Raw genomic sequence first — 56,382 nt, forward strand, 5'->3', positions numbered from 1 at the left:
CACGCTCACGCAGCTCATCGTTGTACTTCTTCTGTGCGGGCATCGCTGGTGTTCCTCCCAGGTTTCGATGTCTCCATCAAACCCGGTGCGGAACAGGTCGGTTCGTCCAGGTGACCGGGGAGGAGAAACACATGGCTCACCTCGCCTCCCTCGTGAGCCCAGCGGGCGAGTCATGGGTCTACGTCACCTTGCACGAGGTTGAAGTCCAGCGAGCCCGCTCCACGCGCACCCTCGTCGAAGTCAGAATCAACGGCGATGCGGCGGGAACACTCAGCCCGGCCATGTCTACCGAAACGCTGCCAGTACTCACGCACCTTCGAAGCATGGGGCTGACGGTCGCCGCCCGTGCCGTGCTGAAGGGAAACCGCGTCAAAGCAGACGTCGCTGTGAATATGTCCAAAGCAAGCGAGCTGTCGAACGCCTGGCTGGAGTCGCCCCCGACGGCGAGCGGAGTAATGCCAACCGCTCAGACCGTGGCCGCACCTGCGGAGCCGGCCACTACTCCTCAGTGGCGGTTCGCCGTGCCACCAAACTGGCCCCCAGCGCCGGCCGGCTGGGTGCCGCCGCAGGGCTGGCGTCCGGATCCGTCTTGGCCGCCAGCACCTGAGGGGTGGCAATTTTGGGTCCAGCAGGTCTAGTTCGCGGCGCTGCGTCCGACGGCCTGGTGACGGCCTGGCCGCCGCCGCCCCTGAGATAGTGATGCCGTGAACTGCCGTCAATTTGTGGTTGCCCTGGTCCAATCGCTGGCTTGGCCCACGGTGGTTTTGATCTCGCTGGTCCTCTACCGTCGCCGGACTCTGCCCTGCTCGGTGACGGGCTACGGCGATTCAAGGCTGGGCCGCTTGAGGCTGAGTGGGAGACCGTCGCGGAGGAGGCCAGGGTCTCGATCAGGGAGGTTGCGACGGTTGAGGCCGTCCCCGGCTATCCGACCGAGAGCAAGATACGGTACGACCTCGAAACGGCTCGCAGCATGGTGCACCTGCCCGCGCTCTCGGCTTCCTTCGTTCGCCTCGCGTTGGAGCGAGCACTGACCGCCCTGCTACCGCCTGATTACGTCGACCGTGCTTACACCCTGAAGCACCTCCTACTGGCCGCGCGAGAGGTAGGCGCGATGAGCGGAGGCGCATTCATCGTGGGTGAACGGGTGGTGATGCTTGCTAGCCGAGGTGCTCATGGACACACCACCCCTGTTCAGGTGATGGAACTTGTCGACCTGGCAGAAGACTTCATTGCGCTCCTACCCCTCCCCGATGAGGAACGGTTGCCATCCCGTCTGCCCTCGACCCGCCCTCCTGGGGAGCGGGCCGCCGCCCGGCCCGCCACGTCAAGCGGGCCTTGACGCAGGTTCGGACGCTGGCGGGCCGGGTGGTGGTCTGCTCGGCTCGCCCGGGTCGAGGGCAGACGGGATGGCCCGCGCAACCACCCACGGGCCGCAACCCGCCGACGGGTTCGGAGCCATCTCGGAGCCCAAGCGCCCCCGCCGGAGGCGCAGTAACCACAGCCCCGCGGACCGCCGCCATCTCGCCGACGCGGCCGGCGTCCGCTCCCTCACGCCGCGCGGGCTCGTGGCCGCGCGGCCCGGCCGGCTGCCAGCCCACCCCTCACCGGTCAACGCCCATGTCGTTCTGCGGCGGCCCTCCGGGCTCCCCGCTCTCCGCGCCAGCCGCCGGGCGTCAGGCGTGACGGCCGCAGAGCGACAGCGGCAGCGGCCGGCGCGCGCCCAGGCGGCGGCGCGTGCGGCCCGTTGCGGGCCGCCTTGAAGACGTACAGAAACTTTGAACAACTTCGCCGGTAGCCGGCTGTCGGGTCTCAGGACCTGCGTGACAGAACAGTCTCAAACATGGGTGACACATCCGGCTAGCCGGGTGGTGACGGCGGCTCGGACGGGTGTCTGCGGGCGCGGGCTGCGTCGGATATGGCGATCCCGGTCAGGACGAGGGCAGCAGCGGCGGCAACCACGACAGGCGGCAGGGGGAGCATCGCCGGTGTCAGGGCGGCCAGCGCCAGGACGCCGATCGGTCGGGACCGGGACACCCGGCCGAATACCGCGTGCTCGAAGCGGGCGCGCCCGGCCAGGTACAGCGCGGGTCCGCCGAGGATGACGGCGATCCAGGCCGGTGCGGTGTGCCCGAGTGGATGGGCGATGACAAGTTCGGCGCCGACGGCTGCAGCGACCACGCCGGCCACCATGGCCAGGTGGGCGTATGACGCCGATCGGGCGAGGCGGACCGGGTCGGCAGACACGGCAATCGCTTCCGCTAGGACCTGCCCAGCGCGGTAGATGTAAATCCGCCACAGCAGCACGGTGGTCGCGATCGACACTGCGAACGCCGTGACCCCGTCCGGCGCGAAGCCGCTGCTGCTCAGCGCCAGGCCGGTAACCAGGATCAGCTCGCCGAGCGCGATGATGAAGAACTGCCGGTAGCGCTCGGCCAGGTGCTCACCCGAGATCACAAGGTCTTGACTGGACGTTCGGCCCGCCCCCGGGGTGGGGAAGCCGATTCTGCCTGCCGTGTGGTCAAGGGCCACCGCGAGTGCCCACAACGCGCCACGCGCCGTACCGTGCACGAGCGCCCCCGCGATCCACGGCAGCGCCGACAGGCCGTACCAGAACAGCCCGCGCACGCCGATGCGCTGCAGCTCGTGGCCACGCAGAACGGCCACGAGGACGAGCCCGCGGCCGAGCTGAACGGCGACGTAGGCGCCCGCGAAGATCAGGCCCGTGTCGCCGAATGCCTCGGGCACCGCGGCCGCCATCACCAGGCTGCCGACCATGGTCGCGATGACCAGCGCCTGGAATACCGGTCGTTGTGGGTCCGTCCGGTCGGTTAGCCACGCGGTGCTGGACCAGACCCACCACATGGCCCCCAACAGCACCAGCGTCCGGAAGGCGCCGCTCCACCCGAGATCCTCGGCCAGGCCGCGCGAGAGCTGAAAGAGCGCGAGGACAAACACCAGGTCGAAGAAGAGTTCCAGGAACGTAGCCCGCTGTGGATCCCCGGCTTTCCTCACCAGCTCGGCCGCCCTGCTCGTCGCCATCGGCTCGCCCGTTCTGCCAGCTCTGCTCCAGGTTTGGGAGCATTCTGACATACGGCAACGGCGGTGACCGCGGACGTGCTGCCGTGGACTGGATCGAGCGAGCCGCGTTACACGGACGGGCGACGGTCGAGGCCGATGAGTTCCTTCCATCCGTCGCCGCGGGTTCGGATTAGCTCGTCGACCTTGGCCAAGCGTCGGCCGGTGCTACAGAGGGCGGAGTGTCACCCAGGTCCTGATACCGATCTGTCACCCAGGTCCCGAGTCCGACGGCCGACTCTGGCGGGTCCGTGGCCGTCTCGGTGGCGATGGAGGGCAGGAGGTCTCGCACGACTTCCGGGATGAAGCGTCGGCCCACTCGATGGTCGGCCGGATGATGAAGACCTCGGCCGGCACCTGGCGGGATCTCACGGAGGCGGTCCGCCAGGAGGCAAACCGCCGGCAGACTCACTAATTAAGCCTTGATTGGTGCGGCCGACCTGGCGGCCTGCTCGATCTTCGCGCAGTAGGCTGCACGGGCTTCCTCGTCGATCTGCTTCTCGTGTTCGGCGCGCAACCCGGTCCGGCCGTCGAGGCCCTCGCGCAGGATATCGGCGTGCCCGGCATGCCGGATGGACTCGCCGAGGACATGGACCATGATGGCGAACAGGTTCGTGTCGGCATAAGGCTCCGGCCACCACGGCACGTGGCCGGGGGCGTCGAGGGGAAGCTCGTTGATCGTCGCGTCCGAGTGTTCCCACGTGCGCCGGTAGAACCCGATGATCTGATCGCGGGTCTCGTCCTCGGTCGCCCGCAGATCGCTGCCGTTGGAGTCCTGCCACCGGGGCAGCGGTTCCGGGGAAGGGCGGTCGAAGACCTCGCCGAAGTACCTGGCCTCGACGGTGGCCACGTGTTTGACCAGGCCGAGGAGATTGGTCCCGGTCGCTGTCAAAGGTCGGCGGGCGTCGTATTCGGACAAGCCGTCGAGTTTCCAGAGCAGCGCCTTGCGGTCCCGCCGCAGTCTCCCGTGCAGGTTGTCTTTCGCGAAATCATCGATCATGCGGCATGAGCCTGCCATGGGCCGCTCGTGGTCTCAAGATCCCGTACGTGGTCCGCAACGACCGGCGGAGCCGAGGCCTGGCCATGGCCGCCGCCCTGACCTGCTACAAGAAGCTCGCGAAACTTGCCGCGTGAGACAACCTCTTAGCCGGTCCGGGAAGGGTCAGCGGCAGGTGTCCGCCCGCACGTGCACACCGCACCACGGCGGCAGGTCGGCTGCCCACACCCGCCAGCCGCCGGCGTCTCGCCGAGCCTCGAACCGCCACGGGTGCGCGGTGCCGCTGAGGCTCGTCTGTCCGTTCCACCAGATCGCTCGAACGTGCACGGTCACGCTCGCCACCCACACCCGCTACGCCGCCTGCCCCGTCTGCACCGCCGCCCGTCAAGCCGCCCTTGACGCCGAACCGACGAAATCGGCCACGGCCAACCCGTACGCCCGGCTGCGCAGGTGGGCACACATGCTCGGCTACGGCGGCCACTTCCTCACCAAGGGCCGCCGCTACTCGGTGACCTTCCAGCTCCTGCGCGACACCCGCGTCGCCTACCGCCGGCACGAGCACTACCACGACCAGGGCGACGAGCACACCAATGCACTGCGGGCCGTCGACCACCTCGCCGACGACACCACCCTCGTCGTCGGCACCCTCACCTTCGCCGGCGTCGGCTGGCACACCACCGGAGACGCCCTCCTCGCCAACACCGCCGCCGCCATGGCACGCGAACGACGAACCACCGGCCGCGAAGAACTCGCCCACGAACACGCCACCACCCCGGCCGACACCTCGCCGGCCGCCGCATGAGCCCTGCCCCGCCGCACGAGGAAGGCCACCAGTTGGACAACACCTCCACCCCGATCACTCCTCGCGTGCTGCGCGTGGAGGAAGCCGCCCGAGCGCTCGGCATCGGCCGCTCGCTCGTCTACGACCTGATCCGCTCCGGCCGGCTGCGCTCCTTCAAGGTCGGCAGCCGCCGCCTCATCCCCGCCGCCGCCATCGACGAAACGATCGCCACGCTCACGAAAGAAGCCGCCTGATGCCCAAACAGCCCAAGCAGCGCCAGTCCACCGCCCGCCGCAACCCCCACGGCGAAGGCTCCATCTACCAGCGCTCCAGCGACGGCCGCTGGGTCGGACAGGCATACGTCCTCACCACCGACGGCACCCGCAAACGCAAGTTCGTCTACGGGGCCACCTGGGAGGAAGCCCACGCCAAGCTCGTCGAGCAACGTCGCCAAGCTCGTCCGGGTTCCTTCGCCTCGGTACAAGGTCGGCAAGGGGTTGTCCGTCGACCAGGTGCGCAAGCTCCTCGCCGCCTCCGCTGGCCACCGGCTCCACGCGCTCTACGTCGTGGCGGCCACGATGGGTCTCCGGCGCGGCGAGCTGGTCGGGCTCCGCTGGTCGGACGTCGACCTGGACGAAGGCATTCTGCGGGTCCAGCAGACCGTCCAGCGGGTGGCGGGGAAGCTCCACATCCTGGACGCCAAGACCGAGGGCTCCGAAGCAGTGTTGCCGCTGCCCGAGGTCACCTGGCTCACCCTGCTTGAGCACCAGGAGCGCCAACAAGCCGAGCGAGCGGCGCTGGCCGATGTCTGGGAGGACCACGACCTGGTCTTCCCCTCCGAGCGGGGCACCCCGATGGAGCCGACCAACCTCAGTCGCTCGTTCGCTCGGCTTCGGCACGTCGCCGGCCTGCCCGGTGTCCGCCTGCACGACCTGCGGCACACGGTCGTATCGCTGTTGATGGAGCTGGGCGTTCCGCCGCACGTCGTCCAGGCCATCGCCCGGCACGCCGACGTCAAGGTCACGCTGAAGGTCTACGCTCACGCCAACCTCGACGCGATGCGTCAGGCCCTGGGGAAGCTCGACGGGCGGCTGTCGTGAGCACGGTTGCTGTCAGCGTTGCTGTCAACCGGCTCTCGCCCACGGACGTCCGCTGCGATTTGCCTGGTGGAATTGGAGCCCCCGGCCGGGATCGAACCGGCGACATCTCGCTTACAAGGCGAGTGCTCTGGCCAGCTGAGCTACAGGGGCGCGTGGTGCCGTGGTCAGCATAGCGACTGACGTCCGGATTTCCCGTGCGCCAGGCGTCCCGAGCACGGGAAACGTCAAGATGCCGACCCGACCCGGCCGCAGTCTGCGTCGATTGGTGCCGCGCCGTGCCCGAGTGACCGGTATGCGTATGCCGTCGGTCTCCTCCGCGGCTTCCTCGCCTTGGCACCGCTGAAAAAGGCGATTACCGTGCAGTGACACGGTCGACACCTCGACAGACGGGGTGTTGGCCGTTGGCCGGTACCCGCAGGGTGCCGGTCGCTCCTTCACTCGGATCGTCCGGCACGTTCCTGCCGGTGAAAGGAAGCATCCCCCATGGCTACGGTCACCTACAGCAAGGCGTCCCGGATCTACCCGGGCACCGAGCGGCCCGCCGTCAACCAGCTCGACCTGGAGATCGGCGACGGCGAGTTCCTGGTCCTGGTCGGCCCCTCCGGTTGCGGCAAGTCCACCAGCCTGCGCATGCTCGCCGGCCTCGAGGACGTCGACCAGGGCTCGATCTACATCGACGACCGGGACGTCACGCACCTGCCGCCGAAGGCCCGCGACATCGCGATGGTCTTTCAGAACTACGCCCTCTACCCGCACATGACGGTGTACGAGAACATGGCGTTCGCGCTCAAGCTGCGCAAGACCTCGAAGTCGGAGATCGACCGGCGGGTCAAGGAGGCGGCGGCGCTGCTCCAGCTGGAGGACTTCCTCAGCCGCAAGCCGAAGGCGCTCTCCGGCGGTCAGCGCCAGCGGGTGGCCATGGGCCGGGCGATCGTCCGCGAGCCGCAGGTCTTCCTCATGGACGAGCCCCTGTCGAACCTCGACGCCAAGCTGCGGGTCCAGACCCGTACGCAGATCGCGTCGCTCCAGGCCAAGCTCGGCGTCACCACCGTCTACGTCACCCACGACCAGGTCGAGGCCATGACCATGGGTCACCGGGTGGCCGTCCTGCTCGACGGTGAGCTGCAGCAGGTCGACACCCCGCGGGCGCTCTACGACACCCCGGCGAACGTCTTCGTCGCCGGTTTCATGGGCTCCCCGGCCATGAACATCAAGACGGTGCCGCTGAACGACAAGGGCGCCGAGTTCGCCGAGATGTACGTCCCGCTCACCCGCGAGCAGGTCGAGGCGGCCCGCGCCGAGGGTGGCGACGGCAAGGTGACCGTGGGCTTCCGCCCGGAGGACTGCGACCTGGTCAGCCCCACCGAGGGCGGCATGCCGGTGGTCGTCGAGCTGGTCGAGGACCTGGGCTCGGACGCCAACGTCTACGGCCACGCCGCGCTGGGTGGCGCCAACGAGCGCTTCGTCGTCCGCACCGACCGGCGCAGCATGCCGAACATGGGTGACACCGTGTTCGTCAAGCCGCGTACCGGCCGCAGCCACGTCTTCCACGCGAAGACCGGCGTCCGGATCTGACGTACGCGAAAAGGGGCGGCCCGCTTCGGCGGACCGCCCCTTTTCGGGTGTCTACGGAACCGTCAGCCTTCGACGGCCCGGCGGCGCGCCACCTCGGCGAGGGTCACGGCCGCGGCGACGCTGGCGTTGAGCGACTCCACGTCGGAGATCATGGGGATGCTGACGGTCAGGTCGCAGGTCTCGCCGACCAGCCGGGACAGCCCGCGCCCCTCGGAACCGACCACCACCACGAGCGGGCCGACGGCGGCTTCCAGGTCGTACAGGTCAGTCTCGCCGTCGGCGTCCAGGCCGACCACGATGAAGCCGGCCTCCTTGCAGGCCTTCAGCGACCGGGTCAGGTTGGTCACCTGGGCGACGGGGACGCGCGCGGCCGCGCCGGCGCTGGTCCGCCAGGCGGTCGCGGTGATCCCGGCGGCCCGCCGCTCGGGTACGAACACACCCTGCGCGCCGAACGCGGCGGCGGACCGGATCACGGCGCCCAGATTGCGCGGGTCGGTGACCCCGTCCAGCGCGACCAGCAGCGGCGCGGCCTGCTCCAGGGCGGCGGCCATCAGGTCCTCGAAGGGCTCGTACGCGAACGGCGGCACCTGCAGCCCGACGCCCTGGTGCAGCACGCCGCCGGTCATCCGGTCCAGCTCGGCGCGGCTGACCTCGAGGAGCGCGATGCCCCGGTCGGCGGCGGTGCGGACGATCTCGTTGACCCGGTCGTCGATGTCGATGCCCTGCGCCACGTACAGGGCGGTCGCCGGCACGTTCGCCCGCAGCGACTCCAGCACCGGGTTGCGGCCGACCAGCAGCTCCGGCGCGTCCTTCGCCGGGTTGGCCTTGCGGCCCGGGGCGACCCGGGGGCCGCCGCGGCCGGCCGGCCGGCCCTTCCCGCCGCCCTTGCCGGCGGGTACCCCCCGGCCACCGCCCCTGCCCCAGGTGGTGTCCTTCGTGCCGGGCTGGCCGATCTTGGGGGCGCGCCCCTCCTCGGTGGCGGCCCGGCGTTCCTTCTCCTGCTTCCAGGCGGTGCGCTGGGGCAGCTTCTCGGTGCCCGAGTACGCCTTGTGCCACGGCCGCTCGTCGGCGGGCAGGGTGCGACCCCGCCCGGCGAGGGCGTCCCGACCCTTGCCGCCGGAGCCCTTCGTGGCGCCCTTCTTCGGCGTCAGTCGCCGGCCACGGCGCTGCGAGTTGCCGGCCATCAGTCCTGCTCTCCAATAGTCCAACGGGGGCCCTGGGGGGTGTCCTCGACCACCACGCCGGCCTGCTTGAGCTGGTCGCGTACCGCGTCGGCGGCGGCCCAGTCCTTCCGGCTGCGCGCCTGCGCGCGCTGCTCGAGGGCCAGGGCCACCAGGGAGTCCACCACGGCGCGCAGGTCCTCCGCGCCGCCGCCACCGGTCCACGCCGGGTCCAGGGGGTCGACACCGAGGATATCCAGCATGGCGCGCACCTGGCCGAGTGCGGTGCGCACGGTCACATCGTCGCCGCCGGTCAGGGCGGTGTTGCCGTCCCGGACCACCTCGTGCACCACGGCGAGCGCGGCCGACGTGTTGAGGTCGTCGTCCATGGCGGCGGCGAAGGCGGCCGGCACCTCGCCGAGCGACCCCGCGCCCACCCGCTCGGCGGCCCGCTGGACGAAGCCCTCGACACGCCGGTACGCGACGGCCGCCTCGCGCAGCGCGTCCTCCGAGTAGTCGATGGCCGACCGGTAGTGCGCGGCGGCGTAGTAGTAGCGCAGCTCCACCGGGCGGACACCGAGCGAGTCCACGTACGTCAGGTCGAGCGTGTTGCCCAGCGACTTGCCCATCTTCGCGCCGCCGATGTTGAGCAGGCCGTGGTGCACCCAGAACCGCGCGAACGACAGCCCGGCCGCCTGCGACTGGGCGAGCTCGTTCTCGTGGTGCGGGAACGTCAGGTCCAACCCGCCGCCGTGGATGTCGAACTCGGCGCCCAGGTAGCGCCAGCACATCGCCGAGCACTCGATGTGCCAGCCGGGCCGGCCCCGCCCCCACGGCGACGGCCAGTACGCGTCCGCCGGCTCCTCCGGCTTGGCGCCCTTCCACAGGGCGAAGTCGCGCGGGTCGCGCTTGCCCCGGTCGGGCGCGTCGCCGGCGGACTGCATGTCGTCCGGGGACTGGTTGGACAGCGCCCCGTACGCCGGCCAGGAGCACACGTCGAAGTAGACGTCGCCGGAGCCGTCGGTGGCCGGGTAGGCGTGCCCGGTGTCGATGAGCTTCGCGATCAGCTCGTGCATCTCCGGGATGTGCCCGGTCGCCCGCGGCTCGTACGTCGGGGGCAGCACGTTCAGCGCCCGGTACGCGGCGGCGAGCTTCAACTCGTTGGCGTACGCGATCGACCAGAACGGCCGGCCCTGCTCCTGCGCCTTCACGAGGATCTTGTCGTCGATGTCGGTGAGGTTCCGGACGAACCGGACCTCCAGACCGTGCGCGAGCAGCCACCGGCGCAGCACGTCGTAGTTCACGCCGGAGCGAAGGTGCCCGATGTGCGGCGGCGCCTGGAGGGTGAGACCACACAGGTAGACCCCCACCTTGCCGGCTTCCCGCGGGACGAAGTCCCGCACCGATCGGGTGGCGGTGTCATACAGGCGTAGCGTCACCGTACAAGGGTATCCGTCCCCGCTTTTCCGGGTCGCCCGGAGCCGGGTCGTACGCTGCTGGTCGTGGACACCACCGCCCGACCCGGCAGCGACCCGACGGCCCGGGACCCCGAGCTGCCGCCCGGCACCGGCCAGGCGACCGGCGCGCCGCCGGCCCGGGTGGCTCCGGCGGCCGGTGGACGCGGTGGGACCGAGGTGCGCGGGGGTGAGAGCGCACAGACCCTGGACCGCGGGCTGCGGCTGGTGCACCTGGTCGCCGACGCGCCCGGTGGGCTGACCGTCACGGAGGCGGCGAACCGGCTGGCCATCGGCCGCGCGGCCGTCTACCGGCTGGTCGCGCCGCTGACCGCGCACGGGATGCTGCGCCGCGACGCCGACGGCCGGCTGCGGCTCGGGGCCGGTGTGCTGCACCTCGCCCGGCGGGCCCAGCCGCTGCTGGCCGAGGGGGCGCTGCCCGCGCTGCGCCGGCTCGCCGAGCAGGCCGGCGCGACCGCCCACCTGACCGTGGTCGAGGGCGGCGAGGGCGTCGCGCTGGCCGTGGTGGAGCCGAGCTGGACGGCGTTCCACGTGGCGTACCGGACCGGGGCACGGCATCCGCTGGAACGCGGGGCCGCGGGCCGGGCCATCCTCGCCGGCCGGTCGGGCGCCGCCGGCCCGGTGAGCACCGCAGGGGAGTTGCAGTCCGGGGCGTACGGGGTGGCGGCGCCGGTGCTGGGCGTACCCGGCCTGGAGGCGAGCGTCGGCGTGGTGTCGTTGGCAGCCCTGGACACCGAGACGGTCGGCGCGCAGGTGCTCGCGGCGGCCACCGCCGTCGCCGCCGCCCTCCGCTGACCCCTTGATCCACTCGACGTCATTGAGGTCGGGGTTTCCGAGTCACTGCGACAGCCCGACCTCCAGGATGACGAGTTGATCTCGCCTGTACCACACCTGACCGGCCGCATCACGGTTTGTCCACAGGCGACGGCGGGGACGGGGCCGGCGGTTGTCCACAGGTCTGTCCCCACACCACCGGACGCCGCACGCTGGTCGGCATGCCACCTCGACCGCATCGGCCCGCCACCCTCGCCTGGCAGGTGTTCCGTGGCTCGGACGCCGTCCGTCGACGGCTGCTCACCGAGCATCAGCTCCGGAGCTCGGCCTGGGTCCGCCTCCGCCACGACGTGTACGCCGACGCGCGGCTGGAGCGGGATCACGCGTTGGCGTGCCGCGCCGCCGCGCTGCGCCTGCCGGACGGCGCGCTGTTCGCCGGCCCCTCGGCCGCGTACCTGCACGGCGTCGAACACGCGGCCACCTTCGCCGACGATGTCCACGTGCTCGTCCCGCTGTCCCGCCGGGTCGGCGCGCAGAAGGGCATCCGGCTGCACGTCGCCGGGGCGGACGATCATCCCTCCGGGCCGGGGCGCGAAGGCAATCCGGCCTCTTCGCCGACGTCCGACGGCGGCTGCGCTCGAACGGGGCCCACCCAGGCCGCGTGGGAGACCGCTGTCTGGCTGGAACCGGTCCGGGCGGTCAGCATCCTCGACGCGCTGCTCCGACAGGGCCTGACCACGCGGTCGGCGCTGCTGGCGGAGGCGGGTCTACGCGGGGGCCGGCCCGGCGGGAAGCGGGCCCGCTGGGTGTTCGATCTCGCCGACCCGGGTGCACAGTCACCACCCGAGTCGCACCTACGGGTGCGGATGGCCCTGGCGGGCCTGCCCCGACCGGTCACCCAGCATCCGGTCCGCCTGCCGACCGGCCGCGTCCTCCATCCCTACCTCGCGTGGCCGGAGTACCGGGTGGCGGTCGAGTACGACGGCCACTGGCACCACGACCGGGAGCGGCTCCACCTCGACCGCCAGCGGCTCAACCAGCTCGTGACATCTGGTTGGCTGGTGCTGCACGTGACCAGTCGTCGCCTGTATCAGGAGTTCCCAAAGATCGCCGCCGAGGTGCGCGCCGCGCTCACCTCGCGCGGTTGGCGTCCTTGATCGACTCGACTTCCATGAAGTCGCGGTATCCACCACGCACCGATGGCCCGACTTCCATGAACCGGAGTCGATCAGAGCCGGAGGGCCCGGCCGACCGCGACGGTCGACCGGGCCCCCAGGGTCGATCTGGCCCTTACGGGCGGGCGTTCGGCTTGAGCGGGCTGGTCACCGCCGCGTACGCGTCGATGATCCCGTACCCGTAGAAGCCGTTGAAGTTGAGCCCACCGGCGCAGTACGCGTCGAAGGTCTCGTCGCGGCCCTCGTTGCGGTACTGCTGGAGCCGCGGCTCCGGGCAGGCGTGCTCGGCGGCCGTGCGGTACAGGTGCTGCTCGACCAGGTCCGGGTTCATGCCGTAGCCGGCCCGGCCCTGCTGCTTGCCGTACCTGCTGACGATCAGCGCGGCCACGCCCGAGGCGTGCGGCGCGGCCATCGAGGTGCCCTGCAGGTACGTGTAGTACCCGCACTCACCGTTGCGCTTGCACTCCTTGAACACGAACGTCGCGGCCTCCGGCACGACGTTGCCGTCCTCGTCGACCGAGCCCTCCTCCTGGAGCACCTTCTTCGGGTACGTGGAGAGGATCATGTTGGCGTCGGTCCGGAAGGTGTCGGTGCCGAAGCCGTCCCGGAACCAGCCACCCGGCGCGGCCACGCTGATCTGCTCCGTACCGTAGTTGGAGAAGTCGGACTTCTTGCCCGACGGACCGAGCGCGGAGACACCGATGACGTGCGGGCCCTCCGCCGGGAGGTCCCAGCAGCTGTCGTTGTCGATCGGCCGCGGGTACGGCGGGGTGTCGCCGTAGTCCGGGCTGGAGGTGTCGACCCGCGGGTCGCCGAGGTCCTCGTGGTTGTTGCCGAGGGCGCCGACCAGCGTGACGCCCCGGTTGTGGGCGTAGTTCAGCGCCCGCTTCATCGCTTCGATGATGGCGCGCTGCTCGGCCTGGTCCTCGGGCGAGTCGGCCGGGTTGGCGGTGCAGTTGTAGAGCCACGGGTCGACGTAGAACGACATGTTGACCACGTCGAGGCCGGCCTTGCCGGCGTGCAGCAGAGACTTGACCACCGGCTCCAGGAAGAAGTAGCCGGAGTCCTGGCCACCCTTCAGCTCGACCAGGGAGACCTTCGGCGCGACGCCGGAGAGGCCGAAGCCGTTGGCGGCGGCGCCGATGGTGCCCGCCACGTGCGTGCCGTGGCCGCCGTCGTCGGTGCCGACCGGGTCGACGCAGCTCGCGACCTCGCACTCACCGTCCACGTCGACGATGTCGGGGGCGAAGTTGCGGGACAGCTTCCAGTCGAAGTTCGGCGCGATGTCCGGGTGGCTGGCGTCGACGCCGGTGTCCAGGACGCCGACCGTGACGCGTCGGTCGCCCGGCTCGACCTTGCGGGCCTTGTCGGCCCGGATCATGTCCAGACCCCACAGCTTCTCGTCCAGCGGGTCCATCCGCGCCGACCGGCGCTCGCCGGAGCCCTTGGCGACCGCGGCGGCCAGCAGGTGCTCCTGCTCGACCCGGTCGACCTTGGGCTTGCGACCGATGGCCTTCTGCTCGGCGGCACCGATCAGGGCCGAGGCGGCCGTGGCGCGGGCCGCGAAGTCAGCCCGGTCGCTGGTGACCTGGAACATGCCGACGTCGTCGGTCCGGGACACCACGGTGCCCCCGGCCCCGCGGATCGCGGCGATGGCCGCATCGGCGGTGACGCCGTCCTCGGCCACGACGGTGAATGTCCGGATACTGGTCGGCGCGGCACCCGCCGGCACCCCCAGCCCGGTCACCGTCAGTGCCAGGGCCGTTGCGGTAGCGACGGCACCGGCGGTGAAACGCTTGCTCACCACATCGGATCCTCTCGTTGAGGGACGTGGCAGCCATCACACAACACCGGAACGGTTTCCGCCAGACACCTACCCCATTACGCCCGACAGATCGTCTTCGTCCCTAAGACGGCCCGAGACGCCGGGCAGGTCCGTCAAAGTGGACAGTTCGGCGCGCTCCGGCCGCCCACCGTTCCCAGCCGTCAGCGGCCGGCGGCCAGCGCGGGCTCCGGCTCGCCCGCCGCCGGGGTGTCGCGAGGCTCGTCGAGGCGTACCAGGGCCACGCCGGCGACGATCAATCCGCCGCCGAGCAGTTGCACCAGGGTCGGCAGCTCGTCCAGCACCAGCCAGGCGATCAGCACCGCGAACATCACCTCGGTCAGCCCGACGAAGGATGCCAGCCGGGCGCCGAGGATGCGCGCCGCGGCGATCCCGGAGAGGTACGCGATCACCGCCGCCACCAGCACCAGCCCGACCACCGGCACGAGCCAGCTCGTGCGTTGCCCGGCGAAGTCGACGTCGTTGAAGGTCGCCCGCAGCGGCAGCACGCCGACCAGGCCGAGGAGCAGCAGCACGGCCGCCCCGACGGCCATCCCGCCGGAGGCCATGACCACCGACGGCAGGTTCGCGTCGACCCGCCCGGCGAGCACGAAGTAGCCGGCCAGCCCGATCGCCGCGCCGAGCCCCCAGAGCACACCCACCGGGTCGAGGCGGCCGGCGCCGGTCAGGTCGAGCACGAGCGCGAGCCCGGCCAGGGCCGCGGCCGAGCCGGCGACGGTCAGCCGGCGCGGGCGTTGCCCGTGGGCCAGCCACATCCAGCCGACGACGACCACGATGCCCAGGTACTCCAGCATCAGCGCGACGCCGACCGGCAGGTACCGCACGGCGTTGAAGAAGCACACCTGGGCGAGGGCGACACCGAGCAGCCCGAAGACGCCGATCGACGCGACATTGCGGCGGAGCACCGACCAGCGTCCGCGCAGCGCCAGCACCGCCGGCAGCGCCACGACCAGGGCGGCCAGGCCGACGCGGGCGACCACCACTGCCTCCGCCGACCAGCCGGCGTTGATCAACGACCGCGCGAACGTGCCGGAGGTGGCGAACGTCAGCGCGGAGAACACGGCCAGGACGAGGCCGGCACCGCCGACGGATGGTTGGCGCATCGGGGCTCTCCTTGGCGATTCGGTGGCGTCACGGGCAAAATATGCCTACGCCAATGACGCTAGGCCGGCACCCTGACAGGAGTCAAGTTGCTTTTTGCCCATGACACCGAGTGTTCGCTCATCGCCGCCGCCGCACTGGTCAACACCGGCGGCAGCGACGGCGAGGGCCTGCCGGACGTGGCCGCCCTGGACGAGTTCTTCGTCGCCCACGCGTACAGCGGACGGCACGAGCACACCGACGCGGAGCTGGAGGCCGTCCGCGGGCTGCGCCCCCGGCTGCGCCGGCTCTGGCACGCCGACACCGACGAGATCGTGGCGATCGTCAACGGGCTGCTCCGGGAGAACGACGCCCTGCCGCAGCTCATCACGCACGACGACGAGCCGTACCACCTGCACGCCGTGCCCCGCGACGCGCCTCTCGCCGTCCGGATGGCGGTGGAGGCGGCGATGGCGATGGCCGACCTCGTCCGCAGCGGCGAGCTGAGCCGGCTACGGATCTGCGACCACCCCGACTGCGACAACGTCCTGGTCGACCTGTCGAAGAACCGGTCCCGCCGCTTCTGCGACGCCGGCTGCGGCAACCGCGCCGCCGTCACCGCCTACCGGGCCCGCAAGGCCGCCGGAAAGAGGTGACCGATCGGACGCTTTGGAGCTGATGTCGTCAATGCATCAGCGCGCCGTGCCGGTCAACAGCCACCGGGACACCGCGATCCGCAACAGCACGTACCGGCCGTCCGGCCCGTCGACCGAGACGTCCCAGCCGTCGTACCGATTCCGGAACGCCGTCACCACATCGGCCGGGAACGGCGTCCGCACCACCGTTGCCGTCCCCTCCGCCACGACCGGCGCATCGCCGTCCGGCAGTGCCAGCGACACCCGCGGGTCGGCGAGCACGTTGCGGACCTTGCGGTTCCGCTCGGCCGTACCGACCCACCACTCACCGTCCCGGTACAGGAACCACACCGGCGTCAGGTGCGGCGACCCGTCCGCCCGCAACGTGCAGAGCCACACGACCCGTTCGCGGGCCAGCCGGGCGAGGACGTCCGCGCCGGGCGCGCCGGTCACCTCCGCTGCGGCAACGCCGCCACGAAGACCCGCCAGTTGTACGCCCCGAAGCACAGCACCGCCCCCGCCGGATCCTTGCTGTCCCGCACCCCCACCAGCCCCGGCAGATTCGTCGCCACCTCGACACAGTCGTTGGACTGGCCGCTTCGACTGCTCCTGCGCCACCGGGCGCCGCTCAACTCCACGACTTGGCCACTTCCTTCATCAGGGCGATTGACCGCGCGGGTGTGCACGCCTCGCCGAGGCTAACCTCCCACACCTGCCGCAGGAACGAGAGATCCTGGGGTCGATCCAGCTCCTGCCCTCCGATGTGGCTGCTGAGGAAGGCCACGTCACTGCCGTCGACCGAGGTCGCCAAGATGAACGGCCCACTCAGGCCGGGATACTCCGTGGCCGAGCGAGGAACGACGTGCGGTCGGACCCGGGGATGCTCGGCGGCGACCTGCGCGAGGTGTAGCAACTGCTCGGCCATGGTCTTGCGCTCCCCCACGCGCCGACGCAGGGCAGCCTCGTCGACGATCGCCACCAGGTAGGGCGCGTTTCGCCTGACAGGATCTTCGGCATCGAGAAGGCCGCCCGCCTCGAAGACGGCTCTCGCATGACCCTCGGTCTGAAGTAGGCCAGGAACGTACAACGGTTCAAACCATCGCAGCCGGGCAGCTTGGGCAATGATCGCTTTCGCGCCACGCTGCCAGGCCTGAGCGCGGTCGAGGCTGACCAGGTCGCTCAACATGCGGCCGAAGAGGCCGCCGGTGTCGAGGGCTTTGTCGAACTGTTCCAGGTACTTGCCGGTGGGCGGCTGTTGGCCCAACTCGGCGGCGCTGACCATCGACGCCGAGTAGCGAAACACCTCCGACCGTAGTGGTGTCCACAGCAGAGTGTGAAGAGCGGCGCGGCCGGCCCAGTCCCCGATACGGCCGCGCCGCGCGGGACCGCCCGTTCCCCCGGCCGGGCGGTCCCGCCGCGCCGGGGTGATGTCGTGAACGAGTCAGCTCCAAAGGAGGGCACCACCATGCCCGGCCCCACCCGCGAGGCCCCCCGACCCGGCCGCCCACGCCAGCCCGCCAGGTGCCGCCCCGACAACCGCCGGCCGGGCGTCCGCACCCGCCGCTGCCACCGATCTGGCTGTGCCGGGCCGGCGCGGCGCCGTGGCCGTGCGCGACGGCCCGGCTCACGCTGGCCGCAGGACGGCTAGGGATGGGTCATCCGGAGCAGGTCGAGCGCCTCCTCCAACTGCGTCTCGGTGAGCTTGCCGGAGTCGACGTGCCCCCGGGCGATCACCACCTCCTTGATGGAGATCTGCTTGGCCAGCGCCTCCTTGGCGATCGAGGCGGCCTCGTCGTACCCGAGGTGGCGGTTGAGCGGGGTCACGATCGACGGCGAGCCTTCCGCGTACGCCAGGCAGACCTCGGCGTCCGCGACCAGGCCGACCACGCAGCGGTCGGCGAACAGGCGGCTCGACGCGGCCAACAGCTTGATCGACTCCAGGATGTTGCGGGCCATGACCGGGAGCATGACGTTCAGCTCGAAGTCGCCCTGGGAGCCGGCGAAGGCGACGGTGGCGTCGTTGCCGATCACCTGGGCGCAGACCTGGCGGACGGCCTCGCAGACAACCGGGTTGACCTTGCCGGGCATGATCGACGACCCGGGCTGGAGGTCCGGGATGCGCAGCTCGCGCAGGCCGGCGCGGGGACCGGAGCCCATCCAGCGGATGTCGTTGGCCATCTTGTACAGGCCGACCGCGACCGTGCGGAGCTGCCCCGAGGTCTCCACGAGGGCGTCCCGCGCGCCCTGCGCCTCGAAGTGGTTGCGCGCCTCCGACAGCGGCAGGCCGGTCGAGGCGCGCAGCTTCTCGATCACCCGGGCGGCGAAGCCGAGCGGGGTGTTGATGCCGGTGCCCACGGCGGTGCCGCCCAGCGGCAGCTCGGCGAGGCGGGGCAGCGCCGACTCCAGCCGCTCGATGCCGTAGCGGACCTGCGCGGCGTACCCGCCGAACTCCTGGCCGAGAGTGACCGGCGTGGCGTCCATCAGGTGGGTACGGCCCGCCTTGACCACGGTCTCGAACTCGACCGCCTTGCCCTCCAGCGCCTCGGCCAGATGCCGGAGCGAGGGGAGCAGATCCTCCACCACGAACTGGGTGGCGGCCAGGTGGATCGACGTCGGGAAGACGTCGTTGCTGGACTGCGAGGCGTTGACGTCGTCGTTGGGGTGCACGTCCCGGCCCAGCTCCCGGCTGGCCAGGGTGGCGATCACCTCGTTGGCGTTCATGTTGGAGGACGTGCCGGAGCCGGTCTGGAAGACATCCACCGGAAACTGGTCGTCGTACCCACCGGCGGCCACGTGCGCGGCGGCGGCCACGATCGCGGCGGCCACGTTCGCGTCGATCACCCCCAGCTCGCCGTTGACCTCCGCCGCGGCCCCCTTCACCTGCGCCAGGGCCTTGATCTGAGCCGGCTCGATCCCCCGGCCGGAGATCGGGAAATTCTGCACCGCACGCTGGGTCTGCGCCCGCCACAGCGCCTCGGCGGGCACCTCCACCTCGCCCATCGAGTCGCGTTCGATCCGGTAACCCGTCGCCTCTGGAGTCGTCACGCGTACCATCCTGCCGCGCACCGCCACGGCGTGCAGATGTTCGCGCCGAGCGACTCAGCCCAGCTCGCCGAGCAGCCGCTCCACCTCGTGCCGCTCCGGCACGTCGATCTGCTGGAACAGGGCGAGCGCCCGCGTCCAGTGCACGCGGGCGGCGACCGGGTCGTCCGTCCGGAGGCAGCGGGCGATCCCGTCCAGCGCCCGCGCCTGCTCGTAGCGATTGCCGATCCTGGCCGCGTCACTCAGCACCCGGCGGAACAGATCCAGCGCGCTGGTGACGTCCCCCTGCTCCAGGATCGCCCGCGCGAGCAGGTTGCGCGACGCACACTGCGCGATCCGGTCGCCTGAGTCGATCATCGCGGTCAGCGCCTCCCGGTGCAGTGCCGCTGCCGCCTCCGGCCGGCCCGCCCCGCGCTCCATCGCACCCAGTTCGTTGAGCGCCTCGCCCTCCCCGTACCGGTTGCCGAACCGGCGCTTCAGGACCAGCGCCGTCCGCAGCAACCGTCGGGCCGGCTCGACGTCCCCCATCCGGTGGCGGATCACCCCGATGTGCCCGATCGCCCGCGACACGTGCCTCAGGTCGTGTATCTGACGCGAATTCAGCAGGTGCTGCCGGCTGGCCCGCAACGCCTCGTCGTAGCGTCCCCAGTTGAGCAGGGCGTCAGCCAGGTTGTTGAGCAGGTTGGCGGATTCGGCGGACGCACCGAACTGCCGGGTCAGGCCGATCGCCTCGTCGAAGCACTCCTTGCTCTGCCGGTAGTCGCCGTTCGCGGCGTGCAGACTGCCCAGGTTCCACAGGCTGACTCGCACCTGATGCACCAAACCGAGTCGGCGCCGCAGGTCAAGCGCCATCTCGATGAGCCGAATGGCCTCCGGAATGCGCGCGAGCCGGTAGTAGGCCGACGACAGGTAGTTGAGCATGACGGACACGGCGTCGTCGTCGCCCAGCCGCTGAGCGGCGCGCAGGCCGGCGCTGTGCGTCTCGACCAGGTCGTCCAGGTGGCCCCGCTCGAAGTTCGCGCCCCACGTCGCGCGGGCCAGTTGCCAGCAGTGCCGGCGGAACCCGTCCTCCTCGGCCAGCCGGACCAGGGCGGTCAGCACCGCCCGATTCTCGTCGTACCAGCCCGCCCACTGCGCCGCGGCAGCCACCAGGTCCGGTCGCGGCGGTGGCGGCAGGGCGAACAACCCTCGGCCGCTGCTCGTCTCGATCTGCGCGCTGACGGTGTCGGCGACGTACAGGTGATGGTCGAGCAGGCGTTCCAGGGCGGCCCGCCGTTCCGGTTCGGCGAGGAGCCGCCGGGCGTACTCGCGGACCAGGTCGTGCAGGCGGAACCGGCCGGGCTCGGGTTCGTCGACCAGGTGCGCGTCGACGAGTTCGTCGAGCAGGGCCTGCGCGTCGGGCAGCGGCAGGTCGGTCAGGGCGGCGGCGACCGAATTGTCGAACCGGATCCCCGGGTGCAGGCCGAGCAACCGGAAAAGGCGCTGCGCTGCCGGGGGCACCTGGGCGTACGACAGGGCGAACGCGTCCCCGACCGAGCGCTGCCCGGCGACGAGCTCGGCGAGCGGATCGCGGGCGCCGGCCAGCCGGTCGACGAGGTCGGCGATCCGCCACCCCGGTCTGTGGGCCAGCCGGGCGCCGGCGAGCCGGATGGCCAGGGGCAGGTACCCGCAGCGACGTGCCACCTCGGCGGCGGCCTCCGGTTCGGCCGCGACCCGGTCCGCACCCGCCACCCGGCCCAGCAGCTCGACGGCCTCGTCCAGGTCGAGCACCGGCAGCGAGGAGGGACGCCCCTCGTCCAGCCCCACCAGTCGGCGCCGGCTGGTGACCAGCGTCAGGCAGCCGGGTCCGGTGGGAAGCAGGGGCGCAACCTGGTCGGCGCTCGCGGCGTTGTCCAGCAGCACCAGCGCCCGGCGCCCGGACAGCTCGGTGCGCCACAGCGTGAGCCGGTCGTCCAGGTGCACCGGGATGCGCTCGGGCGGCACGCCCAGCTGCCGCAGCAGGGTGGCCAGCGCAGCGGTGGGCGACAGTGGCGTGCGCTCGCTGTGGCCGTGCAGGTCGATGAAGAGCTGCGCGTCGGGGTAGCGGCCGGCGATCCGGTTCGCCAGGTGCACAGCGAGGGTGGTCTTGCCGCTGCCCGCCATCCCGTCGATCACCTGGATCCGGGTGCCGTCCTGCTCGATCTCCTTCAGCAGGCGGGCGATGGTGTCCTGGCGGCCGGTGAAGTCGTCGATCGCCCGGGGCAGGGCCCGAACCGAGGTGACCGTCGTCCGCTGGGTGGTGGTCATGGCGAGGTCGCCCGCGAGCACCCGCTGGTGCAGCTCCTGCAACGCCGCGCCGGGATCGATGCCCAGCTCCTCGGCGTACAACCGGCGGCCCTCCCGGTAGACGGCGAGCGCGTCGGCCTGCCGTCCGACCGCGGAGAGAGCGAGCATCAGGTGACCGCGCAACCGCTCCCGCAGGGGGTGCCGTTCCACTGTCTCGGCGAGTTCGTCGAGCAGGTCGGCCGCGTGGCCGAGCCGCAGCTCGACATCCACGCACTCCTCCAGCGCGGTCAGCCGCTGCTCGTCCAGGGCCTGGGCCCGGCGGCGCACGCTCCGGCTGGTGATTCCGCTCAGCGCCGGGCCGCGCCAGAGGGCGAGCCCGGCGCGGAAGCGGCGGCGGGCGTCCGCGAGCTGGCCGGCGGCGACGGCCGACCGGGCGGCGTCGACCTCCCGGGCGAACACCTCCGCGTCGAGGTCACCGTCCGCCGTGCGTACGCCGTAGCCCACCGGGTCGGTGACGATGGTCTCCGGTGGCAGCCCGAGCGCGACGAGGCGCTGCCGCAGGCGGGACACGCAGGTCTGCAACTGGGCTCGGGCGGTGGCCGGTGGCCGGTCCTCCCAGACCGCGTCGACCAAGTCGTCCACCGGCACGATCCGGCCGGCCCGCAGCAGCAGCATGGCGAGCACGGTCCGGTCCCGACCCGCGGTGACGGTGGCGTCGCCACCGCCGACCCGCAAGGGTCCCAGGATCCCGAACCGCATCTACCGCCCCCGCCGTCGAATCCAGGCAACTTCCAGCAGCGTAGCCCGGTGGTGACAGCTCGCCACACGCCGGTGATAGCGATGTGAGAGCGGATCGACAGGGCGGAGGTCGAGACTCGATCCGGGTTGCCGGATGCGGCATCCGACGGGGGCGGTGCGCCCGCCCGGTCCCCAGACGGACGGGCGCACCGGCGTCGGAGACGCCGACGGCCGTACTCCGCGAGGAGAACGGCCGACGCGTACGCGGAACCTCAGCGGCGGCCGACGGTGAGGACCGGCTTGGTGACCTCGGCGAAGAAGTCGTTGCCCTTGTCGTCCACGACGATGAACGCCGGGAAGTCCTTCACCTCGATCTTCCAGACCGCCTCCATGCCCAGCTCGGGGTACTCCAGGACCTCGACGTGCTTGATGCAGTCCTGCGCGAGCCGGGCGGCCGGGCCGCCGATCGAGCCGAGGTAGAAGCCGCCGTGCTGGTGACAGGAGCGGGTGACCTGGGCGGAACGGTTGCCCTTGGCCAGCATCACCATCGAGCCGCCAGCCGCCTGGAACTTCTCCACGTACGCGTCCATCCGGCCGGCGGTCGTCGGGCCGAACGAGCCGGAGGCGTACCCCTCGGGGGTCTTGGCCGGGCCGGCGTAGTAGACGGCGTGGTCGCGCAGGTACGACGGCATCTGCTCACCGGCGTCCAGCCGCTCGGCGATCTTCGCGTGGGCGATGTCCCGGGCGACGACCAGGGGGCCGCTCAGCGACAGGCGGGTCTTCACCGGGTACTTGGAGAGCTCGGCGCGGATCTCGTCCATCGGCCGGTTGAGGTCGACCCGGACGACCTCGGAGGTGTCCAGCTGCGCGTCGGTGACGTCGGGCAGGTAGCGGGCCGGGTCGGTTTCGAGTCGTTCCAGCCACACGCCCGACGGGGTGATCTTCGCGACCGCCTGCCGGTCCGCCGAGCAGGAGACGGCGATCGCCACCGGGCAGGACGCCCCGTGGCGGGGCAGCCGGACCACCCGTACGTCGTGGCAGAAGTACCGCCCGCCGAACTGCGCGCCGATGCCGAAGTTGCGGGTCAGCTCCAGCACCTCCGCCTCCAGTTCCAGGTCACGGAAGCCGTGCCCGGTGAGCGAGCCGGCGGTGGGCAGCGCGTCCAGATACTTCGCGGAGGCGTACTTGGCGGTCTTCAACGCGTACTCGGCGCTGGTGCCGCCGATGACGATGGCCAGGTGGTACGGCGGGCACGCCGCCGTGCCGATCAGCCGCAGCTTCTCCTCCAGGAACTGCATCATCCGCGTCGGGTTCAGCAGGGCCTTGGTCTCCTGGTAGAGGTACGACTTGTTGGCCGAGCCGCCGCCCTTGGCCATGAAGAGGAACTTGTACGCGTCCGGGTGCCCGTCCGGGTCCTCGGCGTAGATCTCCACCTGGGCCGGCAGGTTGCTGCCGGTGTTGCGCTCCTCCCACATGGTCAGCGGGGCGAGCTGCGAGTACCGCAGGTTCAGTCGGGTGTACGCCTGCCACACGCCGCGGGAGATGGCCTCGGCGTCGGCGCCGTCGGTGAGGACGTGCCGGCCGCGCTTGCCCATGACGATCGCGGTGCCGGTGTCCTGGCACATCGGGAGCACGCCGCCGGCCGCGATGTTGGCGTTGCGCAGCAGGTCCAACGCGACGAACCGGTCGTTCGGGGAGGCCATCGGGTCTTCGATGATCGACCGGAGCTGCGCCAGGTGCGCGGGGCGCAGGAAGTGCGCGATGTCGTGCATCGCCTCGGCGGTCAGCGCGGTCAGCGCGGCCGGCTCCACGGTGAGGAACCGGCGGCCTCCGGGCCCGTCGACGACGTCGACGCCCTCGTCGGTGACCAGGCGGTACTCCGTCTGGTCGGGACCGGTCGGCAGCAGGGGGGCGTACGAGAAGGCGGCGGCACTGCTCATGAGCGGAAAGCCTAGGGCAGGAGGGTCGATCAGTCCCACCCGCCGGGTGGGTCCTGGGACGCCGCTCTCATCGGCGCCGGTCGGACCGGGCGGAGGCGCCGGAGGGGCGCCGCCGTGGGACCACGGTCAGCTGTCCGGGTCGGGGCACAGCTCCCGCTTCGGCCCGCAGCTGTCCTCGGGCGCCGGCACGTCACCGGTCCCGGCGGGGCCCGGCCGCGGCCCGTCACCGCCGGCCGGCGGCGGGGCGACCGCGGCACCGCCGAAGCGGACGTACCCGATCTCCCGACCCTCGCCGATGATCATGCCGGTGGGGCCGACGGCGAGCGCGTTCGCGGCCGTCCGCAGGGTCGCCAGCTCCGCGCCGGTACGCGGATCGAGCGCCACCAGCCGGGACGGCTTGTCCTCGGCGAGCACCGCCGCGTACGGGGTGAGCGCGGCCCCCGCCTTCGCGCCGGTGGGACGGCTCCACCGGATCCGGCCGGTGCCGAGTTCCCGGGCGGAGACGGAGCGCTTGTCGGCGGCGCGGACCAGGGCGTACCGGTCGTCGACGGCGACGATCTTCTCGCCGGGGGCGGTGACGAGCAGCAGCCGGCCGTCGTACCCGTCGAGGACCGCCTCCCGGCCGTCCGGCGCCACCCCGAGGAGGACGTTGCGCGCGCCCTGCGGATCCTCCCGCTGGGCGCACCCGGCGGCGTCGGCGGTCCGCAGGTTGACGCCGGCACGCTGCCACGCCTCCTGGCCGGTGGTCGGGTCCCGGCCGGAGATGGTGAAGAAGCAGGTGCCGTCCTGGGACCGGGCGGTGATCCGCAGCAGCCGGCCGCCGACCACCGACAGCCGTTCCTCGCGGCCCGGCTCGACGTCGGTGAGGACCCGCCCGGTGGCGGTGTCCAGCACGTGCACCCGGTTGTCGACCGGGAGACCGAGCAGCGGGGGCACCGGTTCCGGCCCGGCCGCCTCCTTGTCGATCCGGACGGCGTCGAGCCGGCGGGTGTCGAGCAGCGCCGGGTTGTCGCCGAGCAGACCGCTGCGGACGCCGGGCACGAAAGCCGTCCACAGCGGAGCCGTGCCGCGCGGGTCCCAGGCGCTGAGTGTGCAGTCGGTCGGTTCGACGCAGCGGGCGTCGAGCAGCAGGTTGCGCCACGTCCAGACGGCCACGGCGTCGTCGTCCCGCCGCCGGGTGACGCCGGTGGTGGGGTCGAGTACCTCGTACCCCTTGACCAGGAGCTTGCCCACGACGACGACGGCGTCCCGGTCGCCGCCGGCCACCGCCGCCCAGTCGGCCTTGCGCTCCCAGAGCTGGGTGCCGTCGCTGAGCCGGCGTGCCTCTACCCGGGTGCGCTGCTCGACCACGACGGTGTCCCCGGCGAAGGTGACGCTGCGCGGCGTGCCGCCGATCCGGTGCTGCCAGACCACGTCGGGCTCGGAGATCGGCTCGCTGCGGTCGACCCAGTCCCAGATGCCGGGGAACGGGTTCCACACTCCGGTCGACGCGAGGACGACGACGGTGATCAGCCCGAGCAGCAGCCAGCCACGTACGCCGAGGCCGCTCCCCTTCGCCACCACCCCAACGTAGCCACCCACCCGCCCCAAACGCCCCCCGGCACGCCGTTGGATGGAAAGGAAGGGCCCCTTATTAACGCCTGGTGCAGAGGAAGGGCCCCTTGTTAACACCTCAGGCTCACGGCCGCGGCGGCGTCAGCACCCGCCACAGCGCCAGCGTCGCCACCAGCGACGCCGCCCCGGCCAGCGCCATCACCGTGCCCGGCGCCAGCACCTCGCTGAGCGCACCGCCAGCCGCCGCCGCGAGCCCCTGCACCGCCATCAAACCGGTGCTGACCAGCCCGAACGCCTGCCCCCGCCGCTCCTGTGGCACCGCGTCGAGGAACCGGCGGGCCAGGCCGAGCTGGTACGCGAAGCCCGCGGTGGCCACCGCGAAGAGCGCCGCGGCCGGCCACATCGCCGGTCGGGCCACGAACGCCAGCATGGGTACGCCGAGCAGCAGCGCGAGCCACGGCGTCCACGCCTCCCGGCGGGCCGGCGCGACGAACCGCCCCACCAGCAGGTCCCCGACGAGCATCCCGAACGCGGCTGCCATCAGCAGCAGGCCCGCACTGGCGTCGACGCCGAGGCCGGCGGCGTACGGCACGGCGACGCCCTCCGCCCCGACCAGCACCGAGCCGGGCAGCCACTGCGCCAGCAGCAGGCCCCGGACGCGCCGGTCGGCGAGCAACGCCCGGTTGACCCGCCAGGTCTCCCGGACCGCGTTCCCGCCGTCCGGTCGCGCCCGAGGTGGGCGTCGTGCCAGCCCGACGCGGACGAGCAGGGCGGACAGCCCGCAGGTGGCGGCGGTCAGCCAGAGCGCGCCGTACGGGCCGACCAGGCCGAGCAGCAGCCCGCCGAGGGCGAACCCGGCCACCTGCGTGCCGCCGGCCGCCACGGTGAGCAGGGACCGCCCGAGGACGTACGCGTCGCCGTGCAGCACCTCCGGCAGCAGCGCGGTCCGCGCGGCGCTGCTGACCGGGCCGAACAGGCCGACGACCGCGACCAGCCCGAGCATGGCCCCCGGGGAGAGCACGCCGAGGGCGAGCACCACCACCACGGCGAGCCGGAGCAGGTCGTACCCGACGATCAGCGCGCGCGGCGGCCAGCGGTCGGCCAGCGCGAGCAGGAACACCCCGCCGAACGCGTGCGGCAGGAACCCGGTCACGTACGCCAGCGCGGCGAGCAGCCCCGAGCCGGTGCGCTCGTAGACCAGCACGGACAGGGCGAGCATCTTCACCGTCTCGCCGATCAGGAACACGCCGAAGCTGCCGAAGAGCACCCGGAACTCGGCGACGGCGAAAACGTCCCGGTAGGTGGCGGGACGGGTTTCGGTCAGGGTCACCCGGTCAGCGTGCCGGCTCACCGAAACCCCCTCTATCCTTTCGCTGCTGGCCGAAACAAGGAGGTGACGGTGCGGATCGAGGTCACTTCCGCCGACGTCGCGGCCAGTCGGTTCGCGATCTCGCCCCTCGGTGAGGCGATGTTCGCGCTCCGGCTCTGCGCCGGGCAGAACACCGCCCCCGGCCTGGCTCCCTGGGTGACCCGGGTGCGGCCGGCGTACGAGCGACTGCGGCGGCAACAGCCGGCGGTGGGGGCGCTGCTGGCGCTGCTGCGCCGGGGCGGGTACAACGCGGACTTCATCCACCCGCCGCCGGACGGCACCGGCCGGGACTTCGCCGACGAACTGGCGGTGGTCCGCGCGACGCCACTGGCGCAGGCCCGCGAGGAACTGGCCTGCAATCTCGCCGGGCACCGCACCCCACCGGCGTACGCCCGCCGGATCTACGACTCCCCGGACGTGGTGGACCGCCTCGCGGACGGCATCGAGGCGGCCTGGACGACCCTGGTGGAGCCGGACTGGCCGCGCCTGCGGGCCGTCCTGGAACGGGACCTGCTGCACCGGGCCGGGCGCCTCCTGGCGTACGGCTGGGGGTCGGCGGTCGCGGGCCTGGACCCCCGGCTGCGGTGGGTGCCCGGCGGGGCGGTCGGGTACATCGAGGTGGCCGACCGCGATCCGGAGACGTACACGCTGGCCGGGCAGGGGCTGCTCCTCGTCCCCACCGTGTTCGGCATGATGATCAACTACGTCCAGCGGCCCTGGCCGTTCGCCATCGTCTACCGGGCCTCCGGGGTCGCCGAGCTCCTCGGGCCACCCGACCCGACCCGCCCCGACGAGGCGCTGGACCGGTTGGTCGGCCGGGCCCGGGCGACGATCCTGCGGGCGTTGGCCGTACCCGCGACCACGAGCCAGCTCGTCGCTCAGCTCAACCTGAGCCTCGGCGGGGCGGGCGACCACCTGTCGGTGCTCCGCGAGTCCGGCCTGGTGACGCGTACCCGAACCGGCCGCGCCGTCCTCTACCGACGCACCCCGCTGGGCGACGCCCTGGCCGCTACGCCCTGAGGCGTTAACAAGGGACCCTTCTACTACCGGAGGCGTTAACAGGGGGCCCTTCCTTGCACCGCGGAGCGGACCAGGGGGAGGACTCGGTAGGGGATCTGTTCGGCCAGGGCGATGATCGTCGAGGCCCGCCTTATGCCCTCGTACGAGACGATCTGGTCGATCACCCGCTGGAGGTCGGCGTTGGACCGGGCCACGATGCGGCAGAGCAGGTCACCGGTGCCGGTGATGGTGTGCGCCTCCAGCACCTCCGGGATCGCCGCCAGGTGGGCGGTGACCGGGTCGTGGCCGTGCCGCTGGCTGATCTCCAGGGTGACGAAGCTGGTCACCCCGAACCCGATGGCGGCCGGCGACACGTCCGGCCCGAAACCGCCGATCACCCCCCGCTCGACCAGCTTGTCGAGGCGGGCCTGCACGGTGCCCCGGGCCACGCCGAGGCGGCGGGAACACTCCAGCACGCCGATCCGGGGTTCCTCGGCGAGCAGTTCGATCAACCGCGAGTCGAGCGCGTCGAGCTGGACATCCTGACCAGTGTTCACGGGTCAGGACCCTACTCCTTGTGCAACCTGACCAGCCAGAACCGGGACAGTTGCCCAGTGAGCCCGCGCACGGCGATATTCGCGGGAAGAGCACAGCGTCGGCCCGCGCGGCCGGCCGGTACGCGAGGGAGGCAACCATGACCCAGGCGATCGACCGACCCCAGTCGACCGAGGAGGTCGACGTCGACCGTTTGGTCGGCGCCGTCGACCACGACATCAGCCACGACCCGTTCCCGGTCAAGGGGCTCGACCACGTCCACTTCCTGGTGGGCAACGCCAAGCAGGCCGCCCACTACTACTCCACCGCGTTCGGCATGACCTGCGTGGCGTACCGGGGGCCGGAGCAGGGCTACCGCGACCGCGCCCAGTACGTGCTGACCAGCGGCTCGGCCCGGTTCGTGCTGACCGGCGCGGTCCGCCCGGACGCCGAGGGCGCCGACCACGTGGCGAAGCACAGCGACGGCGTCTCCGACATCGCCCTGGAGGTGCCGGATGTCGACGCCGCGTACGCGCACGCCACCGCGCAGGGCGCGACCGGCCTGGTCGAGCCGCAGGACGTCAGCGACGAGCACGGCACCGTCCGGATGGCGGCGATCGCCGCGTACGGCGACACCCGGCACACCCTGGTCGACCGGTCCCGCTACAGCGGCCCGTTCCTGCCCGGCTTCGTGGCGCGCGGCCCGATCGTGGACCGGCAGCCGATGATCGACGCCGGCATCCAGCCGAAGCGGTTCTTCCAGGCGGTCGACCACGTGGTCGGCAACGTCGAGCTGGGCCGGATGGACGAGTGGGTCGAGTTCTACAAGCGCGTCATGGGCTTCACCAACATGGCGGAGTTCGTCGGTGACGACATCGCCACCGACTACTCGGCGCTGATGAGCAAGGTCGTCGCCAGCGGCACCCGCAAGGTGAAGTTCCCGCTGAACGAGCCGGCGGTCGCCCGTAAGAAGTCGCAGATCGACGAGTACCTGGAGTTCTACCAGGGCCCCGGTGCCCAGCACATCGCCGTGGCCACCAACGACATCCTGGCCAGCGTCGACGCGATGCGCGCGGCGGGCGTCGATTTCCTGGACACGCCGGACTCGTACTACGACGACCCGGAGCTGCGCGCCCGCATCGGTGAGGTGCGGGTGCCGATCGAGGAGCTGAAGGCCCGCAAGATCCTGGTCGACCGCGACGAGGACGGCTACCTGCTCCAGATCTTCACCAAGCCGGTGCAGGACCGCCCGACGGTGTTCTTCGAGCTGATCGAGCGGCACGGCTCCCTGGGCTTCGGCAAGGGCAACTTCAAGGCGCTCTTCGAGGCCATCGAGCGGGAGCAGGAGAAGCGCGGCAACCTGTAACACTGTCCGCGTGACGCAGCCTCCGTCGTACGTGACGCCGCCGGCCGGTGGGCACCCGCCCGCCGCCGGCGGCTCGCTACCGCCCGCCGGCAGCCAGGGGTACGCGGTGCCGCCCCAGTGGGCGCCCGTCGCGCCGCCCGGCTGGGCCCCGCCCCCGGGGTACGCCGGACCGCCCGGGCCGGTGCCGCCGCCTCCGACGCTCGCCCCGAACGGGCAGCCGCTCGCAAGCTTCCCCGATCGACTGGTGGCGTGGCTGGTCGACGCAGCGCTGGCCTACGTCGGGCTGTTCGTCCTGGTGGTCGCCCTGTACTGGCTGTACCACGTGGAGTACCTGCTGCGGCGTGACGGCCAGACGTTCGGCAAGAAGATCATGAGACTACGGGTCGTCCCGCTGGATCCGGCCCGGCCGCTGACCCGGCGCACGGTCGGCCGGCGCTGGCTGGTGCAGTACCTCGCCGGCACCCTGGTCCCCGGTCTCAGCTACGTCGACGGGTTCTGGCAGCTGTGGGACAAGCCCTGGCAGCAATGCCTCCACGACAAGTTCGCGGAAACCGTCGTCGTTAAGGTTGCCGAGTGAACGAGCGCAACGAGGCGGCCCGGTGAGCGTCGCACCCGGCTGGTACGTGGACCCCGCCGACCCGGACACCCGGCGGTACTGGGACGGTGAGGGCTGGGTCGGCGCACCCATCCCGGTCGACGCCACCCCGCCGGAGGGTCCCCCGCCGGCCGAGCCCGCCGTCGCGCCGCCGGCGCCGCCCGCGCCCGCCCCCGGACCGGTCTCCCCGGCCCCCGGCCACCCGCCCGCCGGGCACGTCGGCCCGGCCGGGCCCGGGGCCGGTCCGCCGCCGCACCCCGGCGGCTGGCCGCCGCACGCCGCCCCACCGGGGTACGCCGTGCCGCCCGGCTGGCCGCCCGGTGCCTGGCCGGGGCGGCCGCCGGAGCCCCGACCGCACGGACTTCCGCTGGCCGGGTACGGGGCGCGGCTGGTCGCCCGGCTAATCGACTTCGCCGTCGTGTTCGCGCTCAACGCCGCCGTCAACGGCTGGTTCGTCTGGCGCCTGGCGCAGGAGTTCCGGCCCACCTTCGCCGAGTGGTGGCGGCGCGTGGAGCGCGGGGAGATGACGTCCGAGCCGCTGCCCCAGCCCGGCGCGCAGGCGGAGTCGCTGCTGGTGGTCATCCTGCTGATCGCCACGGCGCTGTGGCTCGCGTACGAGGTGCCGCCGATGGCCGCCGGCGGGCAGACGCTGGGCAAGCGGCTGGTGGGCATCAAGGCCGTGCCGCTCGCCGCCGACCAGCCACTCGGGGTGGGCCGGGCGCTACGTCGGTGGAACACGCTGGGCCTGCCCACGCTGCTGTGGTACTGCTGCGGCCTGGGCCTGCTGCTCCAGCTCCTCGACGCGGTCTCCCCGCTCTTCGACCACCCGATGCGGCAGGCCCTGCACGACAAGCGGGCGCAGACCGTGGTGGTCCAGCTTCCCCGTACCCCCGCCCCGAAGAACGACCGCACCACACCCCCGGGAGACACCCCATGACCGACACCGGACGTCCCCAGCCGGCGCTGCGGCTGACCCGCCCCGACCTGGACGCGCTGCCCAACTACGTACCGGGCCGCAGCCCGGCCGACCTGGCCCGGGAGCTGGGCCTGCCGGAGGCGATCAAGCTGGCCAGCAACGAGGTGCCGTACGGCCCGCTGCCCGGCGTCGTGGAGGCGGTCGCGGAGGCCGCCGCCGGGGTGCACCGCTACCCGGACATGGGTGTGGTGGCGCTGCGCCAGGCCCTGGCCGAGCGGTACGGGGTGGACCCGGACCGGATCGCCACGGGCTGCGGGTCGGTGGCGCTCGCCGAGCACCTGGTGCGGGCCACCTGCCTGCCCGGTGACGAACTGCTCTACGCGTGGCGCTCGTTCGAGGCGTACCCGATCATCGCGGCGACCAGCGGCGCGACCAGCGTACGCGTCCTCAACGACGCCGGGCACGGGCACGACCTGCCGGCGATGGCCGCGGCGGTGACCGACCGGACCCGGATGATCCTCGTCTGCAACCCGAACAACCCCACCGGTACGGCGGTGCGCAGGGCCGAGCTGGACCGGTTCCTCGACGCGGTGCCGGACGACGTGCTGGTGGTCATCGACGAGGCGTACCGGGAGTTCGTCACCGACCCGGAGGTGCCGGACGGCCTCAGCTACGCCGACCGGCCGAACGTGGCGGTGCTGCGGACGCTCTCCAAGGCGTGGGGGCTGGCCGGTCTGCGGATCGGGTTCCTGGTCGCCCAGCCCGACGTGGCGGCGGCGGTCCGCAAGGTCGTCACGCCCTTCTCCACCAGCATGGCCGCCCAGGCGGGCGCGCTCGCGGCGCTGGCCCAGGCCGACGAGGTGGAGCGCCGCTGCGCCCTGGTGGTGGCCGAGCGGGGCAGGGTCACCGAAGCGCTGCGCAAGCTCGTCCCGGACGTGCCGGACAGCCAGGCCAACTTCGTCTGGCTGCCGCTCGGCGACCGGGCCGTGGAGTTCGGCAAGGCGTGCGAGTCGCGCGGCGTGATCGTCCGGCCGTTCCCCGGCGACGGGGTGCGGGTCACCATCGGCACGCCGGCCGAGAACGACGCCTTCCTGGCTGCGGCGGAGTCGGCGCTCGGCTGACGCCCCGAGGTGCAGGTACCGGGCCGGTCCGCCATCCCCCTGCGGACCGGCCCGGACGTCTTCTCAGGCGGCCGGCACAGTGGGCCGGAACCGGGTCCGCCGCCGGTACGCGTACACCGCGAACAGCGCGAGCAGCAGGCCGGACGTGACCAGGCCACCGGTCAGGACCTCGTCGGACCGGTCGGCGGCGACGCTGACCGTCGCCGGAGCCGCCCCGAAGGTGACCGTTCCGGTGACGGAGCGGCGGGTCCAGCCGCTGGCGAGGTCGAGCTTCGCCGACCACGGCCCGTCGGGGAGGCGCCGGTCCAGGACCACGCGGACCGTGGCGCTGCCGCCCAGGGGCAGGGTCTTCGCCTCGGCCTTCACCGGGCCGGCCGACAGCCCGCCCGGCCCGTCCGTGAGCCACAGGTCGCCGGCCAGGTCGAGCGCCCGTCTGCCGGTGTTGCGCACCTCGGCGGTGACCACCGGGGTGCCGTCCGCCTCCCGACTGCCGGTGAGCGGACCCACCTCGAAGCCGGAGGGCGGCTCCCCGCCGGGGCCGACGGACAGGTAGACGCGGATGCCGGCCCGGCCGATCTGCCGCACATTGCGGTCGCCCGCACCGGAGACCTCCGCCCAGACCACCGCGTACCGCTCGCCGGCCTCGGCGTTGCGCGGCACGGTGATGGTGACCAGCGCCTCGATCTCCTGGTCGGGCGCGAGCGTCTTCTCGTCGGGCTCGACCCGGATCCAGCTGCTCAACTCGTTCTCGGTGCGGTCCGGGGCGAAGACGAAGCCCGTCGCCGTGACCTCCGCGGCGGCGGCGTAGAGGGCGACCGGCCGGTCGATGTCCGACGAGTTCTTCACGGCGACGCGGCGCTTGATCGTGGTGCCCGGCTTGACGTGGTCGACGATGTACCTGTGCGCCCGGGTGTCGTCGCGCCGGTTGACGGGTGCATCGAGGAGCCGGATCCCGACCGACGCCGACGGGCCGCTGGGGCTCGGCGCGCCGGTGGGCTGTGGCGCCCCGGAGCGACCGGCGGTCGCCGGCACGTCGGCCTCCCGCGGCGCGGGCTCGGCCCCGGCCCGGATCAGCGAGGCTGCCGCAGCGGTTGGTGTGAGCAAAGCCGCCGCCCCGGCCGTGACCAGGACGGTCACCGCCAGGGCGAGGGCGCGGGCCGGGTCATGCCACCGAATGGGTGATCACCCCCGAGTAGGTGCCGCCGACCGCGGTGTTCGGGACGGCGATCCGGATGTCCGGAGCCCAGGTGGCGGAGTTGTTGCCGCTGCCGGAGGTCTTGGCGAAGGCGGTCCGGGGGACGCTGAGGGTCACCGCGTCGGCCTGGCTGGGCTGGCCCGGGACGAAGATGCCGGTGCCGCTGGTGGCGAGTGCCGGGCCGGACCAGTACTCCACGAGGCCGGGCACGATCGTCTCCTCGGGAGTGCCGGAACCGGTGGTGAAGGAGCTGGCCGAGACCGTGGCGGTCCAGGTGGCGGTCAGGGCCGCCCGCTCGTCGGTGACCGTGACGTTGCCGAGTTCGCCGGTGATGCTGTTGCCGGCGAAGACCGAGCCGAGGTTCACGGCGGCGGGGACGGTGATGTTCAGGTCGGCGGTGGCGACCGTGAAGGTGACGATCGTGTCGCCGGACGGCGCGGCCGCGGCGGGGCTCGCCAGGGCCACCGCGGCGGCCGCGGCGGCGGTCAGGGTCAGAAGTGGCTTCCTCATGAGCGTTACGCTAGGTCTCCGAAACTCCCATGAGGGCATCATTCGGACAAAACACTCTTCGGGTGACAGAGTGGGTGATGGTTCCGCGATAGGTGCCGGCGACGATCCCGGTGGGGATCGCGATCCGGACCGTCGGCGACCAGCGCACCTGAGATCGACGGCGGCCGGGACGGTGATGTCCACGCCGACGGTGAGCGCGGACCGGACTGTTCGGGGCGGTCAGGAGACGCACAGTGGGACTATAGGTAACTTATGTCCGCTTTGTCGAGCCGGGCGTGGCGACAGTCACGTCGCGGCGAGCAGCACCGGTTCGGCGGTGAAGAAGTAGCGCTGATCGTCCGCCTCCGGGTCGACCGGTTCGCGGAGCCGCTCCACCGCCACGTAGCCGTCCACCGCGTACACGGCCCCCGGCGCCCACGACGTTCCGTCCGATCCGGCGGTGAGCGTGAACCACGAGCGCTGCGACCCGGTGGCCGCGTCCAGCGTCCGCAAGCCGTTGGCGTCGGTCACCAGGTGCACCCGGTCCGGCTCGACGGCGAGCACCCGCGCCCCGCCGACGTCCCGCCGCCACCGCTCGGCACCCGTCCGCGCATCGCGGCCGACGAGGCTGCCGCCGACCGTCCCGATCGCGGTGTCACCGGCGAGCACACTGTCCGCCCGGTCCAGGGCGGGTGCGGCCGTCGGCTCGCCGTCGCCGAACAGCCACCCGCGGCCCGCGCCGTCGCCCGACCCGGCGTCCGTGCGCAGGCCGGCACAGCCGGACCGGCCCGTACGGCAGCCCAGCGGCGTGGCGACCAGCGCGTCCCCCGCGCCCGCCGGGCGCCATCGGCGGCCCACCGTGCCGGTGCCCGCGTCCCGGAACTCGACCGTCGCCGGTCCCTCGCACCGGTCGACACTCACGAGCCGGCCCCCCGCCGTGGTGCCGACCGTGTCGTGGCAGCCGGAACCGACCCCGGCGTCCCAGCGGCGCCGCCCGTCGGTCAGGTCGACGGCGGTCAACGCGTCACCACCGGCGGCCACCACCACCGACCCGCCACCGGGGACCGCGGCGACGAAGAGGCCCTCCGGGTTCCACACCCTCGCCGACCCGGTCCGCCGCACCGCCGGCATCCGCGCCGGAACCGGCCCCTCCGCCCGCCAGGCGACCCGGCCGGTCCGCGCGTCCAGGGCCACGAGCAGGCCGTCCGACCAGCGGCTCACCACCGTGGTCCCGCTCGCCACCACCCCGGCCAGTTCGGCGGGCCAGCGGCGGTACGACCAGTACGGGGTAATCCGGTAGCGGTGGTCGACCGGGCGGTCGGCGTAGACCTGGCGCTGTGCCGCGTACACCCGGAGCCGGCCGTCGACGACCAGCGGGGCCACCGGCAGCCGAGCGACCACCCGCGGGTCCGGGTTCGGGGCCGCCGGGTACGCGTCCCGCGCCGGTGTGCTGACCTCGGCCGGGGCGAGCACCCGCCAGACGGTGGCCGCGACCGCGACGGCGACCAGCAGGACCGCCGCCACGAGGACGACCCGTCGCCGGCCCTTCGGGAACCCCATGCGCACCTCCGCCCGGCACCCTACCCAGCGCGACGCGCCCGGCAACGGTGAGGTTGCACGGGCCGGCCCGGGATCGCGGGCCCGCGTGGGAGATCCCCGCGGCTCTGTCAGGCGGCCTCGCTCGTGGCGCCGGTGGCGGCGGCGAGGTCGGCGAGGTCCCGGCGCAGGGCGCCCTCGACCGCCCGGGCGGCCAGCCCGCCGAGGAGAAGTGCCACGACCCGCCCGTACGGCGCGGTGGGGACCGCCTCCTGCGTGACGGTGACCTGCGTGCACCCGCGACCGCGCCGGCGGACCGGGCGCAACGTCCAGGTGACCCGGTAGTCGACCCCCGCACCGGGTGAGCTGAGCACCAGCCGTCGCGGCGGCTCCATGGCGATCACCACGAACTCCTCGATCAGGGCGGACCCGTCGGGTCGCGACCGGATCTCCCGCCAGGTGGTGCCGGGGCCGAACCCGCCCGCGGTCAGCACCTCGACGCCTCGGGTGGCCCGGGTGCGGACGGTCAGGTCGGTGAGCAGGCGCCAGACATCAACGGCGTGCGCCTCGATGGACCGGGTCACCGACACAGTCGACATGCCACCTCCCGTGGCGTCGACGGTACGCCGGGTGAACGCGGAACGGGGCCCCTCGGGTGGAATTTCCGTCCCGGGAGGCCCCTCGCGGCGCGCGGCTGTGGACGGTCAGGAGTGGAACTGTCCCGCCTGGATGGCCCGCACGAACGCCGTCCACCCCGGGGGACTCACCGCCAGCGTGGGGCCGGACCTGTCCTTGGAGTCGCGTACGGCCACCACGCCGAGCGCGTCGACGAGGTTGTCGGCCACCTCCACGCAGAGGCCCTGGTCGTTCGAGCGGCTACTGGTACGCCAGACCGCGCCCGCGAGATCGTTCATCCTCACCCTCCTGTCGTCGGACGCCAGCCGACAGCCGGGCCGGGACCGACGGGGGAGGATCGGGCCCGGCCCGGCGCGGCACAGCGACGGAATCCGGTCGATCAAACGCGGGAGGTGCGGGTGTCCATCGGACGATCTGTGCGACGACGCGTCCCATCGGCGGGACCCGACGGACGGGGCGTACGTCAGGATGATCGGGCGGGCGACGGTCGGCCGCGCCCGGCGTCCGGGTGTCGGAGCCGGGCCGGGCGGACGGGCCGGCCCGGCGCGCCGGGAGGGTGGCCGGGTCAGTGCGCCGGGAGGATGGTTCCGGTCACCTCGCCGAACGCGACGGTCGTGCCGTCCGGGCCGGGCGCGGTGGCGGTGATGGTGACCGTGTCCCCGTCCTCCAGGAAGGTCCGGGTCTCCCCGCCGCCCACCTTCACCGGCTCCGTCCCGCCCCACGTCAGCTCCAGGAACGAACCGACCTGGTGCCGCTCGGGACCGGAGACCGTGCCGGAGGCGTACAGGTCGCCGGTGCGCAGCGACGCCCCGTTGACGGTCAGGTGGGCCAGTTGCTGGGCCGGGGTCCAGTACATCGTGGCGAACGGCGGCTCGCTGACGCGCTCGCCGTTCCACTCGACGGTGAGGCTCAGGTCCAGGCCCAGGTGCGGCTCGTCGCGCAGGTAGTCGGCCACCGGCGGGTCCTGGTCCGGTGCCGGGACGAACGCGGCGCCGAGCGCCTCCAGCGGGGTCACCCAGGCCGAGACCGAGGTGGCGAAGGACTTGCCGAGGAACGGGCCGAGCGGCTGGTACTCCCAGGCCTGGATGTCCCGGGCGGACCAGTCGTTGACCAGTACCACGCCGAAGACGTGGTCGGCGAAGTCGCGGGCGGCGACCGGCCGGCCCAGCGGGCTCGGCACGCCGACCACGAAGCCGACCTCCGCCTCGATGTCGAGGCGGACCGAAGGACCGGTGACGGGGCCCTGCGGGGTGGCGCGCTGACCCTGCGGCCGCACCACCGGCGTGCCGGAGACGACGACCGTGCCGGCCCGGCCGTGGTACCCGATCGGCAGGTGCTTCCAGTTCGGCAACAGCGGCGGCTGGCCGGGCCGGAAGATCTGGCCCACGTTCGCGGCGTGGTGCTCGGACGAGTAGAAGTCGACGTAGTCCGCCACCTCGAACGGCAGCAGCAGCTCGACCTCGGCCAGCGGGACCAGCAGCGGCTCGACCGCCGCCCGGTGGGCCGGGTCGGTCAGCAGGTCGGTGATCCGCTGCCGGACCGCCGTCCACTGGGGACGGCCGAGCGCCAGGAACTCGTTCAGGCGGGGGCGGCCCAGCGCCCCGGCGGCGAGCACCAGGCCGGCCGCCTCCGCGCCGCCGAGGTCCAGCACGAGTTCCCCGATGCGTACGCCCACCCGCGGCCCGCGGTCGGCCGTGCGGAACACCCCGTACGGCAGGTTGTGCACCCCGTACGGGGAACCCTCGACACCCGTCACCCAACTCATACCGGCCCTCCGCTTCGCCGAACGGTCCGAGCTCCGGCCGCGTCGGTGGATGCCGCAGCATCGACACGGCCTCGGCCGGAGGTCGGACTGTGAGCAGTGCCGTCATGAGGCACCACGGCCCTGCACTGATGATTCGCTCGCTGACGCTCGCTCATGCTTGAACGCCCCCGTTCACCAGCCCCAGCCGGATCAGATCGGTCAGTGGTTCCAGGATGCTGCACGAGCCGTACCCGACCCACAGCGGACGCGCCGCGTGCAGGGCGCCTTCGATCGGCTGGAGCAGCGGCCGGGGGTCGGTCGCCGCGAGCAGCTCGGCGACCCGCTCCACCCCGGCGCCCCCGGCGCCCCCGGCGGCGGCGAGCGTGGCGGCCAGCACGTTGGCGAAGCCGTGGTGGGTGAAGCCGGTCTCCGGCTCCAGGTGCCGCACCGCGTGGTGCAGGCCGGCGGTGAGCTTGAACGGCAGCTCCCGGTCCCGGCACGCGCAGATCACGGCGGCCAGTTCGGCGGGCGTCGGGAAGAGTTCGGCGGCGAGGCCGCCGGTGCGGAACTTCGCCGCCACCGGTGCGCCGGCGGCACGGGCGTCGACGAGCGCGTCCAGGGCGCCCATCAGCCCGAACGTCAGCGGGATCTCGGCGTAGACGGCGGTGACCTCGCACCGGTCGGCCAGCTTCAGCAACTCCGTCAGACCGGGCAACGGGTCCTCGCCCCGCTTGGCCACGCCGACCTCGATCTGGCGGGCGGTGACGCCGGGCGGCAGCGCCGCCAGCGTCGCGGGCAGGCCGTCCAGCCCGGTGTCGCCGATCAGCCCGACGACCAGATCCTCCGCCGGGTCGACCAGCGGGTGCAGCTCGCGCCCGGTCACCGCGGAGGCGGGCACGAGCAACGGGCCGACCAGGTCGGCGTACCAGGAGGTGCGGTGGCGCCGGTGCGCGGTGACGGCCTCGGGCAGCGGGGCGCTGCCGGGCGGGAAAACCGCGGCGTCGTCGACGAGGCCGGCCAGGAGCCGGGGCAGCTGCGTTGACACGAGACAACAATGTACGGGACGCTACAAGAAGCGGACAATAGCGTCCGATAATCGGACGCCCATCGGCCCCGGGAGGCGAGATGCCGTACTACCGCCGCGTCGGCGATGTGCCGCGCAAGCGCCACACCCAGTTCCGTCAGCCCGACGGGAGCCTCTACGCGGAGGAGCTGATGGGCCAGGAGGGCTTCTCCTCCGACTCGTCCCTGCTCTACCACCGGCACGCGCCGACCGCGATCGTCGCCGCCGAGGAGTTCACCCCGCCGGCGTTCACCCGAACGCCGAACCTCCCGCTGAAGCCCCGCCACCTGCGCACCCACAAGCTCGACGCCACCGGTGCCGACCCGGTGCTCGACCGGCGGTACCTGCTCGCCAACGACGACGTGCGGATCGCGTACGTGCTGGCCGACCGGCCGTCCCCGCTGTTCCGCGACGCCACCGGCGACCACTGCCTGTACGTCGAGTCCGGCACGCTGCGCGTCGAGTCGACGTTCGGCGTGCTCGACGCGGTCGCCGGCGACTACGTGATCATCCCGACGTCGACCATCCACCGGCTCGTCCCGACCGGTTCGGAGCCGGCCCGGCTGCTCACCATCGAGGCGGCCGGCCACATCGGCCCCCCGAGGCGCTACCTGTCCGTACGCGGCCAGTTCCTGGAGCACTCGCCGTACTGCGAGCGGGACGTCCGCGGACCGGACGCGCCGCTGCTGGTCGACGGCACCGACGTGGAGGTGCTGGTCCGCCACCGTCGGGGATGGACCCGGTACGTCTACGCGAACCACCCGTTCGACGTGGTCGGCTGGGACGGGAACATGTACCCGTGGGCGTTCTCGATCCACGACTTCGAGCCGATCACCGGCCGGATCCACCAGCCGCCGCCGGTGCACCAGACCTTCCAGGGTCCCAACTTCGTGATCTGCTCGTTCGTGCCGCGCAAGGTCGACTACCACCCCGACGCGATCCCGGTGCCCTACAACCACCACAACGTCGACTCCGACGAGATGCTCTTCTACACCGGCGGCAACTACGAGGCGCGGCGCGGCTCCGGCATCGAGCAGGGCTCGATCTCGCTGCACCCGTCCGGCTTCACGCACGGGCCGCAGCCCGGCGCCGCCGAACGCTCGATCGGCGTGGACTTCTTCGACGAGCTGGCCGTCATGGTCGACACGTTCCGCCCGCTCGACCTGTGCGACGCGGCCACCACCTGCGAGGACGGCGCCTACGCCTGGACCTGGGCCCGCCGGGGGTAGCGGCGCTCTGGTTGTGGCTCAGCTGCGCGGCGCTCGTCGATGGGATGCAGCTCGACGTCGAGTCACCTGGTGACGGGACGGGCGAGGACCGTGAGTTCCGCTACGGTTGCCACGGCGATCGCCAGGACCAGCGGCCACGGCGTGCCCACCAGCGCGTAGAGCAGGATCAGCACCGGCGCGGCGGCGGCCGCGTACACGGCCAGGGCCAGGGTGCGGTCGGAGCGCAGCAGGACGGGCAGGATGGTCCGGGCCAGGCCGGGCAGCTTCGCCGCGTACCGCCAGACCAGCAGCGCCCCGCCGAGCGCCGCGAACACCGCTGCGACGCGCGACGTCCCGTCGCTGCCCACCGCGAGGCAGGCGAGCAGCACGGCCGCGATCATCGACCAGCCGGCGCCGAAGACGACGAGCTGGCGCAGGCCGACGGAGATCGTCCGGCCCGAGTCGATCCGGCCCGGGCTGATCGCGGCGGCCTCCGCGAGGTGTTCCAGCGCCTCGCTCCAGCGACGCTGCTCCAGCCGCAGCACGCCGATGTCGTGCCGCGCCTCGGCGAGCTGCGGGTCGAGTCGCAGCGCCTCGGCGTACGCCCGCTCGGCCAGGTCGTACATCTGCATGTTGACGGCGACCAGGCCGAGGACGAGGTGGGCCTCCGGTTCCTCGGGGGCCAGCTCCACCCCTCGCCAGGCCGCGTTCAGCGCCGGCTGGCCGTTGCGGGAGCCGGCCAGGATGGCGGCCGCGCTGCGCTGGGCGTACGCGTCGTCCGGACCGAGCGCGAGGATCCGGTCGGCGGTCCGGGCCGCCTCCGCGTACTCCTCCAGGTCGGCGAGCGCCATCGCCCGGGCGACCAGGGCGGGCACCCAGTCGGGGGCCGCGGCGACGGCACCGTCGGCGGCGGTACGCGCGTCGACGGGCCGACCGGCGGCGAGGTGCACCCGGGACAGGGCGGTCAGCACCGCGGCGTTGGTGGGTTCGAGGGCGACCGCGTAGCCCAGCTCGGCGGCGGCCTCGTCGTACCGGCCCAGCTCGGCGAGGAGCTGGGCCCGCTGGAGGTAGCCGTCGGCGGCGGAACGGTCGGAGGTGTCGCTGGACATCGCGGCGAGCCTAGGCGGCCGGAGCCTCGTACACCAGGGCCACCGCGATGCCGGTCAGGCCCTCGCCGCGGCCGGCGAAGCCGAGCCCGTCGGTGGTGGCGGCGGAGACGCTGACCGGCGCGCCCACCGCCTCCGACAGCACCCGCTGCGCCTCGTCCCGGCGCGGTCCGATCTTCGGACGGTTCCCGATCACCTGCACCGAGACGTTCCCGATCGCGAACCCGGCCGACCGCACCCGGCGGGCGCTCTCGGTGAGCAGTGCCACGCCGGAGGCGCCCGCCCACTCGGGCTGCCCGACCCCGAAGTTCGAGCCGAGGTCGCCGAGGCCGGCGGCGGAGAGCAGCGCGTTGCACGCGGCGTGCGCGGCCACGTCGGCGTCCGAGTGCCCGGCCAGGCCGTCCTGGTCGGGCCAGTGCAGGCCGGCCACCCAGCAGGGCCGGCCGGCCTCGAAGGCGTGCACGTCCGTGCCGATGGCCACCCGCGGAACGATCATGACCCCGAGGGTACGCGGGGTCTCGCCGACATGGACGTCACGCCCCGGTGGCCAGCAGGTGCTCGGCCAGGGCCAGGTCGAACGGGCGGGTGATCTTCAGCGCGTACTCCGAGCCGGGGACGCACACCACCGGGACGCCCAGCTTCTCGACCAGGCCCGCGTCGTCGGTCAGCGGGTCGGTGGCGGCGGCGTGCGCGGTGGCCAGCACCGCCCGGCGGAACCCCTGCGGGGTCTGCACCGCACGCAGGGCGGCGCGGTCGACCGTGCCGAGGACCAGTTCGCCGGCACCGACCTCCTTGATCGTGTCGACGACCGGCAGCACGGGAATGACCGCGTCGTGACCGGCCCGGACCGCCGCCGCGACCGACTCCACCAGGTCGGGCGGGGTCAGCGCCCGGGCGGCGTCGTGCACCAGGACGATCTCCGGCCCGGCGGGCACCGCGGCGAGCGCGGCGGCGACCGACGCCTGCCGTTCGGCACCCCCGGGGACCACGGTCACCGGTGCCACCGGGGCCAGGAGCTCGCGGACCGCGTCGAGTTCGCCGGCCGGTGCCGCCACCACCACCGTGTGCACGGAGGCCGCGGCGGCCAGCCTGCGGACCGCGTGCACCAGCAGGGGCTCGCCGCCCAGCAGGCGCAGTGCCTTCGGCCGGCCCGGGCCCAGGCGTACCCCGGCACCGGCCGCAGGCACGAGGACCGCGACGTCACCGCGCGGATTGAGCTGCGCGGTCACGTCGCGGTCCTCGGTGGTTTCTTCGCTGCGGATCGGGTAGGACGATGGGGTGCGGATCAGGCCTCGGTCAGCACCTTGTCGAGCAGCGTCTCGGCCTCGTCCTTGGTGCTCTTCTCGGCCAGCGCGACCTCGCCGACGAGGATATCGCGGGCCTTGGCGAGCATGCGCTTCTCGCCCGCGGACAGCCCCCGCTCCCGCTCCCGGCGCCACAGGTCGCGGACGACCTCGGCCACCTTCAGCGGGTTACCGGAGGCCAGCTTCTCCAGATTCGCCTTGTAACGCCGCGACCAGTTGGTCGGCTCCTCGGTGTGCGGAGCCCGGAGAACGTCGAAGACCTTTCCGAGGCCCTCTTCGCCGACCACCTCGCGCACACCCACGATCTCGGCGTTCTCAGCGGGCACCCGGACCGTGAGGTCACCCTGCGCGACCCTCAGGACGAGGTACTGCTTCTCCTCGCCCTTGATGACCCGAGTCTCGATTGCCTCGATGAGTGCGGCCCCGTGGTGGGGGTAAACAACGGTCTCGCCGACACTGAAAACCATAGGTTCGAAACCCCTTTCGCTGTGTCTAGGGTAACACGCTCAGACACCGATGTCTCACCGCTGTCCTGACCGTTGGCGCAGCTCAGGGGCCCTGTGAGAGGTATTTCTTCAGCTTGACAGGCCGCCAGACCGAAGAATCGAACACACTCCGTGACGACCATGTGACGTCCCGGTACGGGTGACGGAAACCCGGGATCAAGGGCGATGCGCTCACCCTCATGATATCCCGCTGCGCGGGTACGCGCCCAGGTGTAGCGGCATGAGGCCCGGTGGGGGACGCTGGAGAGGAGCCCGCCGCAGGCTCACCGAGACAACTCCAGGGGGTCCGATGGGCAAGCCCGACGCAGACGGCCCCGGACTGCCCGACCTGCCGCCGGAGTGGGGCCGGGTGGTCGTACCGGACGACGCCTCGGCGCTGGCCGCCGAGGCGGAGGAGGTCCGCCGGGAACTGCGCCGGCAGGCGCAGGGCCACGCGCGCCGGCCGGTACCGCCGTTCGCGGTACCCCTGCTCGTGCTCCTGGTGGCCGTGTTCACCACGGTGGCCGGTCTGGTCGCCGTCACCTGGCCCCGCTCCCCCCGCGCGACGCCGTCGGTGTCGGCACCGGCCCCGTACGCGCCGCCCGCCGGGCTGACCGGGCGTCCGCTGCCCGCGCTCGACCTGGTCGACGACGGGCGGCCGGTGCCGCTGCGCGGGCTGCTGCCCGCGGTCATCGTCCTGGTCGACGGGTGCGCCTGCGGCCACGAGATGGCCGGCGCCGCCTCCGTCGCGCCACCCGGGGTCACCGTGGTCACCGTGGACGCCGACCCGGCCGTCCGGGTCCCTTCCCCGCCCACCGGCACGATGGTCCGCACGCTCGCCGACCCGGCCGGCGGGCTCCGCGCCTTCCTGCACCTGCCGGCCCGCACCGGGGTGGCCACCGCACTCCTGGTGGACCGCTCGGGGACCCTGGTCAAGGTGGTCCCCGAGGTCCGGTCGACCGAGGACTACCAGCCCGAACTGGCCGGCCTGGCCCGCTGATCCCGAGGACTGCCAGCCGGAGCGGCCGGCCCGGCCCGCTGGCGGACCGCCCACCCCGGTCACCTCCGTCGCGGTGACCGGGCCGCCGCAGCGGGTCGTCGACGCGCTCGACCACGGTGCCGGGCGTCGGACGGGGCCACCCCGGCGGGGTCAGCCGGCCGGTTGCCGGGTCGGCGACCGGCAGGGGAATCCCGGTACGCGGGTCGAGGACCACCGAGCGGCCGGGCGGCCCGGCGGCCGTCCGGGAGCCGTCGCGGCGAGCGCCGGAGCACGTGCCGTCCACCAGGCGCCGCCGGCCGCCAGCAGCGCCAGCGCCGCCACCGCGAGAACGGCGCCCCGCAGCCGGTACCCGGGATCCGCACCCGTCGCCCGCGACCGGGCCGCCGCACCGGCGTCCATGCGCCGAGCGTAGCGACCGTCGGTCCTAGACGTGCTGTTCGAGGAGCGCCGCGTACAGGGTGAGGCCCGGGCCGAACGCCAGCATCACCACCCGCCGGGGCGGTACGGCGGCCTGGCGCAACCGGTCCAGGATCAGCAGCACCGTGGGCGAGGAGCAGTTGCCGTGCGTGTCCAGCGTGGCCCGGGAGGCGGCCATCGCGTCCGCCGACAGGGCGAGTTCCCGCTCCACCACGTTGAGGATGCGCGGGCCGCCCGGGTGGACCGCCCAGCCGTCCACCCCGGACCGGGCCGTGCCGTGCCGGGCGAGCAGGTCGTCGACCAGCCCACGGACGTGCGCGGACAGCACCTGCGGCACCTTCGGCGACAGGCCCATCCGGAACCCGGTGTCGGTGACGTCCCACGTCATGTGGTCGGCCGTCGACGTGTCGGTGACCGACGTGACCTCGCGCAGCGCGTACCCCGGGCCGCCCGGCACGACCACGACGGCGACGGCGGCGTCCGAGAAGAGCGCGTGCGAGACGATCTGCTGGGTGTCCACCCGGGCCGTGGAGGGCTGGATGTGCAGGCTGGTCAGCTCGGCGCAGAGCAGCAGCGCGGGCCGGCCCCGGGCGGTCACGAAGTCGCTCGCCGCGCCGAGCCCGGGCAGCGCGGCGTAGCAGCCCATGTGACCGACGAACATCCGCTGGGTGCCGGGGGCCATGCCCAGGTCCCGGGCGAGCAGGATGTCCAGCCCGGGGGTGGCGTACCCGGTGCAGGAACAAACCACGAAGAGCCCGACGTCGTGGGCGGCCAGCCCGGCGGCGGTCAGCGCCCGACCCACCGCCTCCTTGCCGAGTGGCAGAGCCTCCACCTGGTAGCGGCGCATGCGCCGCTCGGTCGGCCAGTCGGAGACGTCCTCCAACAGCGGGTTGACCGCGGCCTGCCGCCGGCTGACGCCCGAGTTCGCGAAGATGCGCTGGGCGAGCGCCCGGGTGGTGCCGGAGAAGTGCTTCGAGAAGAAGCCGTCCCACAGCTCGGCCTGGTCGGCCGACGGCGGGTGTGCCGTACCGATACCCGCGATCACTGGCACGGCCACGATGCCCACCTCTCGTCGTGATTTCCCTGCACGTTCACCAACGAGGGGCCGACCCGTCACGGTCCGGGTCGCCGCCCAGCGCCGCGATGCCGAGCCAGTCCGCGCAGACGTCGGACGTCGCGGGATGCAGCGAGCCGCAGCGCGCGTCCCGGTACAGCCGCTCCAGCGGATGCCCCCGGCGGGTGGCCGACGTCCCGGCCGCCTCCAGCACCGAGGCCGCCACGTCGGCGGCCGTGGTGCCGGCCAGCAGCTTGGCCCGCCACACCCAGCGGTTGGTCTCCGCGTCGCCGGGTGCCTCGTCGACGCGGCGGGCCGCCTCCGCGACCACCAGGTCGGCCGCCGCGACCGCCGCGTCGGCCCGGCCCAGCCGGGCCCGGACCGCCGGCAGGCCGGCGAGGTTGCGGGCGTTCAGGTGCTCGGCGGCAGCGTCGACCGCCGCGCGGGCGACCCCCACGTACACAGCGGCGTAGCTCGCGACCAGCCAGTGCGGCATCAGCTGCGCGACGACCAGGGCCAGCCCCTCCACGCCGCCGAGCAACCGGTCGGCCGGGACCGTGACGTCCAGGTGCAGGTCGTGCGAGGAGGTGGCCCGCATGCCGAGCGAGTCCCACGTCTCCTCGACGGTCAGCCCGTCGCCGGCCGGCACCAGGAACTGGGAGACCACCGACGGGTCCGCGGCGCTGCGGGCCGCCACCAGGTAGCCGTCGGCGTGCCCGGCCCCCGAGCAGAACGTCTTGCCGCCCTTGATGCGCCAACCCCCGTCGGCCGGCTCGTAGCCGGTGCTGAGCTGCGAGAGCCGGGCGCCCGCGCCGCGCTCGCTCATCGCGACCGCGTACCAGGCGCCCTCGGCCGCCGCGCGCAGCAGCCGGTCCCGCGCCGCCAGCGCCTCCTCGGGCACGCCGAGCGCCTCGGCCAGTTCCTCGGTGACCGCGCCCAGCGCTCCGGTGACCGAGGCGTGCATGTTGAACACCAGGGCGGTCGCGCCGTTGCCCCGTGCCAGTTCGGTGGCGACGGCCGCGTACTCGGCGAAGGTGGCGCCGAGGCCGCCCAGCTCGCGGGGGACCATCAGGCCGAACAGGCCCGCCCCCCGCAGGTCCCGGAAGTCATCGACCGGGAACGAGCCGTCCCGGTCGTGCCCGGCCGCCCGGGCGGCGAACCGCGGCGCCAACCGTCGGGCCGCCTCCACAGCCTGCAGCGTCATGCAACCCCCTTCTCCGCGTACCTGTACCCCCGCGCCGATGCCGCTATCCCCTGCGGACCCCCCGGCCCTGGTAGAGGACGGCGGTCGACCAGGTCGGCACGATGCGCGGCGCCGGTCCCGGCGCGCCGGCGGCGCCGCGCACCCGCCGGGCCAGCCAGGCGAGCAGGCCGGTCAGCTGCGGCCGGACGCCACGCAGCCGCAGTTCCACGCCGTGCCGGGCGCACTCGGCGACCAGCGCGCGGGCGTCCACGAACAGGCGTGGATCGTGGATGCCGCGGGGCACGGTGGGCAGCCGCTCGCCGATGTGGACGGCGATCAGCCGGCTCACCGCGGTGTCGTTCAGGGTGTCCAGGACGAGCAGGCCACCGGGCCGGAGCAGCCGGCAGGCCTCGGCCACCGCCCGCCGCCAGTCGGGCACGTGCTCCAGCAACTCGCCCGCGGCGACGACGTCGGCGCAGCCGTCGGCGAGCGGGACGGCGGTGGCGTCGCCGTTGACGACGGTCACGCCGTGCGCCGCGGCCTGTTCCAGCGCCGAGAAGGTCAGGTCCACACCGACGTGCCGGTAACCCTTGCCCGCCAGGTGCGGGGCGAGCAGCCCGGCGCCGCAGCCGAGATCGACCAGGAGAGCACCCGGGCGGGACGCCGCCGGCACGAGAGCGGCGCGGGCCTCGGCCAGCCAGTGCAGCATCGCGAACACGCCGTCCGGCCGCCACCACTCGCCGGCCAGGTCGTCGTACTGGCGCGGATCATTGCGCGGCAGGGTACGGCCCGCGTCTCGCATGGACACGAGCGTGGCACGACTGCCCGGTAACGACCAGACTTCCCTCATGTCGTCGAGGGTGCTAGAGCGTGTCGCGCGGGTCGGGACGCTGGTCAGGGCCAGCCATCCCGAGCCGGCCGCCGCGGTCACCACGGTCGCCGGCCTGCTCGCCTGGGGGGTCGGGCACCGGCCGGCCGGCGTCCTCGCCGTCGTGCTGACGGTCGCCGCCAGCCAACTGGCCGTCGGCTGGGCCAACGACGCGCTCGACGCGGAGCGGGACGCCGCGGTGGGGCGTACCGACAAGCCGGTCGCCGCCGGCGCGGTGAGCCGGCGCGCCACGGCCCGGGCCGCCGCGGTGGCCGCGCTCGCCACGCCGGTGCTCGCGCTGGCGACGAACCCCACCGCCGCGCTGGTGGCCACCGCCGGCCTGGTCTCCGCGCTGCTCTACGACTGGCCGCTGAAGTCCTCGCCGCTGTCGGTGCTGCCCTACGCGGTCTCGTTCGGGTCGCTGCCGGCCTTCGTCGTGCTCGCGCTGCCCGGCGCGCCCGCGCCGCCGGTCTGGCTGGTCGCCGCCGCGGCCCTGCTCGGCGCGGGCGCGCACTTCGCCAACGTGCTGCCCGACCTCACCGACGACGCCCGCACCGGCGTGCGCGGACTGCCGCACCGGCTCGGACCCGTCGGCAGCCGGGCCGCCGCCGCCGGGCTGCTGCTCGCCGCGACCGCGACGCTGGTCCTCGGGCCGCCCGGGCCGCCGTCGGCGGTCGGGCTCGCCGCGGTGGCCGCCGCCGTCGTGGTGCCGCCGGTGACGTGGTACGGCGGACGGACGGCCACCCGCGCCGGTGGCCGCCCGGTGGCGGCCTTCCGGGCGGTGATGGTGATCGCCCTCATCGACGTCGTCCTGCTGGTCACCAGCGGTCGGGTGGTCTGACGATCCCCCCGCCAGGTGGCATCCCCGGGTCGGCGTGCGGCCCTCGATCAGCCCCAACTACCCTGGAGCGCGGTCTGCGCGGGCATGGCCACCGTGCCCGGCGTGCGGCCGGGCGGGATCGTGACGAGGAGGACCGACGTGACGCGCTCGATCAGGGGTTCCCGGCGGGCGGCCCTGCTGCTGTCCGGGCTGGCCGCGACGACCGGACTGCTGCTGTCCGGGTGCGGCGCGGGCCAGATCGCCGAGACCGCCATCAAGGAGCCGTCGATCCAGGGTGTCAATCTTGAGGCCGCCAACGGCGAGTACGCCGTCCGCGGCCTGCTGGTCGCCTTCCCGGGCGTGGACGGCTACGAGGCCGGCGACAACGCGATCCTCAACGTGGTGATCTACAACGACTCGCCGGATCCGGTCACCGTGACCGTCACGACCGAGAGCGCCCGCGAGGTCGTCATCACCGGCGCCGCCGCGGCGGCCCAGGCCACCGCCTCGCCCTCGGTGATTCCGTCCGCCGTCCCGTCGGGCACGCCGTCGCCGGAGGAGGGGTCGCCGAGCCCCGACGCCAGCCCGTCGCCCACCGCGGCGCCGGCCGGCCGGCCGGCCCGGATCGAGATCCCGCCGCTGAGCTACGTGCAGCTCAACACCGAGGGTGAGCAGGTTCTCCAGCTGATCGGCCTGGACGAGTCGCTGCGCTCCGGCCAGAACGTCTTCGTGACCTTCGACTTCGGCAACGGCGTCACGATCAACGGGCCGGCCCCGGTCGCCGTGCCGCTCACCCCGGCCGCGCCCCCGTCGCCGATCATCGAGCGCGAGGGCGGCTACGAGGGCCACGAAGAGGGCGGCCACGGCGGCGAGGGCGGCAACGGGCACTGACCCCGTCATCGGGCCGGCGGCAGGCCGGCCCGGTCGTGCAACCACGAACACCGCCGGCGTTGGTGAACACCACCACGCCGGCGGTGTTTTCGTCGTACGAGGGGGCTAACGTCCCGGTGTGACCACCTCACGATCCACCTCCCCGCGCGTCGGGGCGACGGGCGGGCGCGGCCGTGCCGGCGCACGCGAGCCCCGCCCGGCGTACGAGTGCGACGCCTGCGGCCACCAGCCACCCAAGTGGGTCGGGCGCTGCCCGGAGTGCGGCGAGTGGGGCTCGGTGGTCGAGTGCACCCTCACCGGCCCGACCGTCTCCGGCCGGGTGGTGAGCTCCCGGATGCCGGCCGAGCCGGCCCGGCCCATCGCCACCATCAGCGCGGCGCCGGCCCGGGCCCGGCCCACCGGCGTCAGCGAGCTCGACCGGGTGCTCGGCGGCGGTCTGGTCCCCGGCGCCGTGGTGCTGCTGGCCGGGGAGCCCGGCGTCGGCAAGTCCACGCTGCTGCTCGACGTGGCCCAGCAGTGGGCGGCCGGCGGCGGCAGCCCTTCGCTGGTGGTCAGCGGTGAGGAGTCGGTCAGCCAGGTCCGGCTGCGGGCCGAGCGCATGGGCACGCTGCACGACCAGCTCTACCTTGCCGCCGAGAGCGACCTCGCGGCGGTCCTCGGCCACCTCGACGCGGTCAAGCCGGGCCTGCTGGTGCTCGACTCGGTTCAGACCATCTCCACCACCGGCACCGAGGGCGTGCCGGGCGGGGTGACCCAGGTCCGCGCCGTCACCGCGGCGCTGGTCGCAGTCGCGAAGGAGCGCGGCATCGCCACCGTGCTGGTGGGCCACGTCACCAAGGACGGCCAGGTCGCCGGCCCCCGCGTGCTGGAGCATCTGGTCGACGTGGTGCTGCACTTCGAGGGCGACAAGCACTCGTCGCTGCGCATGGTGCGCGGCGTGAAGAACCGGTTCGGCGCGGCCGACGAGGTCGGCTGCTTCGAGATGCACGAGGGCGGCATCAGCAGCCTCGCCGACCCGTCCGGGCTGTTCCTGACCCGCTACTCGGAGCCGGTGCCGGGCACCTGCGTGACGGTGGCGATGGAGGGACGGCGGGCCCTGGTCACCGAGGTGCAGGCGTTGATCGGGGCGACGGTGGCGGGCTCGCCGAGGCGTACGGTCTCGGGGCTCGACTCGGCCCGGCTCGCCATGGTGCTGGCCGTCCTCCAGCGACGCACCGAGCGGCTGACCCTGCACGACCGGGAGGTCTTCGCGGCCACCGTCGGCGGCATCCGGGTGGTCGAGCCCGCCGCCGACCTGGCCGTCGCCCTGGCCGTCGCCTCCGGCGGGCTGAACCTGGCCATCGCCCCGCACCTGGTGGCGATCGGCGAGGTCGGGCTCACCGGCGAGGTACGGCGGGTCGGCGCGGTGCCGCGCCGGCTGGCCGAGGCGGCCCGGCTCGGTTTCCGTCTGGCGCTCGTGCCGCCCGGCTGCGGTCCGGACAGCACCGGCGTCCGGGCCGAGCAGATGCGCGTGATCGAGGTCACCGATGTCCGGGCGGCCCTCCAGGCCGTCGCGCGGGCGTCCGCGGAGTGACCGGGGCGGGCACCGAGGGCGATACCGGGCCGACCCGGGCAGGCCGGGCGGTCGGGGCGGAGACCGGCATCGTGACACATCACAGTAACCACGACAGCACCCACCGCAGGGCAGTCCGTAGACTGTTGCCCGTGCCGATCGACCGCGACACCACCAAGCCTGCCGGCGCGACCCCCCACGCCCGCACCGGCGCCGTGGGTTCGCCCGCCCGTCCGATCAGCGTCAACGTGACCGGCGGCGCCGCCGCCGGCGACCCGCTGCGCGCCAACCTCGCCCTGATGGCTCCGGGCACCGCCCTGCGCGACGGTCTGGAGCGGATCCTGCGCGGCCGCACCGGCGCCCTGATCGTCCTCGGGTACGACAAGGTCGTCGAGAGCCTGTGCACCGGCGGCTTCCCGCTCGACGTGGAGTTCTCCGCCACCCGGGTCCGGGAGCTGTGCAAGATGGACGGCGCGGTGGTGCTCTCCAGCGACGGTACCCGGATCGTCCGGGCGGCGGTGCATCTGATGCCCGACCCGTCCATCCCCACCGAGGAGTCCGGCACCCGCCACCGCACGGCCGAGCGGGTTGCCCGCCAGACCGGGTACCCGGTCATCTCGGTGAGCCAGTCCATGCGGATCATCAGCCTCTACGTCAACGGCCAGCGGCACGTGCTGGACGACTCGGCCGCGATCCTCTCCCGGGCCAACCAGGCCCTCGCCACCCTCGAGCGGTACAAGCTGCGCCTGGACGAGGTCTCCGGCACGCTCTCCGCGCTGGAGATCGAGGATCTGGTGACGGTCCGGGACGCGGTCGCCGTCGTGCAGCGGCTGGAGATGGTCCGCCGGATCGCCGACGAGATCGCCGGCTACGTGGTCGAGCTCGGCACCGACGGTCGGCTCCTCGCCCTCCAGCTCGACGAGCTGATGGCGGGCGTCGACGCGGACAGAACCCTGGTCATCCGGGACTACCTGCCCGCCGGGCGCAAGTCCCGCACCCTCGACGAGGCGCTGGTCGAGCTCGACCTGCTCAGCGCCACCGAGCTGATCGACCTGGTCGCGGTCGCCAAGGCGATCGGCTACCCGGCCGCCTCCGACGCGCTGGACGCCGCTGTCAGCCCCCGGGGTTTCCGGCTGCTGGCCAAGGTGCCACGGCTGCCGGTGGCGATCGTCGACCGGCTGGTGCTGCACTTCGGCAGCCTTCAGCGACTGCTCGGCGCCACCGTTGAGGACCTGCAGGCCGTCGACGGCGTCGGGGACGCCCGGGCCCGGGGCGTCCGGGAGGGGCTCTCCCGGCTGGCCGAGGCCTCGATCCTGGAGCGCTACGTCTGACCGGCTGACCCGCTGGCGGACGGCGCCCGGGCCGAGGGCTGGCCTACCCGCCCTGGCGTCGGCGCGCCCGCTCAGCTGGTGATGGTGAGCCGCACCGGCTCGCTGAGCTTGGTGCCGACCCGCGCGAAGACCTGGTAGGTGCCGGCCGGCGGGTGCGGGCCGGCGGCCACGCCGTCGGCGCAGCGGGTGGTGTCCCGGCCGTTCCAGCCCAGTTGGTAGGAGCGCTCGAAGTTCGGTGTGAACGACTGGACGTCCGAACCCCGGCCGGTGCCGCAGGTGTCCGAGGACCAGATCTTCTCGGCGCCCGACTTGATGAACAGCTCCTGCACGTCGGCGCCGACGTTCCGGCTGCAGGTGCGGTTCGAACTGTTCCTGATCTTCAGTTGCAGGTCCACCGTCGCGCCCCGCACCGCGGTCGCCGGCCGCGCGACAGCGGTCACGGCAATCTCGGCGTCGGTGCAGCTGCCGTCGTCGACGACAGGGTTGACCGGGACCGGGCCGTTGGTGGTGGTCGCGCCGGACGACGGGTTCGCGCCCGTCGGGTCGGCGCCGCCCGCGTCGCCTGAGCCGCCGGTCGGCGATGGCGTGCCGGTCCGCGGGGTGAGCACCGAACCGGTGGGCCCGGGTGTCGCACCCGGCGAGCCCGCCTCCGACCTCGGCTGCGCGCCACTCCCGCCCGACCGGCCGGAGCTGTCACCCGAGCGGCTGCACGAGTAGAGCAGAACAATCAGGAGAAGGAGCACCGCTCCAAGTACGACGGCACGACGCCGCCAGTACACGGCGGGGGGCAGGGGGCCGACCGTCAGACGCATGATGCCCCCACGGTAGCGGCGCAGGACACCGCTCGCCGCCGCGACGCGCCGAGTCGTGGACAGCTCATGGGAGCGACACTCCAATCAGGACAGTGGGCGCCGCCGACCGTGGTCCGTCCGCGACGCGCGGTGCACCGTCAGAGGTAGACCTTGCGTTGGTAGATCGCGTGCGCCCCGGCCACCCGGTCGAGGAACAGCAGGCCGGCGCAGTGGTCGATCTCGTGCTGGAGCGCCCGCGCCTCGAACGCGTCGGTGACCAGCCGGACGACCTTGCCGGTCCCCGGCAGCGCGCCCTCCACCACCAGCCGGCCGGCACGCTTCACGTCGCCGGTCAGGTCGGGCACGGACATGCACCCCTCCCGGCCGACCTTCCAGCGGCTGGCCTCCACCACCGTGGCGTTGCAGAGCACGAAGGTGCCGTGCACGGTGGCGGCCTTCGGGTGGCCGGTGACGTCCACCGCGAAGACCTGGGCACCGACCCCGATCTGCGGGGCGGCCAGGCCGACGCAGCCCGGCGACACCCGCATGGTGGCCACCAGGTCGGCCGCGAGGCGTACGGTCTCCTCGGCGGTCGGATCCACCTCCCCGCCGGGCCGGCTCAGCACGGTGGCCGGCGCGGACACCACCGGCCGCACCTCGCCCGGCGCGCTCAGGTCGTCGGGCGTCCAGTCACCCAGGCCCGCGTACTCCTCGCCGTTCACAGCACGTCCGGATCGGCCGGCCGGAGGGTGACGTCGACGCCCAGGTCGGCGGCGGTCGACGCCAGCCGGGCGCCCACCTTCTCGGCCGTGCCCGGCGGCAGGTCGACCTCGGCGACGACGACGTAGAGCGACCCGGCCAGCCGGGTGCTCAGGTCGGTGACGTTGCCGCCGGCGTCGGCGAGCACCCGGGTCATCGCCGCGACGATGCCCATCCGGTCCGCGCCGTGCACCGCCATCACGTACGGCTCACCGGTCCGCGCCGACTCGCCGTCCGGCGTGACCGCTCGTACGGTCGCGAGGAGCTGACCGTCGCCGGCGAGCGGCGCCAGCGCGGCCTCGACGTCGGCGGCGGCCGGACCCACGCAGATCAGGGTCATGGCGAAGTGCCCCCGCAGCCGGGTCATCGTGCTGTCGGTGAGGTTCGCGCCGAGCCGGGCGAGAACCTCGGCGACGTCGGCCACGATGCCCGGCCGGTCCCGGCCGATGACGGTGATCGCGAGCTCGTTCATCCCGGCATTCTCCCCGACCGGCGGTACGGCCCGGCGGGGACCCGGTGCGGGTCGCCCAGTCAGCGGGACGGCGGCCGGGGCGTGAGATCATCGGCGAGCGATGACTGAACCGACTTTCGCCCACCTGGTCAGCGGTTGGTACACCCGCAACGCCCGGGACCTGCCGTGGCGCCGGCCCGACGTCGGCGCGTGGGCGATCCTGGTCAGCGAGGTGATGCTCCAGCAGACCCCGGTCGTCCGGGTGCTGCCCGCGTGGGAGGCCTGGCTGGCGCGCTGGCCCGAGCCGGCGGACCTGGCCGCGGACACCCCGGCGGAGGCGATCCGCATGTGGGGGCGCCTCGGCTACCCGCGCCGGGCGGTCCGGCTGCGCGAGTGCGCGGTGGCGATCGTCGAGCGGCACGGCGGGCGGGTACCGGACCGGTTGGAGCAGTTGCTGGCGCTGCCGGGCGTCGGCACGTACACCGCGCGGGCGGTGGCGGCGTTCGCGTACGGGCAGCGGCACCCGGTGGTGGACACCAACGTACGGCGCGTGGTGTGCCGGGCGGTCGCCGGTGAGCCGGACGCCGGCCCGACCACCCGCCCCGCCGACCTGGTCGCCACCGAGGAACTGCTCCCCGCGGAGCCGGCCGCCGCCGCGCTGGCCAGCGCCGCGTTCATGGAGCTGGGGGCGGTGGTCTGCACCGCCCGGTCGCCGCGCTGCGCGGTCTGCCCGGTCGAGTCGGTCTGTGCCTGGCGCGCCTCCGGGCAGGAGACCCCCGCCGGGCCCACCCGCCGGCCGCAGCGGTACGCCGGCACCGACCGCCAGGTACGCGGACTGCTGCTCGGCGTGCTCCGCGAGGCGACCGCGCCGGTTCCCCGGCAGCGCCTGGACCAGGTCTGGGCCGACGACGTGCAGCGGTCGCGGGCTCTGGCCGGGCTGGTGGAGGACGGTCTCGTCGAGCCGATCGGGGAGGCGTCCTTCCGCCTGACCGGCGACGGCCCCCCGGTCCCCGTCCCCTGACGCGCGGGCCCGACTGGCGGTGCGAGCAACTTCGGGGAGCTTGTTGCATCTTGTTTGGGCTGGTCAGTGGGTCTTGACGATTGGTGTGGTGGCGGTCGGGTCGCTGGTCCCGGTGGTGTTGATCTTCGTTTTGATCATCTGTCCGGGGTGGGTTGGTGATCTCGGCATGGCAACCGGTCAGAGAAGTGGCCCTCGGCGAGGATCGTTGGTCGTGACACACATCGATCTGCCCGCCGAGGGCCATGCACTGGTCTATCAAGCCCGACTGCCGTTGTCGAGGCACACCATGGCGATCGCCGGTCGCGCGTTGCGGCAGCACCGGCGCGAGGTGAGGTCACGCTGGCGCAAGCTACCCGACCTGGCCTGCGTGCTGATCGTTCTCGCGGTCCTGCGTAAGGGTGAACGGCCCGCTGATCTGGCCGCCGCTTACGGGGTGTCGCACCACAGCGTGCGCCGCTGGGTGAAACAGGTCGTCGGCGTCCTGGCCCGCCGCGCACCGCGCCTGGACCGGGTCCTGGCCGCCCGCCGCGCCGATGAGGATCCGGTGTTGCTGCTCGACGGGACGTGCATCCCGGTGCACACCCCGGCCGGCAGACGCGAAAGACGGTTCTGGTGCCCGAAACACAAAGCCCACCACGTACGGGTGATCACGGTGACTGACCAGCACGGCCGGCTGCTCTGGGCCTCCGCCGCGCAACCCGCCCGACTCCACGAGGCCACCCACGCCAAACGCCTGCGCCTACCCGCACGACTACGCCGACACCACCTGGCCGTCATCTGCGACCGATTCCACACCCGCCTCGACGACCAACCCGACACCGACCCCACCGTCATCGTCGGACGCCGCGCCAGCCGCAACCACAAACTCACCCTCGCCGAGAAGACCACCAACGCGATCATCGCCCGCGAACGCGTCGCCAACGAACACGCCCACGCCCACCTGAAGAACTGGCGCATCCTGCACCGACTCCGCCACGACTGGCGCGCCAACGCCACCACCCTGGTGCGGGCGCTGCTCGTCCTCAACCACGCCGAGATCGCCCGCTGAACCAACCCCGGGCAAACGACCACACCGAAGATCAACAACCGCCCGACCAGCCAGAAAACACCTCACACCACCGCTGTCAACACCCACTGACCAGCCCAAACAAGATGCAACAAGCTCGGGGAAGTTGCTGCCTCGACCCACCTCGAGGGGACAACTTCGCCGAACTTGTCCTCTGCCCGCTCAGGTTGTCGAGACGGCGAAGGGCCGACCCGTTCGGGTCGGCCCTTCGTGTGTGTGGTTGGGTCAGGAGGTGGCGTAGCCGCGGGTGGCGATCCAGTCGGCCAGAGCCTCGGTGGTCATCCAGTACGAGGCGGTGTCCGG

The 56,382-nt window shown here is 73.0% G+C and carries 53 protein-coding genes, 1 tRNA gene and 3 pseudogenes; 22 read left to right on the plus strand and 35 right to left on the minus strand.

Going from position 1 to position 56,382, the window contains the following annotated elements; all coding sequences use genetic code 11:
* Positions 1–748 precede the first annotated feature (748 nt).
* Positions 749–1,339, plus strand: a complete 591-nt coding sequence (locus AB0873_RS27165) for a hypothetical protein (protein ID WP_366603185.1) — start codon at positions 749–751, stop codon at positions 1,337–1,339.
* Between the two features lie 518 nt (positions 1,340–1,857).
* Here AB0873_RS27165 and AB0873_RS27170 read toward each other — a convergent pair.
* Both AB0873_RS27170 and AB0873_RS27175 read right to left on the minus strand, forming a co-directional pair.
* Positions 1,858–3,039, minus strand: coding sequence for a low temperature requirement protein A (locus AB0873_RS27170; RefSeq protein WP_366603186.1), 1,182 nt, complete (start codon positions 3,037–3,039; stop codon positions 1,858–1,860).
* A 451-nt stretch (positions 3,040–3,490) separates the two neighbouring features.
* Positions 3,491–4,075: a DinB family protein gene (locus AB0873_RS27175; RefSeq protein WP_366603188.1), complete on the minus strand. Its 585-nt coding sequence runs from the start codon at positions 4,073–4,075 to the stop codon at positions 3,491–3,493.
* A 5-nt stretch (positions 4,076–4,080) separates the two neighbouring features.
* On the opposite strand from AB0873_RS27175, the gene AB0873_RS27180 reads away from it, so the two are divergent.
* The 4 genes and pseudogenes from AB0873_RS27180 (at position 4,081) to AB0873_RS27195 (ending at position 5,953) form a co-directional block, all read left to right on the plus strand.
* Positions 4,081–4,209: a hypothetical protein gene (locus AB0873_RS27180; protein WP_366603190.1), complete on the plus strand. Its 129-nt coding sequence runs from the start codon at positions 4,081–4,083 to the stop codon at positions 4,207–4,209.
* 203 nt (positions 4,210–4,412) lie between these two features.
* Positions 4,413–4,874: pseudogene (locus tag AB0873_RS27185) on the plus strand (replication initiator); the annotation flags it as partial.
* Positions 4,875–4,906: 32 nt separating this feature from the next.
* On the plus strand, positions 4,907–5,107 hold the full coding sequence (locus tag AB0873_RS27190) for a helix-turn-helix domain-containing protein (protein ID WP_366603192.1): 201 nt from the start codon (positions 4,907–4,909) through the stop codon (positions 5,105–5,107).
* Between the two features lie 243 nt (positions 5,108–5,350).
* Complete coding sequence (locus tag AB0873_RS27195) at positions 5,351–5,953, plus strand: site-specific integrase (RefSeq protein ID WP_366603193.1); 603 nt, start codon at positions 5,351–5,353, stop codon at positions 5,951–5,953.
* 73 nt (positions 5,954–6,026) lie between these two features.
* On the opposite strand, the gene AB0873_RS27200 is transcribed toward AB0873_RS27195, so the two are convergent.
* Positions 6,027–6,103 (minus strand) — tRNA-Thr (locus AB0873_RS27200).
* A 333-nt stretch (positions 6,104–6,436) separates the two neighbouring features.
* Here AB0873_RS27200 and ugpC point away from each other — a divergent pair.
* Entirely contained in the window at positions 6,437–7,528 is a 1,092-nt protein-coding gene (gene ugpC / locus AB0873_RS27205; RefSeq protein ID WP_155329974.1) for a sn-glycerol-3-phosphate ABC transporter ATP-binding protein UgpC, read from the plus strand.
* A 62-nt stretch (positions 7,529–7,590) separates the two neighbouring features.
* Here the strand turns inward: ugpC and rlmB are convergent, their stop codons facing one another.
* Together rlmB and cysS are read right to left on the minus strand one after the other, a co-directional pair.
* Positions 7,591–8,712 (minus strand): 23S rRNA (guanosine(2251)-2'-O)-methyltransferase RlmB, encoded by a 1,122-nt coding sequence (gene rlmB / locus AB0873_RS27210; RefSeq protein ID WP_155329973.1) that lies wholly within the window; start codon positions 8,710–8,712, stop codon positions 7,591–7,593.
* Complete coding sequence (gene cysS, locus AB0873_RS27215) at positions 8,712–10,127, minus strand: cysteine--tRNA ligase (RefSeq protein WP_155329972.1); 1,416 nt, start codon at positions 10,125–10,127, stop codon at positions 8,712–8,714. Before cysS ends, rlmB begins: the two co-directional genes overlap by 1 nt.
* 63 nt (positions 10,128–10,190) lie before the next feature.
* Here cysS and AB0873_RS27220 point away from each other — a divergent pair, with 63 nt between their 5' ends.
* Both AB0873_RS27220 and AB0873_RS27225 read left to right on the plus strand, forming a co-directional pair.
* Positions 10,191–10,958, plus strand: coding sequence for a helix-turn-helix domain-containing protein (locus tag AB0873_RS27220; RefSeq protein ID WP_366603195.1), 768 nt, complete (start codon positions 10,191–10,193; stop codon positions 10,956–10,958).
* 200 nt (positions 10,959–11,158) lie between these two features.
* Positions 11,159–12,094: a hypothetical protein gene (locus tag AB0873_RS27225; protein WP_366603196.1), complete on the plus strand. Its 936-nt coding sequence runs from the start codon at positions 11,159–11,161 to the stop codon at positions 12,092–12,094.
* A 133-nt stretch (positions 12,095–12,227) separates the two neighbouring features.
* On the opposite strand, the gene AB0873_RS27230 is transcribed toward AB0873_RS27225, so the two are convergent.
* Together AB0873_RS27230 and AB0873_RS27235 are read right to left on the minus strand one after the other, a co-directional pair.
* Positions 12,228–13,916: a S8 family serine peptidase gene (locus tag AB0873_RS27230; protein WP_366603197.1), complete on the minus strand. Its 1,689-nt coding sequence runs from the start codon at positions 13,914–13,916 to the stop codon at positions 12,228–12,230.
* A gap of 182 nt (positions 13,917–14,098) precedes the next feature.
* Positions 14,099–15,058, minus strand: coding sequence for a DMT family transporter (locus tag AB0873_RS27235; RefSeq protein WP_366603199.1), 960 nt, complete (start codon positions 15,056–15,058; stop codon positions 14,099–14,101).
* Between the two features lie 87 nt (positions 15,059–15,145).
* Between AB0873_RS27235 and AB0873_RS27240 the strand changes: the two genes are divergently transcribed.
* A complete protein-coding gene (locus AB0873_RS27240) occupies positions 15,146–15,691 on the plus strand; it encodes a CGNR zinc finger domain-containing protein (RefSeq protein ID WP_366603200.1) in 546 nt (181 codons plus the stop codon).
* A 36-nt stretch (positions 15,692–15,727) separates the two neighbouring features.
* Here the strand turns inward: AB0873_RS27240 and AB0873_RS27245 are convergent, their stop codons facing one another.
* From AB0873_RS27245 to AB0873_RS27280, 8 genes and pseudogenes are all read right to left on the minus strand, one after another.
* Positions 15,728–16,123 carry a TIGR03618 family F420-dependent PPOX class oxidoreductase gene (locus tag AB0873_RS27245; RefSeq protein ID WP_366603202.1) on the minus strand — a complete coding sequence of 132 codons (396 nt, stop codon included), beginning with the start codon at positions 16,121–16,123 and terminating at the stop codon, positions 15,728–15,730.
* Positions 16,120–16,308 carry a DUF397 domain-containing protein gene (locus tag AB0873_RS27250; protein ID WP_366603204.1) on the minus strand — a complete coding sequence of 63 codons (189 nt, stop codon included), beginning with the start codon at positions 16,306–16,308 and terminating at the stop codon, positions 16,120–16,122. Before AB0873_RS27250 ends, AB0873_RS27245 begins: the two co-directional genes overlap by 4 nt.
* Positions 16,299–16,964 (minus strand): annotated as a pseudogene (locus AB0873_RS27255) (DUF5753 domain-containing protein); the annotation flags it as partial. The pseudogene AB0873_RS27255 and the gene AB0873_RS27250, both read right to left, overlap by 10 nt.
* 350 nt (positions 16,965–17,314) lie before the next feature.
* The gene (locus AB0873_RS27260; RefSeq protein ID WP_196255893.1) at positions 17,315–18,724 is read right to left on the minus strand and encodes a class II fumarate hydratase; all 1,410 of its coding nucleotides are present in this window, start codon (positions 18,722–18,724) and stop codon (positions 17,315–17,317) included.
* Between the two features lie 45 nt (positions 18,725–18,769).
* The gene (locus AB0873_RS27265; protein ID WP_366603205.1) at positions 18,770–21,736 is read right to left on the minus strand and encodes a BTAD domain-containing putative transcriptional regulator; all 2,967 of its coding nucleotides are present in this window, start codon (positions 21,734–21,736) and stop codon (positions 18,770–18,772) included.
* A 251-nt stretch (positions 21,737–21,987) separates the two neighbouring features.
* Positions 21,988–23,655 (minus strand): fumarate hydratase, encoded by a 1,668-nt coding sequence (locus AB0873_RS27270; protein WP_366603206.1) that lies wholly within the window; start codon positions 23,653–23,655, stop codon positions 21,988–21,990.
* Between the two features lie 126 nt (positions 23,656–23,781).
* Complete coding sequence (locus AB0873_RS27275) at positions 23,782–25,215, minus strand: PQQ-binding-like beta-propeller repeat protein (protein ID WP_366603208.1); 1,434 nt, start codon at positions 25,213–25,215, stop codon at positions 23,782–23,784.
* Between the two features lie 118 nt (positions 25,216–25,333).
* Positions 25,334–26,539: an MFS transporter gene (locus tag AB0873_RS27280; RefSeq protein WP_366603210.1), complete on the minus strand. Its 1,206-nt coding sequence runs from the start codon at positions 26,537–26,539 to the stop codon at positions 25,334–25,336.
* Between the two features lie 69 nt (positions 26,540–26,608).
* On the opposite strand from AB0873_RS27280, the gene AB0873_RS27285 reads away from it, so the two are divergent.
* A complete protein-coding gene (locus tag AB0873_RS27285) occupies positions 26,609–27,598 on the plus strand; it encodes a helix-turn-helix domain-containing protein (RefSeq protein ID WP_366603212.1) in 990 nt (329 codons plus the stop codon).
* 35 nt (positions 27,599–27,633) lie between these two features.
* Here the strand turns inward: AB0873_RS27285 and AB0873_RS27290 are convergent, their stop codons facing one another.
* Positions 27,634–28,134 carry an Lrp/AsnC family transcriptional regulator gene (locus AB0873_RS27290; protein ID WP_366603214.1) on the minus strand — a complete coding sequence of 167 codons (501 nt, stop codon included), beginning with the start codon at positions 28,132–28,134 and terminating at the stop codon, positions 27,634–27,636.
* A gap of 137 nt (positions 28,135–28,271) precedes the next feature.
* On the opposite strand from AB0873_RS27290, the gene hppD reads away from it, so the two are divergent.
* The 4 genes from hppD to hisC are packed head-to-tail and all read left to right on the plus strand — an operon-like array spanning position 28,272 to position 32,109.
* Positions 28,272–29,477 carry a 4-hydroxyphenylpyruvate dioxygenase gene (hppD, locus tag AB0873_RS27295; protein ID WP_366603215.1) on the plus strand — a complete coding sequence of 402 codons (1,206 nt, stop codon included), beginning with the start codon at positions 28,272–28,274 and terminating at the stop codon, positions 29,475–29,477.
* A 10-nt stretch (positions 29,478–29,487) separates the two neighbouring features.
* Positions 29,488–30,054, plus strand: a complete 567-nt coding sequence (locus AB0873_RS27300) for an RDD family protein (RefSeq protein ID WP_366603217.1) — start codon at positions 29,488–29,490, stop codon at positions 30,052–30,054.
* A 22-nt stretch (positions 30,055–30,076) separates the two neighbouring features.
* Complete coding sequence (locus AB0873_RS27305) at positions 30,077–31,009, plus strand: RDD family protein (RefSeq protein WP_366603219.1); 933 nt, start codon at positions 30,077–30,079, stop codon at positions 31,007–31,009.
* Positions 31,006–32,109, plus strand: a complete 1,104-nt coding sequence (gene hisC, locus AB0873_RS27310) for a histidinol-phosphate transaminase (protein ID WP_366603220.1) — start codon at positions 31,006–31,008, stop codon at positions 32,107–32,109. The genes AB0873_RS27305 and hisC overlap by 4 nt, the downstream gene beginning before the upstream one ends.
* A gap of 63 nt (positions 32,110–32,172) precedes the next feature.
* Here hisC and AB0873_RS27315 read toward each other — a convergent pair whose 3' ends face one another.
* The 7 genes from AB0873_RS27315 to AB0873_RS27345 form a co-directional block, all read right to left on the minus strand.
* Entirely contained in the window at positions 32,173–33,141 is a 969-nt protein-coding gene (locus AB0873_RS27315; protein ID WP_366603222.1) for a hypothetical protein, read from the minus strand.
* A 130-nt stretch (positions 33,142–33,271) separates the two neighbouring features.
* Positions 33,272–33,814 carry a hypothetical protein gene (locus tag AB0873_RS27320; protein ID WP_366603223.1) on the minus strand — a complete coding sequence of 181 codons (543 nt, stop codon included), beginning with the start codon at positions 33,812–33,814 and terminating at the stop codon, positions 33,272–33,274.
* A gap of 285 nt (positions 33,815–34,099) precedes the next feature.
* Positions 34,100–35,353, minus strand: a complete 1,254-nt coding sequence (locus tag AB0873_RS27325) for a PQQ-binding-like beta-propeller repeat protein (RefSeq protein ID WP_366603225.1) — start codon at positions 35,351–35,353, stop codon at positions 34,100–34,102.
* Positions 35,354–35,460: 107 nt separating this feature from the next.
* Positions 35,461–35,928, minus strand: coding sequence for an SRPBCC family protein (locus AB0873_RS27330; RefSeq protein ID WP_155329950.1), 468 nt, complete (start codon positions 35,926–35,928; stop codon positions 35,461–35,463).
* Positions 35,929–36,033: 105 nt separating this feature from the next.
* A complete protein-coding gene (locus tag AB0873_RS27335) occupies positions 36,034–36,243 on the minus strand; it encodes a DUF397 domain-containing protein (protein ID WP_155329949.1) in 210 nt (69 codons plus the stop codon).
* A gap of 287 nt (positions 36,244–36,530) precedes the next feature.
* Entirely contained in the window at positions 36,531–37,730 is a 1,200-nt protein-coding gene (fahA, locus tag AB0873_RS27340) for a fumarylacetoacetase (RefSeq protein WP_366603227.1), read from the minus strand.
* A 151-nt stretch (positions 37,731–37,881) separates the two neighbouring features.
* Positions 37,882–38,754: a hypothetical protein gene (locus AB0873_RS27345; RefSeq protein ID WP_366603228.1), complete on the minus strand. Its 873-nt coding sequence runs from the start codon at positions 38,752–38,754 to the stop codon at positions 37,882–37,884.
* A gap of 80 nt (positions 38,755–38,834) precedes the next feature.
* Between AB0873_RS27345 and AB0873_RS27350 the strand changes: the two genes are divergently transcribed.
* The gene (locus AB0873_RS27350; RefSeq protein WP_366603230.1) at positions 38,835–40,001 is read left to right on the plus strand and encodes a cupin domain-containing protein; all 1,167 of its coding nucleotides are present in this window, start codon (positions 38,835–38,837) and stop codon (positions 39,999–40,001) included.
* A 62-nt stretch (positions 40,002–40,063) separates the two neighbouring features.
* On the opposite strand, the gene AB0873_RS27355 is transcribed toward AB0873_RS27350, so the two are convergent.
* Genes AB0873_RS27355 through AB0873_RS27370 form a run of 4 tightly spaced genes read right to left on the minus strand, consistent with a single transcriptional unit; the run spans position 40,064 to position 42,857 of the window.
* Complete coding sequence (locus AB0873_RS27355; protein WP_366603231.1) at positions 40,064–41,089, minus strand: tetratricopeptide repeat protein; 1,026 nt, start codon at positions 41,087–41,089, stop codon at positions 40,064–40,066.
* 10 nt (positions 41,090–41,099) lie between these two features.
* Positions 41,100–41,582 (minus strand): 2-C-methyl-D-erythritol 2,4-cyclodiphosphate synthase, encoded by a 483-nt coding sequence (ispF, locus tag AB0873_RS27360; RefSeq protein WP_366603233.1) that lies wholly within the window; start codon positions 41,580–41,582, stop codon positions 41,100–41,102.
* A gap of 37 nt (positions 41,583–41,619) precedes the next feature.
* Positions 41,620–42,315, minus strand: coding sequence for a 2-C-methyl-D-erythritol 4-phosphate cytidylyltransferase (ispD, locus tag AB0873_RS27365; RefSeq protein ID WP_366603234.1), 696 nt, complete (start codon positions 42,313–42,315; stop codon positions 41,620–41,622).
* Between the two features lie 56 nt (positions 42,316–42,371).
* Positions 42,372–42,857, minus strand: a complete 486-nt coding sequence (locus tag AB0873_RS27370; protein ID WP_012015454.1) for a CarD family transcriptional regulator — start codon at positions 42,855–42,857, stop codon at positions 42,372–42,374.
* 328 nt (positions 42,858–43,185) lie between these two features.
* Here AB0873_RS27370 and AB0873_RS27375 point away from each other — a divergent pair, with 328 nt between their 5' ends.
* The gene (locus AB0873_RS27375) at positions 43,186–43,875 is read left to right on the plus strand and encodes a hypothetical protein (RefSeq protein ID WP_366603236.1); all 690 of its coding nucleotides are present in this window, start codon (positions 43,186–43,188) and stop codon (positions 43,873–43,875) included.
* A gap of 150 nt (positions 43,876–44,025) precedes the next feature.
* Here the strand turns inward: AB0873_RS27375 and AB0873_RS27380 are convergent, their stop codons facing one another.
* Genes AB0873_RS27380 through AB0873_RS27395 form a run of 4 tightly spaced genes read right to left on the minus strand, consistent with a single transcriptional unit; the run spans position 44,026 to position 47,331 of the window.
* Complete coding sequence (locus AB0873_RS27380) at positions 44,026–44,274, minus strand: hypothetical protein (RefSeq protein WP_366603237.1); 249 nt, start codon at positions 44,272–44,274, stop codon at positions 44,026–44,028.
* 25 nt (positions 44,275–44,299) lie between these two features.
* Positions 44,300–45,358, minus strand: a complete 1,059-nt coding sequence (locus AB0873_RS27385; protein WP_366603238.1) for a type III polyketide synthase — start codon at positions 45,356–45,358, stop codon at positions 44,300–44,302.
* Positions 45,359–45,383: 25 nt separating this feature from the next.
* Entirely contained in the window at positions 45,384–46,550 is a 1,167-nt protein-coding gene (locus AB0873_RS27390; protein WP_366603239.1) for an acyl-CoA dehydrogenase family protein, read from the minus strand.
* 43 nt (positions 46,551–46,593) lie between these two features.
* A complete protein-coding gene (locus tag AB0873_RS27395) occupies positions 46,594–47,331 on the minus strand; it encodes a methyltransferase domain-containing protein (protein WP_366603240.1) in 738 nt (245 codons plus the stop codon).
* 46 nt (positions 47,332–47,377) lie between these two features.
* Between AB0873_RS27395 and AB0873_RS27400 the strand changes: the two genes are divergently transcribed.
* From AB0873_RS27400 to disA, 4 genes are all read left to right on the plus strand, one after another.
* The gene (locus AB0873_RS27400) at positions 47,378–48,238 is read left to right on the plus strand and encodes a UbiA family prenyltransferase (protein ID WP_366603241.1); all 861 of its coding nucleotides are present in this window, start codon (positions 47,378–47,380) and stop codon (positions 48,236–48,238) included.
* Between the two features lie 138 nt (positions 48,239–48,376).
* Entirely contained in the window at positions 48,377–49,108 is a 732-nt protein-coding gene (locus AB0873_RS27405; protein ID WP_366603243.1) for a hypothetical protein, read from the plus strand.
* 118 nt (positions 49,109–49,226) lie between these two features.
* Positions 49,227–50,681, plus strand: a complete 1,455-nt coding sequence (gene radA / locus AB0873_RS27410) for a DNA repair protein RadA (protein WP_366603244.1) — start codon at positions 49,227–49,229, stop codon at positions 50,679–50,681.
* 131 nt (positions 50,682–50,812) lie between these two features.
* Positions 50,813–51,991: a DNA integrity scanning diadenylate cyclase DisA gene (gene disA, locus AB0873_RS27415; protein WP_155329934.1), complete on the plus strand. Its 1,179-nt coding sequence runs from the start codon at positions 50,813–50,815 to the stop codon at positions 51,989–51,991.
* Positions 51,992–52,062: 71 nt separating this feature from the next.
* On the opposite strand, the gene AB0873_RS27420 is transcribed toward disA, so the two are convergent.
* The 3 genes from AB0873_RS27420 to AB0873_RS27430 form a co-directional block, all read right to left on the minus strand.
* Positions 52,063–52,803 carry a hypothetical protein gene (locus AB0873_RS27420; RefSeq protein WP_366603246.1) on the minus strand — a complete coding sequence of 247 codons (741 nt, stop codon included), beginning with the start codon at positions 52,801–52,803 and terminating at the stop codon, positions 52,063–52,065.
* Positions 52,804–52,940: 137 nt separating this feature from the next.
* Positions 52,941–53,504: a peptide deformylase gene (locus AB0873_RS27425; RefSeq protein ID WP_366603247.1), complete on the minus strand. Its 564-nt coding sequence runs from the start codon at positions 53,502–53,504 to the stop codon at positions 52,941–52,943.
* Positions 53,501–54,013, minus strand: a complete 513-nt coding sequence (locus tag AB0873_RS27430) for an ACT domain-containing protein (protein WP_366603249.1) — start codon at positions 54,011–54,013, stop codon at positions 53,501–53,503. Before AB0873_RS27430 ends, AB0873_RS27425 begins: the two co-directional genes overlap by 4 nt.
* 100 nt (positions 54,014–54,113) lie before the next feature.
* Here AB0873_RS27430 and AB0873_RS27435 point away from each other — a divergent pair, with 100 nt between their 5' ends.
* Positions 54,114–55,013 carry an A/G-specific adenine glycosylase gene (locus tag AB0873_RS27435; protein WP_366603251.1) on the plus strand — a complete coding sequence of 300 codons (900 nt, stop codon included), beginning with the start codon at positions 54,114–54,116 and terminating at the stop codon, positions 55,011–55,013.
* Between the two features lie 211 nt (positions 55,014–55,224).
* Positions 55,225–56,061: a transposase family protein gene (locus AB0873_RS27440; protein WP_366603252.1), complete on the plus strand. Its 837-nt coding sequence runs from the start codon at positions 55,225–55,227 to the stop codon at positions 56,059–56,061.
* Between the two features lie 243 nt (positions 56,062–56,304).
* Here the strand turns inward: AB0873_RS27440 and AB0873_RS27445 are convergent.
* Positions 56,305–56,382: pseudogene (locus tag AB0873_RS27445) on the minus strand (phytochelatin synthase); the annotation flags it as partial.

This window comes from Micromonospora sp. NPDC047707 (assembly GCF_040704235.1).
Lineage (GTDB): Bacteria > Actinomycetota > Actinomycetes > Mycobacteriales > Micromonosporaceae > Micromonospora.

Excerpts from the sequence above, each read along its gene's own strand:
- AB0873_RS27390 (WP_366603239.1), bottom strand. The coding sequence starts at position 46,550 with ATGACGCTGCAGGCTGTGGAGGCGGCCCGACGGTTGGCGCCGCGGTTC.
- fahA (WP_366603227.1), bottom strand. The coding sequence starts at position 37,730 with ATGAGTTGGGTGACGGGTGTCGAGGGTTCCCCGTACGGGGTGCACAAC.
- AB0873_RS27350 (WP_366603230.1), top strand. The coding sequence starts at position 38,835 with ATGCCGTACTACCGCCGCGTCGGCGATGTGCCGCGCAAGCGCCACACC.
- AB0873_RS27395 (WP_366603240.1), bottom strand. The coding sequence starts at position 47,331 with ATGCGAGACGCGGGCCGTACCCTGCCGCGCAATGATCCGCGCCAGTAC.
- AB0873_RS27380 (WP_366603237.1), bottom strand. The coding sequence starts at position 44,274 with ATGGACGCCGGTGCGGCGGCCCGGTCGCGGGCGACGGGTGCGGATCCC.
- AB0873_RS27335 (WP_155329949.1), bottom strand. The coding sequence starts at position 36,243 with ATGAACGATCTCGCGGGCGCGGTCTGGCGTACCAGTAGCCGCTCGAAC.
- AB0873_RS27355 (WP_366603231.1), bottom strand. The coding sequence starts at position 41,089 with ATGTCCAGCGACACCTCCGACCGTTCCGCCGCCGACGGCTACCTCCAG.
- AB0873_RS27265 (WP_366603205.1), bottom strand. The coding sequence starts at position 21,736 with ATGCGGTTCGGGATCCTGGGACCCTTGCGGGTCGGCGGTGGCGACGCC.
- AB0873_RS27180 (WP_366603190.1), top strand. The coding sequence starts at position 4,081 with ATGAGCCTGCCATGGGCCGCTCGTGGTCTCAAGATCCCGTACGTGGTC.
- AB0873_RS27260 (WP_196255893.1), bottom strand. The coding sequence starts at position 18,724 with ATGGTACGCGTGACGACTCCAGAGGCGACGGGTTACCGGATCGAACGC.
- AB0873_RS27420 (WP_366603246.1), bottom strand. The coding sequence starts at position 52,803 with ATGCGTCTGACGGTCGGCCCCCTGCCCCCCGCCGTGTACTGGCGGCGT.
- rlmB (WP_155329973.1), bottom strand. The coding sequence starts at position 8,712 with ATGGCCGGCAACTCGCAGCGCCGTGGCCGGCGACTGACGCCGAAGAAG.
- AB0873_RS27430 (WP_366603249.1), bottom strand. The coding sequence starts at position 54,013 with ATGAACGAGCTCGCGATCACCGTCATCGGCCGGGACCGGCCGGGCATC.
- AB0873_RS27325 (WP_366603225.1), bottom strand. The coding sequence starts at position 35,353 with ATGGGGTTCCCGAAGGGCCGGCGACGGGTCGTCCTCGTGGCGGCGGTC.
- AB0873_RS27225 (WP_366603196.1), top strand. The coding sequence starts at position 11,159 with ATGCCACCTCGACCGCATCGGCCCGCCACCCTCGCCTGGCAGGTGTTC.
- AB0873_RS27170 (WP_366603186.1), bottom strand. The coding sequence starts at position 3,039 with ATGGCGACGAGCAGGGCGGCCGAGCTGGTGAGGAAAGCCGGGGATCCA.
- AB0873_RS27235 (WP_366603199.1), bottom strand. The coding sequence starts at position 15,058 with ATGCGCCAACCATCCGTCGGCGGTGCCGGCCTCGTCCTGGCCGTGTTC.
- ugpC (WP_155329974.1), top strand. The coding sequence starts at position 6,437 with ATGGCTACGGTCACCTACAGCAAGGCGTCCCGGATCTACCCGGGCACC.
- AB0873_RS27175 (WP_366603188.1), bottom strand. The coding sequence starts at position 4,075 with ATGATCGATGATTTCGCGAAAGACAACCTGCACGGGAGACTGCGGCGG.
- AB0873_RS27400 (WP_366603241.1), top strand. The coding sequence starts at position 47,378 with ATGTCGTCGAGGGTGCTAGAGCGTGTCGCGCGGGTCGGGACGCTGGTC.
- hisC (WP_366603220.1), top strand. The coding sequence starts at position 31,006 with ATGACCGACACCGGACGTCCCCAGCCGGCGCTGCGGCTGACCCGCCCC.
- AB0873_RS27270 (WP_366603206.1), bottom strand. The coding sequence starts at position 23,655 with ATGAGCAGTGCCGCCGCCTTCTCGTACGCCCCCCTGCTGCCGACCGGT.
- hppD (WP_366603215.1), top strand. The coding sequence starts at position 28,272 with ATGACCCAGGCGATCGACCGACCCCAGTCGACCGAGGAGGTCGACGTC.
- AB0873_RS27330 (WP_155329950.1), bottom strand. The coding sequence starts at position 35,928 with ATGTCGACTGTGTCGGTGACCCGGTCCATCGAGGCGCACGCCGTTGAT.
- AB0873_RS27435 (WP_366603251.1), top strand. The coding sequence starts at position 54,114 with ATGACTGAACCGACTTTCGCCCACCTGGTCAGCGGTTGGTACACCCGC.
- AB0873_RS27320 (WP_366603223.1), bottom strand. The coding sequence starts at position 33,814 with ATGAGGAAGCCACTTCTGACCCTGACCGCCGCCGCGGCCGCCGCGGTG.
- AB0873_RS27370 (WP_012015454.1), bottom strand. The coding sequence starts at position 42,857 with ATGGTTTTCAGTGTCGGCGAGACCGTTGTTTACCCCCACCACGGGGCC.
- ispF (WP_366603233.1), bottom strand. The coding sequence starts at position 41,582 with ATGATCGTTCCGCGGGTGGCCATCGGCACGGACGTGCACGCCTTCGAG.
- AB0873_RS27375 (WP_366603236.1), top strand. The coding sequence starts at position 43,186 with ATGGGCAAGCCCGACGCAGACGGCCCCGGACTGCCCGACCTGCCGCCG.